At 52.6% G+C, this 57,671-nt stretch carries 53 protein-coding genes and 1 riboswitch; of the genes, 7 read left to right on the top strand and 46 right to left on the bottom strand.

Features of this window, described 5'->3' with window-relative positions:
* The first annotated feature begins 80 nt into the window (after positions 1 to 80).
* Positions 81 to 584 (top strand): C40 family peptidase, encoded by a 504-nt coding sequence (locus tag ACE5KN_RS12480; protein WP_375523713.1) that lies wholly within the window; start codon positions 81 to 83, stop codon positions 582 to 584.
* Between the two features lie 105 nt (positions 585 to 689).
* Here the strand turns inward: ACE5KN_RS12480 and ACE5KN_RS12475 are convergent, their stop codons facing one another.
* From ACE5KN_RS12475 to metH, 17 genes are all read right to left on the bottom strand, one after another.
* Positions 690 to 1,394: a response regulator transcription factor gene (locus ACE5KN_RS12475; RefSeq protein ID WP_375523712.1), complete on the bottom strand. Its 705-nt coding sequence runs from the start codon at positions 1,392 to 1,394 to the stop codon at positions 690 to 692.
* Between the two features lie 119 nt (positions 1,395 to 1,513).
* Complete coding sequence (locus ACE5KN_RS12470) at positions 1,514 to 2,602, bottom strand: ThiF family adenylyltransferase (RefSeq protein ID WP_375523711.1); 1,089 nt, start codon at positions 2,600 to 2,602, stop codon at positions 1,514 to 1,516.
* A complete protein-coding gene (locus ACE5KN_RS12465) occupies positions 2,602 to 3,369 on the bottom strand; it encodes a thiazole synthase (protein WP_375523710.1) in 768 nt (255 codons plus the stop codon). The genes ACE5KN_RS12470 and ACE5KN_RS12465 overlap by 1 nt, the downstream gene beginning before the upstream one ends.
* A 1-nt stretch (position 3,370) precedes the next feature.
* Entirely contained in the window at positions 3,371 to 3,574 is a 204-nt protein-coding gene (gene thiS, locus ACE5KN_RS12460) for a sulfur carrier protein ThiS (RefSeq protein ID WP_375523709.1), read from the bottom strand.
* Positions 3,571 to 4,713: a glycine oxidase ThiO gene (gene thiO, locus ACE5KN_RS12455; RefSeq protein ID WP_375523708.1), complete on the bottom strand. Its 1,143-nt coding sequence runs from the start codon at positions 4,711 to 4,713 to the stop codon at positions 3,571 to 3,573. Before thiO ends, thiS begins: the two co-directional genes overlap by 4 nt.
* Positions 4,714 to 4,773: 60 nt before the next feature.
* On the bottom strand, positions 4,774 to 5,373 hold the full coding sequence (locus ACE5KN_RS12450; protein ID WP_375523707.1) for a thiamine phosphate synthase: 600 nt from the start codon (positions 5,371 to 5,373) through the stop codon (positions 4,774 to 4,776).
* Positions 5,374 to 5,507: 134 nt separating this feature from the next.
* Positions 5,508 to 5,617, bottom strand: a riboswitch (TPP riboswitch).
* A 132-nt stretch (positions 5,618 to 5,749) separates the two neighbouring features.
* The gene (locus tag ACE5KN_RS12445; protein ID WP_375523706.1) at positions 5,750 to 7,300 is read right to left on the bottom strand and encodes an ABC-F family ATP-binding cassette domain-containing protein; all 1,551 of its coding nucleotides are present in this window, start codon (positions 7,298 to 7,300) and stop codon (positions 5,750 to 5,752) included.
* Between the two features lie 157 nt (positions 7,301 to 7,457).
* Complete coding sequence (locus ACE5KN_RS12440; protein ID WP_375523705.1) at positions 7,458 to 8,942, bottom strand: protein kinase domain-containing protein; 1,485 nt, start codon at positions 8,940 to 8,942, stop codon at positions 7,458 to 7,460.
* A gap of 163 nt (positions 8,943 to 9,105) precedes the next feature.
* A complete protein-coding gene (locus ACE5KN_RS12435; RefSeq protein ID WP_375523762.1) occupies positions 9,106 to 10,155 on the bottom strand; it encodes a 23S rRNA (cytidine(2498)-2'-O)-methyltransferase RlmM in 1,050 nt (349 codons plus the stop codon).
* A 28-nt stretch (positions 10,156 to 10,183) separates the two neighbouring features.
* On the bottom strand, positions 10,184 to 10,957 hold the full coding sequence (locus tag ACE5KN_RS12430; protein ID WP_375523704.1) for an ABC transporter ATP-binding protein: 774 nt from the start codon (positions 10,955 to 10,957) through the stop codon (positions 10,184 to 10,186).
* Positions 10,954 to 11,268, bottom strand: coding sequence for a thioredoxin family protein (locus ACE5KN_RS12425; RefSeq protein WP_375523703.1), 315 nt, complete (start codon positions 11,266 to 11,268; stop codon positions 10,954 to 10,956). The genes ACE5KN_RS12430 and ACE5KN_RS12425 overlap by 4 nt, the downstream gene beginning before the upstream one ends.
* Entirely contained in the window at positions 11,265 to 11,603 is a 339-nt protein-coding gene (locus ACE5KN_RS12420; RefSeq protein ID WP_375523702.1) for a cyclic-phosphate processing receiver domain-containing protein, read from the bottom strand. The genes ACE5KN_RS12425 and ACE5KN_RS12420 overlap by 4 nt, the downstream gene beginning before the upstream one ends.
* A gap of 31 nt (positions 11,604 to 11,634) precedes the next feature.
* A complete protein-coding gene (locus tag ACE5KN_RS12415; RefSeq protein WP_375523701.1) occupies positions 11,635 to 12,495 on the bottom strand; it encodes a deoxyribonuclease IV in 861 nt (286 codons plus the stop codon).
* Positions 12,485 to 13,306, bottom strand: coding sequence for an Fpg/Nei family DNA glycosylase (locus ACE5KN_RS12410; protein WP_375523700.1), 822 nt, complete (start codon positions 13,304 to 13,306; stop codon positions 12,485 to 12,487). The genes ACE5KN_RS12415 and ACE5KN_RS12410 overlap by 11 nt, the downstream gene beginning before the upstream one ends.
* Before the next feature lie 48 nt (positions 13,307 to 13,354).
* Entirely contained in the window at positions 13,355 to 14,143 is a 789-nt protein-coding gene (gene nucF, locus ACE5KN_RS12405; RefSeq protein WP_375523699.1) for a 5' nucleotidase NucF, read from the bottom strand.
* A 376-nt stretch (positions 14,144 to 14,519) separates the two neighbouring features.
* A complete protein-coding gene (gene rnz / locus ACE5KN_RS12400) occupies positions 14,520 to 15,443 on the bottom strand; it encodes a ribonuclease Z (RefSeq protein ID WP_375523698.1) in 924 nt (307 codons plus the stop codon).
* Positions 15,444 to 15,579: 136 nt separating this feature from the next.
* Positions 15,580 to 19,011: a methionine synthase gene (gene metH / locus ACE5KN_RS12395; RefSeq protein ID WP_375523697.1), complete on the bottom strand. Its 3,432-nt coding sequence runs from the start codon at positions 19,009 to 19,011 to the stop codon at positions 15,580 to 15,582.
* Between the two features lie 318 nt (positions 19,012 to 19,329).
* Between metH and mtnD the strand changes: the two genes are divergently transcribed.
* The gene (gene mtnD / locus ACE5KN_RS12390) at positions 19,330 to 19,872 is read left to right on the top strand and encodes an acireductone dioxygenase (RefSeq protein WP_375523696.1); all 543 of its coding nucleotides are present in this window, start codon (positions 19,330 to 19,332) and stop codon (positions 19,870 to 19,872) included.
* Between the two features lie 141 nt (positions 19,873 to 20,013).
* Here mtnD and ACE5KN_RS12385 read toward each other — a convergent pair whose 3' ends face one another.
* The 4 genes from ACE5KN_RS12385 to ACE5KN_RS12370 all read right to left on the bottom strand — a co-directional run bounded on the left by ACE5KN_RS12385 (position 20,014) and on the right by ACE5KN_RS12370 (position 22,238).
* Positions 20,014 to 20,808: an HAD family hydrolase gene (locus ACE5KN_RS12385; protein ID WP_375523761.1), complete on the bottom strand. Its 795-nt coding sequence runs from the start codon at positions 20,806 to 20,808 to the stop codon at positions 20,014 to 20,016.
* 64 nt (positions 20,809 to 20,872) lie between these two features.
* On the bottom strand, positions 20,873 to 21,397 hold the full coding sequence (locus ACE5KN_RS12380) for a hypothetical protein (protein ID WP_375523695.1): 525 nt from the start codon (positions 21,395 to 21,397) through the stop codon (positions 20,873 to 20,875).
* 113 nt (positions 21,398 to 21,510) lie between these two features.
* Positions 21,511 to 21,714: a DUF896 domain-containing protein gene (locus ACE5KN_RS12375; RefSeq protein WP_375523694.1), complete on the bottom strand. Its 204-nt coding sequence runs from the start codon at positions 21,712 to 21,714 to the stop codon at positions 21,511 to 21,513.
* A gap of 158 nt (positions 21,715 to 21,872) precedes the next feature.
* On the bottom strand, positions 21,873 to 22,238 hold the full coding sequence (locus ACE5KN_RS12370) for a LysM peptidoglycan-binding domain-containing protein (protein WP_375523693.1): 366 nt from the start codon (positions 22,236 to 22,238) through the stop codon (positions 21,873 to 21,875).
* Between the two features lie 286 nt (positions 22,239 to 22,524).
* On the opposite strand from ACE5KN_RS12370, the gene lexA reads away from it, so the two are divergent.
* Entirely contained in the window at positions 22,525 to 23,151 is a 627-nt protein-coding gene (gene lexA / locus ACE5KN_RS12365) for a transcriptional repressor LexA (protein ID WP_375523692.1), read from the top strand.
* 561 nt (positions 23,152 to 23,712) lie between these two features.
* Here the strand turns inward: lexA and glnA are convergent.
* The 20 genes from glnA to ACE5KN_RS12265 form a co-directional block, all read right to left on the bottom strand.
* A complete protein-coding gene (gene glnA, locus ACE5KN_RS12360; RefSeq protein WP_355321776.1) occupies positions 23,713 to 25,041 on the bottom strand; it encodes a type I glutamate--ammonia ligase in 1,329 nt (442 codons plus the stop codon).
* Positions 25,042 to 25,116: 75 nt separating this feature from the next.
* Positions 25,117 to 25,530: a MerR family transcriptional regulator gene (locus ACE5KN_RS12355; RefSeq protein ID WP_305754158.1), complete on the bottom strand. Its 414-nt coding sequence runs from the start codon at positions 25,528 to 25,530 to the stop codon at positions 25,117 to 25,119.
* A gap of 86 nt (positions 25,531 to 25,616) precedes the next feature.
* A complete protein-coding gene (locus ACE5KN_RS12350; RefSeq protein ID WP_375523691.1) occupies positions 25,617 to 26,870 on the bottom strand; it encodes a methionine gamma-lyase family protein in 1,254 nt (417 codons plus the stop codon).
* A gap of 127 nt (positions 26,871 to 26,997) precedes the next feature.
* Positions 26,998 to 28,284 carry a GTPase HflX gene (hflX, locus tag ACE5KN_RS12345; RefSeq protein ID WP_375523690.1) on the bottom strand — a complete coding sequence of 429 codons (1,287 nt, stop codon included), beginning with the start codon at positions 28,282 to 28,284 and terminating at the stop codon, positions 26,998 to 27,000.
* A gap of 320 nt (positions 28,285 to 28,604) precedes the next feature.
* Complete coding sequence (locus tag ACE5KN_RS12340; RefSeq protein ID WP_375523689.1) at positions 28,605 to 29,570, bottom strand: AAA family ATPase; 966 nt, start codon at positions 29,568 to 29,570, stop codon at positions 28,605 to 28,607.
* 114 nt (positions 29,571 to 29,684) lie between these two features.
* The gene (locus ACE5KN_RS12335) at positions 29,685 to 30,356 is read right to left on the bottom strand and encodes a YdcF family protein (protein WP_375523688.1); all 672 of its coding nucleotides are present in this window, start codon (positions 30,354 to 30,356) and stop codon (positions 29,685 to 29,687) included.
* Positions 30,353 to 30,907, bottom strand: coding sequence for a ribonuclease FAU-1 family protein (locus ACE5KN_RS12330; protein ID WP_375523687.1), 555 nt, complete (start codon positions 30,905 to 30,907; stop codon positions 30,353 to 30,355). The genes ACE5KN_RS12335 and ACE5KN_RS12330 overlap by 4 nt, the downstream gene beginning before the upstream one ends.
* Positions 30,908 to 31,031: 124 nt before the next feature.
* A complete protein-coding gene (locus ACE5KN_RS12325; RefSeq protein ID WP_375523686.1) occupies positions 31,032 to 33,674 on the bottom strand; it encodes a PBP1A family penicillin-binding protein in 2,643 nt (880 codons plus the stop codon).
* A 174-nt stretch (positions 33,675 to 33,848) separates the two neighbouring features.
* A complete protein-coding gene (gene hfq, locus ACE5KN_RS12320) occupies positions 33,849 to 34,094 on the bottom strand; it encodes an RNA chaperone Hfq (protein ID WP_305754165.1) in 246 nt (81 codons plus the stop codon).
* Positions 34,095 to 34,121: 27 nt separating this feature from the next.
* Positions 34,122 to 35,093, bottom strand: a complete 972-nt coding sequence (gene miaA / locus ACE5KN_RS12315) for a tRNA (adenosine(37)-N6)-dimethylallyltransferase MiaA (RefSeq protein WP_375523685.1) — start codon at positions 35,091 to 35,093, stop codon at positions 34,122 to 34,124.
* A complete protein-coding gene (locus tag ACE5KN_RS12310) occupies positions 35,077 to 35,889 on the bottom strand; it encodes a class I SAM-dependent methyltransferase (protein ID WP_375523684.1) in 813 nt (270 codons plus the stop codon). The genes miaA and ACE5KN_RS12310 overlap by 17 nt, the downstream gene beginning before the upstream one ends.
* Positions 35,890 to 35,907: 18 nt before the next feature.
* On the bottom strand, positions 35,908 to 37,920 hold the full coding sequence (gene mutL / locus ACE5KN_RS12305; RefSeq protein ID WP_375523683.1) for a DNA mismatch repair endonuclease MutL: 2,013 nt from the start codon (positions 37,918 to 37,920) through the stop codon (positions 35,908 to 35,910).
* A gap of 36 nt (positions 37,921 to 37,956) precedes the next feature.
* Positions 37,957 to 40,722 (bottom strand): DNA mismatch repair protein MutS, encoded by a 2,766-nt coding sequence (gene mutS / locus ACE5KN_RS12300; protein WP_375523682.1) that lies wholly within the window; start codon positions 40,720 to 40,722, stop codon positions 37,957 to 37,959.
* Positions 40,723 to 41,039: 317 nt separating this feature from the next.
* A complete protein-coding gene (locus ACE5KN_RS12295) occupies positions 41,040 to 42,275 on the bottom strand; it encodes a putative amidoligase domain-containing protein (RefSeq protein WP_375523681.1) in 1,236 nt (411 codons plus the stop codon).
* Between the two features lie 293 nt (positions 42,276 to 42,568).
* The gene (gene cotE, locus ACE5KN_RS12290; RefSeq protein ID WP_375523680.1) at positions 42,569 to 43,126 is read right to left on the bottom strand and encodes an outer spore coat protein CotE; all 558 of its coding nucleotides are present in this window, start codon (positions 43,124 to 43,126) and stop codon (positions 42,569 to 42,571) included.
* 324 nt (positions 43,127 to 43,450) lie between these two features.
* Positions 43,451 to 44,422: an aromatic acid exporter family protein gene (locus tag ACE5KN_RS12285; protein WP_375523679.1), complete on the bottom strand. Its 972-nt coding sequence runs from the start codon at positions 44,420 to 44,422 to the stop codon at positions 43,451 to 43,453.
* A gap of 965 nt (positions 44,423 to 45,387) precedes the next feature.
* Entirely contained in the window at positions 45,388 to 46,182 is a 795-nt protein-coding gene (locus ACE5KN_RS12280; RefSeq protein WP_375523760.1) for an ABC transporter permease, read from the bottom strand.
* A gap of 43 nt (positions 46,183 to 46,225) precedes the next feature.
* Positions 46,226 to 47,002: an ABC transporter ATP-binding protein gene (locus tag ACE5KN_RS12275; protein WP_375523678.1), complete on the bottom strand. Its 777-nt coding sequence runs from the start codon at positions 47,000 to 47,002 to the stop codon at positions 46,226 to 46,228.
* Between the two features lie 42 nt (positions 47,003 to 47,044).
* Complete coding sequence (locus tag ACE5KN_RS12270) at positions 47,045 to 48,049, bottom strand: ABC transporter substrate-binding protein (protein ID WP_375523677.1); 1,005 nt, start codon at positions 48,047 to 48,049, stop codon at positions 47,045 to 47,047.
* 158 nt (positions 48,050 to 48,207) lie between these two features.
* The gene (locus ACE5KN_RS12265; RefSeq protein ID WP_375523759.1) at positions 48,208 to 49,728 is read right to left on the bottom strand and encodes a carboxypeptidase M32; all 1,521 of its coding nucleotides are present in this window, start codon (positions 49,726 to 49,728) and stop codon (positions 48,208 to 48,210) included.
* Positions 49,729 to 49,884: 156 nt separating this feature from the next.
* On the opposite strand from ACE5KN_RS12265, the gene ACE5KN_RS12260 reads away from it, so the two are divergent.
* The 4 genes from ACE5KN_RS12260 (at position 49,885) to ACE5KN_RS12245 (ending at position 52,071) form a co-directional block, all read left to right on the top strand.
* On the top strand, positions 49,885 to 50,448 hold the full coding sequence (locus ACE5KN_RS12260; RefSeq protein WP_375523676.1) for a beta-class carbonic anhydrase: 564 nt from the start codon (positions 49,885 to 49,887) through the stop codon (positions 50,446 to 50,448).
* A gap of 205 nt (positions 50,449 to 50,653) precedes the next feature.
* On the top strand, positions 50,654 to 51,220 hold the full coding sequence (locus ACE5KN_RS12255; protein WP_375523675.1) for a PadR family transcriptional regulator: 567 nt from the start codon (positions 50,654 to 50,656) through the stop codon (positions 51,218 to 51,220).
* 104 nt (positions 51,221 to 51,324) lie between these two features.
* Complete coding sequence (locus tag ACE5KN_RS12250) at positions 51,325 to 51,789, top strand: hypothetical protein (RefSeq protein WP_375523674.1); 465 nt, start codon at positions 51,325 to 51,327, stop codon at positions 51,787 to 51,789.
* A 3-nt stretch (positions 51,790 to 51,792) separates the two neighbouring features.
* The gene (locus ACE5KN_RS12245) at positions 51,793 to 52,071 is read left to right on the top strand and encodes a YxcD family protein (protein ID WP_375523673.1); all 279 of its coding nucleotides are present in this window, start codon (positions 51,793 to 51,795) and stop codon (positions 52,069 to 52,071) included.
* Between the two features lie 134 nt (positions 52,072 to 52,205).
* Here ACE5KN_RS12245 and ACE5KN_RS12240 read toward each other — a convergent pair whose 3' ends face one another.
* The 5 genes from ACE5KN_RS12240 to ACE5KN_RS12220 form a co-directional block, all read right to left on the bottom strand.
* Complete coding sequence (locus ACE5KN_RS12240) at positions 52,206 to 53,672, bottom strand: efflux RND transporter periplasmic adaptor subunit (protein WP_375523672.1); 1,467 nt, start codon at positions 53,670 to 53,672, stop codon at positions 52,206 to 52,208.
* A gap of 64 nt (positions 53,673 to 53,736) precedes the next feature.
* Positions 53,737 to 55,260 carry a DHA2 family efflux MFS transporter permease subunit gene (locus tag ACE5KN_RS12235; protein ID WP_375523671.1) on the bottom strand — a complete coding sequence of 508 codons (1,524 nt, stop codon included), beginning with the start codon at positions 55,258 to 55,260 and terminating at the stop codon, positions 53,737 to 53,739.
* Positions 55,261 to 55,275: 15 nt separating this feature from the next.
* Complete coding sequence (locus ACE5KN_RS12230) at positions 55,276 to 55,929, bottom strand: HlyD family secretion protein (protein WP_375523670.1); 654 nt, start codon at positions 55,927 to 55,929, stop codon at positions 55,276 to 55,278.
* Positions 55,930 to 56,263: 334 nt separating this feature from the next.
* Positions 56,264 to 57,037: a hypothetical protein gene (locus ACE5KN_RS12225; protein ID WP_375523669.1), complete on the bottom strand. Its 774-nt coding sequence runs from the start codon at positions 57,035 to 57,037 to the stop codon at positions 56,264 to 56,266.
* 18 nt (positions 57,038 to 57,055) lie between these two features.
* On the bottom strand, positions 57,056 to 57,508 hold the full coding sequence (locus ACE5KN_RS12220; protein ID WP_375523668.1) for a flavodoxin: 453 nt from the start codon (positions 57,506 to 57,508) through the stop codon (positions 57,056 to 57,058).
* Between the last annotated feature and the right edge of the window lie 163 nt (positions 57,509 to 57,671).

Raw genomic sequence — 57,671 nt, 5'->3', positions numbered from 1 at the left:
ACAAAACTGTTATACTCAGTCCTGCAAGAGGCCAAGCATTCATCACGAATGACTAATACTTTTGGAGGTACAAATATACCATGAATTTCAACAGCTTGTTCAAGAAAGTCATCTCTGTAGGGATCGTTGCTTCCATCGGCTTTGGTGCCGTCGCAGCATTCGAAACTCCAAGCGTTCAGGCGGCTTCCGCCACCGCAGTATCCAAAGGTCAACAAATCGTCAATTATGGCAAACAATACATGGGCACTCCATATGACTTTGGAGCTACTACTACCACGACGAAAAAATTCGACTGCTCTTCTTTCATGAAACACATCTTCGGGCATTATGGGGTGGATCTCCCCCGCACTTCCGCCCAGCAATCGAAGGAAGGCAAATATGTCTCGAAATCCAATCTCCGTGCCGGCGATCTGATCTTCTTCTCCAGCGGCAGCCGTGCGAACGGTAAAAACGTGACTCACGTTGCCGTGTATGCAGGAAACGGTAAAATTCTGCACACTTACGGTTCGCCAGGCGTAACCGTCTCCGATTTGAACAAAGGGAACTGGAAGAGAACCTATCTGTTCGCACGCCGTGTATTGTAATTCATATATACAAAAGGGGTGTCCAAAAGGTTTATACCTTGGACACCTCTTTTGTATGTTGTGAGACGCTGTCCTGTCCATCACTGATGTCATACTGTAATCAGCTTATGGCGTGGAATCGGAATTTCCTGCTGCGGGCTCCTGAAGAAGGTAACCCACACCGCGTACCGTACGTATCAGCTTATGCTTATATCCATAGTCAATCTTGAGGCGAAGATGCCGTATATATACGTCCACTACATTAGTGTCCGCAATAAATTCATGCCTCCATACATGCTTCAAAATCTGCTGTCTGCTGCAAGCCTGATTTACGTGCAGTGCAAGATACCACAGGAGCTCAAACTCCTTCGCCGTCAGCCCGATCCGCTCTTCTCCTCTTTTGACGATCCACAGGCCTCTGTCAATCGTCAAATCCGCCACCCTGATGCGGCTGTTCAATTGATTGGCCCCGCGAAAGATAAGAAGCAAATTTTTGATGCGGGCAAGCAGCACTTTTTCCGGCACTTCCCCGGCCACCACGTCATGAGCCCCCCGGTCAAAGCATTGAACGATCTTATCGGCATCCCAGGAAACCGTAATCATGATGACGGGAATGCGCCTTATTTCATCATTGATCCCAAGCAGCAGCCGATCCGCCTCCAACGAAGGCAGCTCTGTGTCGAGCAGCAGCAGCTGGAACTCGAGGTTGTCAACACGATCCACGGCTTCCTGCGCGCTGTACAAATGGATTACACGATATCCCGCTTTCCGCAATCCTTCCCGCATTTGTTCCCGGCTCTCCCCGCCAACGAGCAAAATACATTCTTCCATGCGTCACCTGATTTCTGTTGCTCTGCAAAACAGCCTAGTGATAACTATGAACACCTGCCCATAGTTTGGGGAATCCGCAAGGAATACATGTATCAGGGCAAAAAGGAAATTACAGGATTTTAGCCAAAATAACGATGATAGAACACACGGGCTTCCGCTATATCATTCGTGCCATGTATAAGCGTGCGGCCGTCTTCAAAAACAACCATCCGGTGTTTGCCGGCAGCAAAGGAAACGAGAAAAGGATTGCTCTCTACCAGGCCGTCTCCCGTGGAGGCCAGACGGGCAGCTGTCGCTTCCAGATCAAGCTTGGCGCGGCGGGCCGGGCGGATCTGCACCGTGTCCCTTCCGCACAGCACATCCGCCTTTTGCCGATTGGCAGCCATCAGATATGGGTAAACCCTGTTTTTCCCGCAGGAAGGACAGTCCTCCTTTTTGGCACCGGCTACAGAAATCGCTACGTTTTCATTACGCCACACATCAAAGGACAGCAGCTTGCCCCGCAGCGCTTCCTTATGCCCGCTTAACAGCTTGAACGCTTCCGCTGTCTGGTGGGCGGTCACCATCTGTACAGCCTGCGGAAGAATACCAGCCGTGTCACAGGTATCCCCCCCGCCCGGGATCGTACCCAGCAGACAGTTCAGGCACGGCGTTTCCCCGGGAATGATGGTAAAGGTAATCCCATAGCTGCCCACACAGCCGCCGTATATCCACGGCACGCCGAGCTTTTGAGCCACATCGTTGATGATCAGTCTTGTATCAAAATTGTCGGTAGCATCCATGATCACATCCACATCTGCCGCCAGCTCTTCCAATGCTTCGCCATCGATGTCGAGCACATGAGCATGGATGAGGCATTCGGAGTTTATTTCCTCCAGACGGCGCTTGGCCGCAATCGCTTTGGGTGTCCGCTGCGCCGCGTCCGACTCCGCAAAAAGCTGCTGCCGCTGCAGATTGCTCCATTCGACATAATCGCGATCAGCGATGGTGACCGTGCCGATGCCTGAACGGACAAGCGTCTCGGCGATGCTGGTGCCAAGCGCTCCTGCTCCAATAATCAGCGCATGGGAAGCACGCAGCTTCCGCTGCCCCTCTCTGCCGAATGGCGCAAAGCGCTCCTGGCGGGAGTAGCGGTCGGCCGCGGCCTTTGCGGCTTCTGCGGCAGAAGACTCGTAATCCGCCTCCACCGCTGTCTTGCGTTCATTCATTATGATGTAACCATCCCTTCTGTAGGACTGCTTGCCGAGGCATAACGTTTAACGGGAATCATGCCCGCCTTGTACGCTTGTCTGCCCGCTTTTACCGCGAGCTTCATTGCCTCCGCCATGGCAACCGGGTCCCCAGCGCCGGATACCGCCGTATTCAGCAGCACGCCGCCCGCGCCGAGTTCCATCGCGCGTGCCGCATCGGCAGGCGAACGGATGCCGGCATCCACAATGACGGGAACCGAAGCCTGTTCTATAATGAGCTCCAAGGTGTACGGATTGAGTATGCCCCGGCCTGAACCGATGGGGGATGCCCCCGGCATGACGGCGTGTACGCCGAGCTGCTCCAGTCTTTTGGCCAATATAACATCGTCGGAGATGTAAGGCAGCACAATGAAGCCTTCGGCAAGCAGCATTTCACAAGCTTTTAGAGTCTCAATCGGATCGGGAAGCAGCGTTCTGTCATCCCCGATCACTTCGACCTTAATCATATCACATAAACCGGACGCCTTGGCCAGTCTGGCAATGCGGACAGCCTCCTCGGCGGTTGCCGCTCCCGCCGTATTGGGGAGCAGCGTGAAGCTGGACAGATCCAGCATATCCAGGAAGTTTCCCTGTCCCTTTTCCTGCAGATTCAAGCGCCGTACTGCAAATGTAAGGATCTCGCTTTCCGATGCCTGAACGGCCTTCAGTTGTGTTTCAGGATCCGTGAACTTCCCTGTTCCGAGCAGCAGTCTTGATTTAAAGGTTTTATCTCCGATGTGCAGCATATTATCCGCCTCCCACAAAATGTACGATTTCAAGCTGATCCCCGTTCTTCAAAGCGGTCTCGCCGTGAATTTCCTTGGTCAATATGCGCCGATTCAGCTCGACGACGACCGTCTTGACACGCAGGTCCAGTGCATTCAGCAGCTGGTCCACATTTTGCACTTCCGCATCAAAAATCATATCCTGGCCGTTAATAACAAGCCTCATCGCAATCCCCCCTCGGAAGCAGCAGGCTGCCTTTTCATTCTGTCCGGTGACAAGGCCGTCAAGTTTAACTGCTCCGCCGTACGGCCTGTCATCATCTCCGCAATGGCTTCCCCTGTCGCCGCGCTCAGCAAAATTCCGTTTCGGTAATGTCCGCAAGCAGCGTACAAGCCGGCAGCATCAGGGACGGGGCCGATCAAGGGAAGGCCATCCTTCGTCTGCGGCCTTAATCCCGCCCACGCTCGCAGAAAAGACGACTCCTCGATGTCCGGCAGCCAGGCCGCGGCGCGAGACAGCAGCTGCATCAGCCCGCCTGCGGATACATCTGTTCCCCATTCGTGCGGCCTGCTCGTGGCACCAATCCACAGCTCCCCGTCCGGCTTTGGCACAAGATAAACATCCTCCGCATAAAGGGTATACTTTAGCGGACGCGCAGGCATGGCAACGGCTACAACCTCTCCCTTGACAGGATACATACCCGGGCTTATGCCGTAATTATCAAGCAGCTTTGATGCATCATGTCCCCCTGCGATCACAACATTCGGACATGCGATGTCCCCCCTGCTCGTTCTTACACCGCGTACCTTTCCGTCCATGATCAAAATGTCTTCCGCTGCTGTGTCCGTCAGCAGTTCGGCACTATACTTTTCCGCACCTGTCACCAAAGCCTGTGCAAGCCGCTGCGGAAGCAGTTGGGTTTCCCGCTCGCGGAACAAGCCCCCGAGTGCCTGCCCTGACAAGCCGGGAATCCTTCTGGAAATCTCTGCGGCATCCCACCATTCCGCAGCAGATCCATCCTTGCTTCCAGCCATAGCCGACAAGCGTGCCGCATCCTCCTGAGTCCGGGCAGGAATCACGAAGCCTGTGGTGGTATAACCTGTTGCCAGTCCTGTCAGCTCTTCAAGCTCCCGCACCAGTTTCTCGAACTGATCGCGGCTGCGCAGTGCCAATGCGGCCAGCTGCGGATGGGCAAAAACCTCGCACTCCGCGGCCAGCATTCCCGCCGCCGCCCGTGTGGCCCCTTGACCCGGAACCGATTTTTCGATCAGCATCGTTTTGAAGCCCCGCTTCGCCAGCTGATAGGCGATGGAGCTGCCGATCACTCCCGCACCGATCACAGTACAGTCTGCCGAATAGCACATACCGATCTCCTCCCATTTTCCTGTATTTATCGGGATTCATCTGATCTGTTACACCCTGCTTCAAGTCATGAGCAAACTTCTATATTCCTTTGCCACCTCTGCCGGATTTTCCGCCTTCCAGATACCTGACATCACGGCAATTCCGGAGGCACCTGCCCGCTTGATATCCGGCACATGCTGAGGCTGAATGCCGCCAAGCGCGATAACCGGTATGGAGACGGCACAACAGAGCTCTTCCAGGCTGCTCAATCCCCGCGGCGGCAGCCCGGGCTTGGAAGGGGAATCGTATATATGGCCGAATAGCACATAATCGGCCCCCGCCTGCTCTGCAGCCAGCGCTTCCGGCAGCGAATGGACGGATGCCCCGCAGCGCAGCTCCGGAAACATCCGCTTTACAAGCGGCAGCGGCAGGCTGTGAGAAGTGAGCTGTACCGCCCCGGCACCAAACAGCAGCGCCGCATCCACACGGTCGTTAACCGCGAGCTTGGACGGCGGGCAGCAGACGCCCTCCGACACCGTGGACATAAATGCATACAGTTCCGCAGCGCTCAGCTGCTTCTCCCGAATATGAAGCAGATCGATTTCCGGTTCAATCAGCCGCATAATGTCTGCCGTTTGTTCAGCGCTTTGGCAGCCGTCCGTAATAAGGTGAAGTTCCATTAGCTTGTTGCCTCCATGACAGTGATTCGGGAACGCCAAAAAGCCGCTTCCCGGTCAGGAAGCGGCTGAACTTGAATGTTCACCGATTACAAGGAACAGCACCCCGCTCATAAGCGGGACGCATATACTCTGTATTCGGCTAATGTCCACTTCCCTACGCTGGTATGATCCAGATCAGGTGCAAAGGGTCCGGAATGCATTTCTTCCGTCTCAGCCGCCGGCCGCGGCTCCCCCAGTGTGATACAGGTCTGATTAATCGCCTGTATGACTTTATATGCTTTTGTAATCCCATTTCATGGTAGCACAATCCCGTTCACTTGCCTAGACGTGCATCATATTTCATTCAGAAAAGTCCAAAGCTGCACTTTTCTGCACATCAGGCTTTCGCCGACCACTCTTCCACATTCCATACTCTCGTTACCCAATCCTTGTAAAAATCGGGCTCGTGGGATACGAGCAGCACGGTGCCTTTATATTCCTTCAGCGCACGTTTCAGCTCATCCTTTGCCACCACATCCAGATGGTTCGTCGGTTCGTCAAACAGCACCCAGTTGCTTTCACGCATCAGCAGCTTGCAGAGACGTACCTTGGCCTGCTCTCCCCCGCTAAGGGCGGACAGCGGACGGGTAATGTGATCATTTTTCAGTCCGCAGCGGGCAAGATGGGCACGGACCTCATGCTGATTCAGATGCGGGTACTCATTCCACACATCGTCAAGCGGTGTAATCCGCTCAGGGCGAACCTCCTGCTCGAAATAGGCTGGATACAGAAAATCTCCAGTATAGGTTTTGCCGCTCAGCGGAGGGATTTTGCCAAGAATCGTTTTGAGCAGCGTCGATTTGCCGACACCGTTATAACCGACGATGGCGATCTTCTCGCCCCGTTCAATGGTTATGGACATTTTCGGCAGCAGCGGGTGGCTGTAGCCAATCTCAAAGTCAATGCCTTCAAAGACCGTTTTGCCGCTGGCCCGCGCTTCCTTGAACTGGAACGTCGGCTTTGCCGCTTCTTCCGGCTTGTCTATCCGATCAATCTTATCAAGCTGCTTCTCACGGCTCTTGGCCCGGCCGGATGTGGAGGCACGCGCCTTGTTGCGCTGGATGAAGTCCTCCTGCTTTTTGATATACTCCTGCTGTTTTTCATAAGCCTCGATATGCTGCGTCTTCTGGATGTCAGCCATTTCAAGGAACTTCTCATAGTTGGCCGTATAGCGGTTCAGCTTGCCAAACTCCAGATGATAAATGACGTTGACGACCTGATTCATAAACTCAGTATCGTGGGAAATCAGCATAAAGGCATAAGGGTAATCCTTCAAATAACGCGTAAGCCATTCGATATGCTCAACGTCCAGGTAGTTCGTCGGCTCGTCCAGCAGCAGCACATTCGGCTTCTCCAGCAGCAGCTTGGCCAGCAGCACCTTCGTGCGCTGTCCCCCGCTTAATGTCGCTACATCGCGGTCCAGTCCGATGGCGCCAAGCCCAAGGCCGTTGGCCATTTCCTCCACTTTCACATCGATCAGATAAAAATCGCCGATCTCCAGCTGCTCCTGAATTTCTCCCATCTGCTCCAGCAGCACTTCAAGCTCCTCCGGCGAGGCTTCGGCCATTTTATCTGTAATGGCATTCAGCTCTTTCTCAAGCTCAAGCAGCGGCAGAAACGCATCCTTGAGCACATCGCGCACCGTCTTACCCGGCGTCAGCTTTGTATGCTGGTCCAGATAACCGTAACGAACCTTCGGCGTCCATTCGACTTTGCCGTTGTCACGCAGCTGCTGTCCTGTCAAAATATTCATCAGCGTCGATTTGCCGACACCGTTGGCTCCCACCAGACCGACACGCTCTCCCGGCAGCAGGCGGAACGATACATTTTTGAATAATGTCCTGTCCCCAAAATTATGGGAAACGTCTTCTACAGTTAATAAACTCATTTCCGTTAGCAGACTCCTTTAGCTCTTACTTATAAACACGATCAATAAACTTCAATATGACTTCAGGTTGGCTTTCAAAGCCTTATTGTAGCATAAGAAGGAGCTCTACCGGAACCTGCAAAACAAAAATGCATCGCCAGATACACACCGCGTGGTCTCACCATCTTCTGAAAGAAGCAAACAACGGCTTTCTCCGCTTCGGCTCAGGAATCACATCCTTGAACAAGGCTTGCAAAGCGATGTCCATTTCCTCCCACGGCTCAAAAGGATCCAGATGAAGAGGGAGCGCATAGACCTTGCCTGTACCAAGCTCCTTTCCGAGGCGGCGGGCCGCCTCGCTTGTCGCCAAAGGGAGACAGAAGCCCCACATCTGCTGCGGGTACCTGGCCAGAGCTTTTGCAAACGTCACCGTATCCGGCAGCCTCCACTCCGCTCCGGACCCGACCACCAGCGGATAATCAGCCCGCAAAAATTCCTCAAGCCCGTCATGATCCACTCCGCTGCCCAGGTCAAACACTATAAAATCAAAGCCTCCGCTCAACATGGGGATGATATCTTCCGGCGAGGTTTGACGGCAGTACTGCACCCCTTCAAAAGAAAATCGTTTTGCTCCCTCCGCCCGCGCACGCTCCTCTCCCTCCAGCAGTGCCTGTATTCTGGAAAAGGACTGTGAGCGGCCGTTCAGCTCGGCTACAGCCACCCTGCCGCCCTGCCGTGCAAGATAGTGGCTGATGGCTATGGCCGTATGCGTTACCCCGCAGCCAGGCGATACACCCAGCAGCGCTATCACCCGTGTTCCGGAATACTTTGCCTCCGCTGCCGATACAGGCTGATCAGCGGGGGGCACGGTTAATGGCCTTAGCTCATGCATAACCTCCTTGGCGGTCTGGTATCTTTCCCCTGGATCGCTCTTTAGCAGCTTGCGGATCACCCTTTCCAAATCACGCGGCTGCCTTGAGCGTATGGCCTCCTCCACGCCAGGCGCCCACTCGCTATGTCGTCCGCCTGTACCTAAATACAGCATCAGCGCACCAAGACCATAAAGATCGGAACGCGCATCGGATTGCCCTCCTCCATACTGTTCAGGGGCTGCAAACCCGACCGTTCCCAGCTTCACGGTGTCCTGGCTGCTGCCGGTCCTGTAATTCCTCGCCGTGCCAAAGTCGATCAGCTTCAGCTCAAGCTCCGGGGTGATCATAATGTTGGACGGCTTCAGATCACGATAGATGATGGACGGCTTATGGCTGTGCAGATAATCGAGCACATCGAGCAGCTGCAGGGCAAATGATATGACTCTTTCACCTTCCACGATGCCGCCGTTATTCCGCATATAAGCCTCAAGCGTCATGCCTCCGATGTAATCCATGACAACATACACATTGCCTTCGCCGCTGTAATCGAAAAAATCAACGATTCGCGGCAGCCGCGGATGATTGAGTGCGCTCAGCATCTCCGCTTCCGCTCTCCACGCCCCCATCAGTTCCCTGTCGGCCGCCGTTTCCTTGACAGCCCATATTTTTCCCGTCAGCTTCAGGTCCTCAGCCATATATACCCGGCTCATGCCCCCTCTGCCGATCAGCCGGCATATGCGGTATCTCCCGCCCAATACATAACCTGGTTCACGCTCTCGATTTTGCTTCATCACTGCCCTTCCCTCCTTGGAAAGCAAAAAAGGAAAGCCATCCCCGTAAATGATCTCAACATAAGAGATCTCTTTACAGGATGCTTTCCCTGCTTATCAACCAATATGATTTACACAATTTGGATTAATTATAGTGTGCTCTAAACATTTCTGCAATAATATTTTAAGCATATTTAATCATATAAAGTGTTATTTCATCCCGGTTATGGAATAACTGCTTCGCCTGCTGCACCTGCATTCCCGCCTGCTCGAAGGAAGAGATGACATCCTGAATGAGCGCGAGCGGCTTTTTGTGCATCAGCTTCACCGTCACGATGGCCGTCCCCCCGCTCGCGAGGCTGTATAACAGGCCCGTAACAAGCTTCGCCATTTGCTTCGGGCTCCAGCTCATATCACATACCAGCACATCAAACTCGCTGTCACGGAACCTGACCTCTCCCGCATTTTTGCGAAGGAAGGTCAAGCGTGGCGATTGCATGACAGACGGATCCATGCGCGCCGGATCCACGGCCGTCACCTCAAGCCCGCGTTCTAGCAGGAATGAGGTCCAGCCTCCCGGAGCCGCACCGATGTCCAGAGCTTTCCTGAAGACTGTAAAATCAATCCCGAAGGCCATTTCCGCCTCCAGCAGCTTGAACTTGGCGCGCGACACCTGCCCCTCTTCCTTCTGGAAGCGCACAGCCCCTCCGTTCCAGTCGGACAGGTTGTCGTCAGGTCTGGAAATGCCTGCATACCAGAAGTCATGATCGGCAAATACGGACAGAACGTAATCCGCTTCGCGCACGGCAAACTCCAACGGCGCGTCCGCCAGCTTGTCCGTAATGGCCTGTTTTAACGCCCCCGCACTTTCCTCCCAAAGGCTGTCGTGCGTTTTACGGACCTGTACGGTCAGAACCTGCCCCTGCAGCTCGCTCCGGTTCATGACGAAAGCCGCCAGCCGGGTCAGCACCGTATCCACGCTGCCGCCCTCCTCCTGAAACTGGACGGGAAACAGATGGCGCAGAAACATCGGCGATTGCGCTTTAATTCTGTCCACCGCCGCTGCGGACTCATCAGGCAGCGTGACGAGCAGCACTTCACCCGGAATGAGCACGGTCGATTTTACCGAGCCGAACAGCCGCCGCAGCTCTTCCTGGGCATACGGGGCAAAGCTATGATTGGCTGTGCATATAAAGCGCGATGTCACGCCGGACTTTTCTTCATTTTCCTGCATATCTTCATCCATTGAATTCAAAATAACGTTAACCTCCAGCGCATACCCTGATCCACGGGCGCTCATCATCCCACTGCAGCTCGACCGGAATCTCATACGTATGCATTATCGTTTCTTTGGTCAATACCTCTTTCTTCGGACCCGCAGCGGCCACTTTCCCATCCCGGATTAGTGCGACGTGTGTAAACAAAGGGACAATTTCCTCGATATGATGCGTTACATAGATAACGGATATGTCACGCCGGCGCAAACGGTCGATTTCCAGCAGCATTTTTTCCCGCTCGTACAGATCTAGTCCTGCGCAAGGCTCATCCATAATGAGCAGCTTGGGCTCAGCCATAAGCGAACGCGCCAGCATCACTTTTTTGCGCTCTCCCTGGGACAGTGTGCCGAGGGGATGGTCAACCAGCCCTCCGAGATTCATTTCCTGCAGCAGTGAGACGGCCTTCTCTTTCACCTCTTCAGGAATTTCCTGATAAAAGCGCAGAAAGGCGTAAGCTCCCGTAGCCACGACTTCCCACACAGGGTCCTTCAAGGCCAGCTTTTCCAGCAGCGATTGGCTGATGTAACCGATCTCCTTGCGCACTTCCCTTACATCACATTCTCCAAATACGTTCCCCAGCACCTCAACACGGCCCGTGGTCGGAAACAGGTAACCTGTCATCATTTCAAGTATCGTCGTTTTGCCTGATCCGTTGCGGCCCAGAATCGCCCAATGCTCCCCTGTGTTGACCTCCAGATTCACATCGTCCAAAATCCGGTCCTGGCCGCGCCGAAGCGTAATATGCTCCATTTTAATCACCGGCAAACTCCCCTTATCTGTTCCAGCAAATTTTGCACGGATTCCATTTTATATATCACTTTCGGCTCGGAGCTTTCACCATTGAAAAGCAGCAGTGCAGGCACGCTGGATATCCGGTATTCCTGAACCAGATCGGGGATGGTGTTAATATTGCTTTGCACGATAATATCCTCCTGCAGCATATGCCCGACAATCTCCAGCATCTTTTTGGCTACGGCACAGGTGCCGCACATCGGAGTATACACCAGCACGGCCAGCCTGCAGCCTTCCCAAATATCCCTGCGCAGCTCCTGCTGATTCCGTTCCCTCATCGCCGCTCCCTCTGTTCAAGCTGGCTGAGCAGCTCCGGGGGAACCGGATGATTGTACAGCTGCACTCCCTCCGGCAGGCTGCCGTACAGCATTTCGTACATCTGCCTTCTGCCTGACGGACTGGATGAGTGCAGATAAATCTGCTCCGGGAACAATTTTTCCCTGACGATCGCGGCTGCCACTTCAAGTCCCGTAGGCTCTCCTGGTCCCAGATCATAGTCCAGCGACAGAATGTCAACCTTGTATTCACGAAGCAGCAGCAGGCACTCCTCCGCATCGCGGGCCAGTGTAAAGCCCTGCGGGCAGCGCCGGTAATCATCCATGTACAAGTTCATACGGCTTCCTCCTTCCCGCTATCGGTATTTTTTATCCGCTTGCCTCGGCCCATTCCAACACTTTGCGAATATCCGCCCGGTGTGTTCCGTCCGCTCCCGGCTCAGTCTCCATGATCAGGGGAATCTGCTGAAACGGGCGCTGTCCCAGCAGCCAGCGAAAGCCCTGCTCGCCTATATATCCGGTTCCGACCCTGGCATGACGGTCTTTTCTTTCACCGCCGGGATAACGTGAATCATTCAAATGAACAGCACACAGCGCGTCCCAGTATCCGAGCCGGGCTCCATTTTCCAGCAGGTTTTCATCCGCACCGCCATTCCAGAGTCCCGCAGCAAATGCATGACAGGTATCCAGGCAAAAACCGATTCGTTCCGGAAATTTGCTCAAACTCCGGACCTGCACCATTTCCTCCAGCGTCGTTCCCATCGGGCCATGATCGCCGGCCTGATTTTCAAGCAAAATTTTGGCTGTCCCTGCCCAGCGGCCCAATACGTCATCCAGACAGCCGATAATATTTTTATACCCCTCCAGAGGATCGCTGCTGCGCAAATGGCCAAAATGAACCACAATCCCCACAGAGCCGCACGCTTCCGCAATCGCCAGATCATTCAGCAGCGAGGCCACCATAAGCGCATACGCTTCCTCTCCCCTGATTGAACCCGTCGCTGGATTAACCGGATAAGGCGAATGAGCGATCGATTGCAAATGATGGGCTTCACAGTAGCTCCTGCAGGCCTCGGCGTCGGAAGCATCCGGTGTCTTTAGAGCCAGACTGCGCGGATTTTTCGGAAAATACTGAAAGGACAGCGCCCCGGCCTCCCGTGCCCGCTGCGCCGCCTTGTAGAAGCCTCCGCGCGTGCTGACATGCGCTCCCGCATACCACTTAGGCTTCATGCTGGCAGTCCGGGCAGTAAAAGACCTTGCGTCCGGCCTGCTCCTCCCGGCGAATTGTTCCCCCACACCGCGGACATGCCTCACCTTCACGGTCATACACCTGGCATCTTTCATCAAAGCCGCCTGTTTTGGCATCCCCTTGAAATAGCGGCATCTCCATGTACCCGCCGTACATATATGCTTCCCTGAGCACTGTGCGGACCGCTTCGTACAGCTTTCCAACCAGTTCGGCGGATGCGGCAATATTTTGCATCTTCGAAGCTGGCGCAAGCCCTGCCGCGAAAGCAATTTCATCCGCATAACAGTTGCCGATGCCGGCAATGACATGCTGATTGATCAGGGTGCTCTTCAGCGAGCCGCGTCTGCCTTTCAGGCAAGCGGCAAAGGTCTCCAGTGTCATGCGCGGGTCCAGCGGCTCCGGCCCAAGGTCTGCCAAAGCTTCATTGGTTTCCTTGGCTGTCAGCAGATGCAGGTACCCCAATCTGAGCCCGATGAACAGCAGCCTTTGTCCGCCGAATTCGATTTCGACCTGGGTTGAACGCTCGATGGTTTCACCGGGGGCAGCCAGGTACAGCATGCCTCCCAGCATCAGGTGCAGCAGCAGCCGCTTGCCTGAGTTCAAATGAAAGATCAGATGCTTTCCGCGCCGCTCAATGTACACAATCGAGCTGCTTAGCAATTGCGAGCGAAAGTCCGCCGCATCCAGATTGATTGATTTTTCCCGATGGACCGTAACTCCGGTAATCGGTCTATCCAATAATCGCCCGGACAATAGTACCCGGTAGTTCTCCATTTCAGGAAGTTCCGGCATATCGTATCTACCCTTTCTAGGCTGTATATTTTGGTCAATTACAAGTGATTATTTGGTCGGCGGCAGACAGCCTCCCCAGAGCTCGCTCAGACTGCTGCATACATAATCGGGTCGCACTCCAGCCGTCTGAATGTGCCGTTCCATATTGGAGGGCGTTGTCACCCCGGTCATGACAAGTGCCGTTCTGCAGCCTGCGGCTGCGCCGGCAGCAATGTCTGTCAGCATATTATCCCCGATAACGACTGCTTGCTCCGCCTTGATCCCCAACCGGTTAAGCGCGTAATCCATCAGAATGCCGGATGGCTTGCCAATGACGACGGGACTGGTCTGCGAAGCAGCCTCTATGGCCGCCCCGATCGTACCCGCACCCGGGATGAGCCCCTCATGTGAAGGAAGCTGAACATCCGGATTGGTCATAATAAAGGCCGCGCCCTGCATAATGCATTGCATGGCGGCGGTCAGCTTGGCATATGTAAAATTGCGGTCAATTCCCTGCACAACATAATCCGGCTTCTCCTCAACGAGATGCAGACCTGCGCTGGTAAGCGCCTTTTGCAGACCTTCTTCTCCAATACAGTACACCCTGGCTTCGGAACATTCCCGGGATACATACTGTGCTGCCGCCTGCGCAGAGGTGCATATCTCCTCTCCCTCTGCCTCGATACCCATTCCACACAGCATATCCGCGATCGCCTCCGGCGTACGTGAAGAGTTGTTCGTCACGAATAGGAAAGGAATGTGCTGTTCACGGCATATACGGATAAATCGATCGGCTCCTTCGATCATACGATTGCCATGAACCATCGTTCCGTCAAGATCAATCAGTAGTGCTGTCAAGTTGCCTTCCTCCCTGCTCAAGCCCTAATTCATTTCATTAAATATTCAGGGCATAAGTCGAGTTGCCTGCACTGCATCGGCCTCACCCATCTATCTTAAAAAAATCAGTGCCGCACGTCCAATCATTTCCCTCTTGAATTTAGAGAAGAGTTAGCTGATTTGTCAAAAAAAATGTTATGTAGGCCATTTTCACGCCTGATCTGCGTCGAAAACCATCGACAGCTGTTTTTTCAAGGAAGCTTTTTCTCCACACATTTGTCAGTTTCTGCGCTTTCCCGGAAAATAATCAGCCGTTTCCCGGCTGCTTATTGATAATAAAAGGTACCGAAATAGCTCCGGCACCTTAACTTCAAACACATGGAAGCCTCGCATCGGTTCAGCAGGGTATCTGGAACAGCACATGCTCCTCCGCTAGCATGCTGTTTGGAAAAACAGACTTGGCTTCGTCCAGCAGTTCCTGCAGCTGCTCCATATCCTTGTACCTTGAGCTGAAGTGGGTCATGATCAGCCCGCCCGCTTGTGCAGCTTTAGCCGTCTCGGCTGCCTGCAGCGCAGTACTGTGATGGTATTCATGGGCCGTTTCCGCCAGCTCATGAAGAAATGTGGCTTCATGGATGACCAGGTTTGCGCCTTCGGACAACAGCACCGCATTGCGGCAGGGGCGGGTATCCCCCAAAACGGTAACGATCCGGCCCTTCTTCGGCTCTCCCAATACCTCCTGCGGCTGCACAATACGGCCATCCTCCAGTTCAACCGGCTCTCCCCGTTTGAGTTTGCCGTACAGGGGGCCAGGCCGGATACCGTATTTCGCCATCGCTTCTGCGTCCAGCTTACCCGGCTTATCCTTCTCCGTCACCCGGTAGCCATAGCTGTCGATCCGGTGCTCCAGCAGCGCTGCCTCCACCTTGAACTGCTCGTCCTCGAAAATCAGTCCACCGCCGTGCTCAACGACATCCAGCTCATAGTTGATGCGCGACTGGCTGAGCTCCAGAGACATGTCAATGTATTGCTTCAGCCCTGCAGGCCCGTATACAGTCAGTGGAGACGTCCCCCCCTGGTACGCCCTGCTGGACAGCAATCCGGGCAGTCCGAACAGATGGTCTCCGTGAAGATGTGTGATGAATATTTTCTCAAGCTTGCTCAGCTTCAGGGGCGACCGCAGAACCTGCTGCTGTGTTCCTTCTCCGCAGTCGAACAGCCACATCGTTCTGCGCTCTTCGAGCAGCCGCAGCGCCACTGAAGTAACATTGCGCTGAAGCGTCGGAACGCCGGCGTTTGTACCCAAAAAATAAATGTCCATACTTATCCAACCTTCTTCCTGCTGGGCAGCAAAAAACCTCCGAAACCCGGAGGATTCTGCTGCCAACCTCTTCTGCTCCTATACGCGGCTCGCAACCCGGGAAGAGGCAGCACTCCTCCCGCTTGCCGCAGACCGCCTAGGCTTTATCCACATTAAAATATTGAGCCTGCGGATGGGCGAAGACCATGGCGGAAACGGAAGCTTCCGGCTCCATCATGAAACCCTCCGTCAAAGCGATTCCGATATCCTCCGGCTTCATCAGACGGAACAGAGGCTCCTGATCCTCAAGATCCGGACAAGCCGGGTAGCCGAACGAGACACGAATTCCCTGGTATCTTGCCCCAAGCCGCTGCTTCATCGTCATATCGGGCGGATCCGGGAAGCCCCAGTTGTCCCGCATCATATGATGAATCCGTTCTGCAAGCCCTTCGGCCACCTCCAGGGCAACCGCCTGAAGTGCATGTGAGCGCAAATAATCCCCCTGATCCTTCCATGCCGTGGACAGCTCGCGGATTCCATGACCGGCTGTAACGACCAGAAAGCCGACATAATCCATTGTACCTGAACTTACCGGTTTAAGGAAATCCGCCAGACAGAGGTAAGGCTCAACCTGCTGGCGCGGGAAGGAGAAGCGGTGAAGCACCTTGCTAACATCAGCCGGATCATAGATCAAAATATCATTGCCCTCCGATTGGGCCGGAAAGAAGCGGTACATCGCGTGCGCCTGCATGATCGCATCCATAACAGCTGACTGCAAAATGTCGTCCACCGTCTCCTTCAGGCTGACCGCTTTGGGGTCGCCTGCCGCCAGCAGTTGCTCCACATTGCCCTTCAGGCCCAGGTGGTGTCCCAGCAGCATCTGCATATTCACATACGGCAAAATATGGCCGATCGGATAGTTGCGGAGCACATGGCGCTCAAGATCAGGCGGAATATAGACAGGGACATCCGTTGAGATATTGGAGCGTTCGACACGGCTCAATTTCGGCAGCGGTTTCGGCTCGGCGGCAGTCTCTGTTTCTTTTTCGTTCTCCGCCTCTTCTATCAGCACCTTGCGCGTGTCGGGATTCATTAATTTATTGGCCAGATCCAGACCGTCCATGGCATCCTTGGCATACAGGACAAGACCGTTGTATTCCGGTCTGATCCGGTTTTTGGTAAATTTGCGGGTTAACGCCGCCCCGCCGACCATGATCGGAGCATCAATCCCAGCGGTCTTCAAATCCTGGGCGGTCACGACCATCTGCTGCGCGGATTTCACCAGCAGGCCGGATAGACCGATGGCATCCGCCTTTTCTTCGCGATATGCCTCAATAATCCGTTCCGGTGGTACTTTTATACCCAGATTAATGATGCGGTAACCGTTATTGGAGAGAATGATTTCAACCAGGTTCTTTCCGATATCGTGAACGTCCCCTTTAACGGTGGCGAGAATGATTTTACCCTTTACCGAGCTCTCGGTCTTCTCCATGAATTGCTCAAGATGCGCCACGGAAGTTTTCATCACTTCAGCGCTTTGCAGAACTTCAGCGACAATCAACTCATTGTTGTTAAACAGCCGCCCAACCTCTTCCATGCCCGCCATGAGCGGTCCATTGATGATTTCCAGCGGGGCATACTTCTTTAAAGCCTCATCCAAATCTGGGATTAGCCCCTCTTTGCTGCCTTCCACCACATAAGCGGCCAGACGTTCTTCAAGCGTCAGATTCGAGGCCTGCTGCTTCTTTTCCACCTTTTTGTCACGGAAAGCCGCCACAAAGAGCGCCAGCGTCTCATCATTCGTGTTGTAAATCAGGTTCTCCGCCAGCTCTCGCTCATGTGCCGGAATGGAAGCATAGCGTTCCAGCTTCTCCGTATTGACGATGGCATAGTCCAGCCCGGCTTTGGTGCATTCATAGAGGAACACGGAATTAAGCACCTCGCGTCCCGCTTCCGGTAAACCAAAGGAGACGTTGCTGACGCCGAGAATGGTGTGCACGCCCGGAAGCGCCTCTTTAATGAGCCGGATGCCCTCAATGGTCTCCTCGGCCGAGCCGATATATTGCTCATCTCCCGTTCCGACCGGGAATACAAGCGTATCGAAAATCAGGTCTTCAGGAGAAAGGCCGTACTTGTTCACCAAGAGATCATATGACCGTTTGGCTACCTCCAGCTTATCCTCCCTTTTAATGGCCTGCCCCTGCTCATCAATCGTGCCGACCACAACAGCCGCTCCATACTTATGAATCAAAGGCACGACCTTCTCAAATTTTTCCTCCCCGTCCTCAAGGTTAATGGAGTTAATTATTCCTTTTCCTTGCGTATATTTCAGTGCTAGATCAATTACGGCAGCGTCTGTCGTATCGATCATGAGCGGCACCTTCACTTTGTTGACGACAAGCTTCAGGAAAGCTTCCATGTCGGACGCTTCATCACGGTCCGGGTCCTGTACACAGATATCCACGATATGAGCTCCGCTCTTGACCTGCGCACGGGCGATTTCCGACGCTTCCTCATATTTGCCTTCCACAATCAGACGCTTGAACTTGCGCGAGCCGAGAACATTCGTCCGTTCCCCGACCATATAAGGGCGGTTGTCCTGCTCAATGTAGACCGTTTCAATGCCCGCAATCGCAGGCGGATGCTGCCCGTGCAGAGAACGGGGCGGGTACTTTGCCATTTCCTCGGCCATCGCCCGGATATGGGCGGGTGTCGTACCACAGCACCCTCCAGCAATGTTCAGCCACCCTTTTTCCGCGAATCCCCCCAACTTTCTCGCCAGCGATTCCGGAGATTCATGATATTGGCCGTTTTCATCCGGAAGCCCTGCGTTAGGGTAACAGCTGATCGCAGAGGACGACATGTCTGCCAGCGAGCGGATATGGTCCCTCATAAATTCGGGACCAGTCGCACAGTTCAATCCGATGGAAATCGGACGCAGATGCTCAAGTGATATATAGAAAGACTCGATATTTTGACCGGCAAGTGTTGTGCCCATAGGCTCAATCGTGCCGGAAATCATCAAAGGCAGTTCAATTCCGCTTTTGTCATACGCCTGCCGGATTCCTATGCTGCCTGCTTTTACATTTAATGTATCCTGTGAGGTTTCAAGCAGCAGCAGGTCCACCCCGCCCTCGATCAGAGCGAGCGCCTGCTCCTCGTAGCTGTCAACAAGCTCGTTAAAGGTTACACCGCCTGTAACAGACAGCGTTTTCGTTGTTGGTCCCATAGCCCCTACCACAAACCGGGGTTTGTCCGGTGTCTGGAAGGCATCCGCCGCCGCACGGGCGAGGCGGGCTGCAGCGAGATTGATCTCTCGCGCTTTATCTGAAATGTCATATTCGGCAAGGACAACCGAAGTAGCGCCGAACGTATTCGTTTCAATCAAATCCGCCCCTGCCTCAAGGTACTGCTCATGAATCCGTTGAATGACGTCCGGTCTCGTGAGCACCAGCATTTCATTGCAGCCTTCGAGCTCCTCACCCCCAAAATCCGCCGGGGTCAGCTCCTCCTGCTGTATCATCGTGCCCATGGCACCATCGAGAATAAGTATCCGCTGCTGTATCGCATGCTGCAAACTTTCTTTCATTGCCCTTGTTCCCCCTCGCAAAACGTTAAATCTTAGTTTAGCAGAAACGCTTCCACTTGAATACATACAACTGTCGATATCTAGGATCTATAGTATTCAACAGAACTCAACTATTCTATAAGTCGGAAGCGAAAACTTTCTCATATCATAGTCCGTCTCCATATACAGGTCCAATGGAGGATACTTATAAGCGTATCCTCTGCCCGTTCCTTACAATCACCATGATATAATGGGGAAAATATATCAAATTCACATCGACATGTGATCTGATATTCGCTATAATGCATAATTAATTCCAAGTGGAAAAGAGGGAGAAGTATGGCTGAGATCGTAATCCGCAATACAAATGAACGCATCAGCGATGAGGCTGGTGTGCAGGAGTTTCTGGCCAAGCAAGAGGTACTGTATGAGAAATGGGACATCAGCAAGCTCCCTGACGAGCTTAAGGAGAATTTTACTTTATCTGATGAACAAAAAGCCCGGATTCTGAGCACCTTCGACAGCGAAATCAAAGACCTGGCTGCCCGCCGCGGTTATAAAATTTGGGATATTATCACGTTGTCCGAAGCAACTCCGAATCTTGAAGAGCTGCTGGCCAAATTTGAAAACATCCATACCCATACGGAAGATGAAATCCGCGCCATTGTGGGCGGCAAAGGCATTTTTATCATCAAAGGCGCGGACGATCTCGGTTATTTTAATGTGGAATTGTCGCCTGGTGATGTCATTTCCGTACCGGAAAATACACCACACTTCTTTACTTTGATGGAAAATCAGAAAATTGTGGCTGTCCGTCTCTTTATTGAGGAAAACGGATGGGTGGCACACAACTATGATGATCCGACCTTCGTTAAGGCCTAATAAAAATATCTATCCGCACAAAAAAAATTGTAAACAACCCTGTTGCGCAGTCCGTTCCGGCCGGCTAGCAGGGTTGTTTTATTGGTGAGCAGAAAATTGAAAAACCGCCTGGCGCGCATTTCGCGCCCGGACGGTTTATGATCAGGATAACGATTGAATTACACTCTCGAGCTCAGCAAGATGCTCGATTTCAAAGTCAGGCTGAATGTTTTCCGTATTCGTCCTGCTGTTCCGGTTCACCCATACCGCATGTACCCCTGCTGCGAGCGCACCTTTGATGTCCGTCGTCAGCTTGTCGCCTACCATGACCGCCATATGAGGTTCGATTCCGAGCAGCCCCAAAGCATGCTCAAAAATGGAGGGATCAGGCTTGCCTTTGCCGAACGTACCCGAAATGACGATATGATCAAAATAAGGGATCAACCGCGGCACTCCATCCAGCTTCTCCTGCTGCAGTGAAGGAGATCCGTTCGTCAGCAGCAGCAGCTTATATCTGCCCTTGAGCTCATCAAGCACCTGGAATGTTTCTTCATATACAATCGGACGCGCTCTCCGTTCAATCCCGAACTGTTCGGCAAGATTGCCTGCCAGCTCTTCATCGGCTACCCCGACTTTTTCGAGTCCTCTTTTCCAGGATTCCTTGCGGTAAACAGGTGCCAGCTGTTCCAGCTGCCGGAATTCAGGCTGATCTCCCCCGGCAAAGGTTGCCCACAAGCCCTCAAAAGGATTAATGCCTATCATTTTGGTAAAAGGGAAGGTTTCATAGGATTCATAAAGTAATCTGGCTTCTGTCCTTACCGCTTCCTCCAGCTTGACCGGATCCACTCCGGTTGCCTTGGAGGCCGTCTGACATACCGCCGCAAATGCTTCCTCAACACTGCGCTCATCCCAAAGCAGCGTATCATCCAGATCAAACATGACCGCTTCAATCGTCATCCCGCTCGTCCACTCCTTCATTCAATTAACCTGATGGCTGCTGTATCCTGTTCCCCGTGCGTGATTACTTATTTGACCCTTCCGCTTGAAACGGAAGCTGGTTGGCGGCTGCAAATTTCTCAAGCCGTTCCGCGATTGTCTCGATATCATAACGGCCCAGCGTTTTGTTGAAAATCCAGTTGCCGCCTTTGCCCTGCTTCTCAACGATAACATATCCGGACTGGACCTGGATGCTCTTAATCTGATCCGCAGGCATGGAACGCTCCCTTCCGCCCTTCAGCGTATACAGCGTGTTTTTGCCAACCCGCAAATACGGACGGCGGAGAAAAAATACGACCGCGAGCAGCATATAGAGCCCAAACACAAGCCAATCCATACCTCTCATGCCCACCTGTGTCCAGAACATGGTCAAGACCAGGTACAGGACGGACAGGCCCACCAGCATAATCGGAACCGTCAGATTGCGCCCATAATATGTATCACCAGCATTTCCCGTGCTGCTGCCGATCGGTTGGCCCCCCTGCTTTTTACGCTGCTTGTTCACCTTCTCCATGTTTTTGCGAACTTTTCTTTCAAATGAACCGGCCATATGCACTTTTCCTTCCTCTAAATAGTAACGGTTATATAGTGACGGTGCCTCTGCCCGGGCCGCCGGCAAGCGGACCGGACCCAAGTACCGGCTGTATATCGTTATAAATGTATTTAATGCTTCGGTCCTTTGCCATTGTCCGGCTCTTCATCCACAAATTCGATGGATTCCAGCTGCTGCCGGAAGTTTCGGCGGATGTTACCCAGGTAAATTTCACGAAGCTCGGCTCTCTCCTTTGTTTCGGCTTCGGTCAGGCCCTCTCCTTTTGCTTTGCGCGCCAGCTCATTAATGCGCGCCACCAAGCTGTCAATATCCAAATTTTGTCCCCTCCAAATACGCAAAGATATTATACACTTTGACACGTTAAAAAGAGCTTGTCAAGGTTCCCCCGCAAGCTCCGTTCCATTCGTTCATATTCGTCATAATCCCATATGTTGAGAACTATATATATGATTCGGCTGCAGCAGGCAAACCCTCAAAATTCCGGCAGCAGCAGCACATCTCCTGCCCTGATTCCGGAGCTTTCGAGCCCGTTGATCCGAATAATTCCTTCTATATAAACTCTCGTATCCATGTAGTCCGGTTTATGTTCTTGTGCAATTCCCCACAGCGTGTCCCCCGTAAGCACAACCACCTTCTCATTGGATGCATGCAAATCGGACGAACCTGCAAATACTGTAAACAGGCCGGCAAAAGAAATCCAGAGCACAATTACGGCAACGAATAAACGAAGCATGCTGATCAGTGGACTACTGTTCTGCCCTGCGGTTCTACCGCCCGTGTGTCCACCCTGCGCCACGGCCGTATTATATATGCTTTGATAGGAGCTGTATTTTAACATGTTAACAACCTCCAAACATTTGTTCTTGTTTATTTCGAGAACACTATAACACGAACACATGTTTTGTTCAAGCGAAAATTAGAACACAGGTTCCCTATTTTTAATATTTCCTGATTTCACGAGAAAAACGTAACTGTAAAAGCCCGGTTTACGGCTATACAGCTTACTGAACAGCTGATACTCTGCCTCTGCAAATTGTTTGCCGACTTTCAGAACTTATGTTTGTACGAACGGCAGTTCTATGTTATAATTTTCCCAAACGTTACTTAAATGGGGTTGATGGGACATGTCTAAGATTTCCAGCAGACAGCAGGCAATTTTGGAATTTATACGTAATGAGGTTCGCTTAAAGGGATATCCTCCCTCTGTAAGAGAGATTGGGGAGGCGGTCGGACTTGCTTCCAGCTCTACTGTCCATGGACATCTTGACCGGCTCGAGAAGAAGGGGCTAATCCGCCGGGATCCCACCAAGCCGCGGGCCATTGAGTTGCTTGGCCAGGAGGATTCGGATCAGACACATATGTTCAACTACACGGTAACCCGGGTTCCGGTGGTCGGCAAGGTAACCGCAGGCCTTCCGATTACGGCTACGGAGAATATTGAGGATTATTTTCCACTGCCTCAGCAATTTGTTGGTGATGACAAGATGTTTATGCTGTCTGTTGTAGGGGACAGTATGATTGAAGCCGGCATCACCAACGGGGACTTTGTTATTGTAAGACAGCAGCAAACGGCCAATAATGGAGACATCGTCGTGGCGATGACCGAGGATGACGAAGCAACTGTGAAGACCTTCTACAAAGAGAAAGATCATGTTCGGCTTCAACCCGAGAATCCGAAATACGAACCGCTCCGCTTGACCAAAGTCAGCATACTGGGCAAGGTAGTCGGTTTGTTCAGGGATTTCCACTAGACCATCTTAGACCGAACACACCCCTGCATTTGTGCGATCCAGCATAAATGCAGGGGTGTTTCTGTCTATCTAAAGTTAAACTAATAACTGATTGATTCTGCTTCTGTGCGAATGCTGATGAATGCCTGCCGTCAGGCAATTGTCCAGTCAAGCGCGGCTAAATGGCATATGTTATATCAACATATCCGAAAGGAGTTGTCAGTATGTCTTTTTATCCAACAGCAGGACCCATCGTCTACCCTCCAATTCGATTCGTCAATGATCGCTATTATCCAACGGTCGTTCCGGTAGTTCACCCCATTGAAGTGATCAACCGTTGCCATCCGGTTGCAGTTCCGCATCATGTATTTCCTGTATCCGTGAGAAACGACCCAAGCTGCTACATCTGTTCTGTCGGCAAAAAAAGAAGAGGCCGCTAAGCAGCCTCATGCAACTGTGACTATTCACACCCGAAAGCCTTGGCACTCCAAGGCTTTTTTCCGTCCAAACTTCATTTTTGTACGTTTTTTCCCACCTAAAAAGGTAAAGCCCCCAGCGCTGGCACGCCAGGGACTCTCTCCCTTAGTATAGAGTCAAATACTGATCTCTCTCCCATTGGTGTACCTGAGTGCGGTACATATCCCATTCGATCTCTTTGAGCTCGTAGAAATATGCAAGAGCGTGGTCGCCAAGCGCGTCGGCAATGACTTCGCTGCGCAGCAGCTCGCCAAGCGCCTCTTTCAGATCAGCCGGCAGGCTGGCGATCCCTTCTTCCACCAGTTCCTCTTCCGTCATAACATAAATGTTGCGGTCGATTGGCGCTGGCAGTGAAAGCTCGCGCTTGATACCATCCAGACCTGCTTTAAGCATTACAGCCAGCGCAAGATAAGGATTGGCGGCAGGGTCCGGATTGCGAACTTCAACACGAGTGCTCAGACCGCGCGAAGCCGGTATACGGATCATCGGGCTGCGGTTGCTTGCAGACCAGGCCACGTAAGAAGGTGCTTCATAACCAGGCACAAGACGTTTGTACGAGTTCACAGTCGGGTTCGTAATTGCCGCCATGGCGCGGGCATGTTTCAGAATACCGGCCATATAATGGCGGGCTGTCCGGCTCAGGCCGAGCTTGTCATTTTCATCATAAAAAGCATTCTCGCCGCCCTGGAACAGCGATTGATGGCAGTGCATACCGGAACCATTTACACCAAATAACGGCTTTGGCATGAACGTTGCATGCAGGCCATGCTGTCTAGCGATCGTTTTCACCACAAGCTTGAACGTTTGAATCTGGTCGGCTGCTTTAATAGCGTTGGCATATTTGAAGTCAATCTCATGCTGCCCAGGAGCCACTTCGTGGTGGGAAGCTTCGATTTCAAAGCCCATCTCTTCCAAAGTCAGCACGATTTCGCGGCGGCAGTTCTCCCCCAAGTCTGTAGGAGCGAGATCAAAGTAACCGCCTCTGTCATTCAGCTCTTCGGTCGGATTTCCTTTTTCATCGGTTTTGAACAGGAAGAATTCGGGTTCAGGCCCCACGTTCATGGACGTAAAGCCCATTTCCTCCGCTTCCTTCAACACCCTCTTCAGAATGCCGCGCGGGTCTCCGGCAAAAGGGGATCCGTCGGGCATGTAAACGTCACAGATAAGACGCGCAACACGATCCGTGGCTACCCAAGGGAAAATGACCCAGGTATCCAAATCAGGATATAAATACATATCGGATTCTTCGATACGCACATAACCCTCGATCGAAGAGCCGTCAAACATCATTTTGTTATCCAGTGCCTTCTCAAGCTGGCTTACCGGAATTTCCACGTTTTTGATCGTTCCGAGCAAATCCGTAAACTGCAGACGGATAAAACGCACATTCTCTTCCTGCGCAATGCGGAGAATATCTTCTTTAGTGTAACTCAAGTGTAACCTCTCCTTTTATCTGTTATGTGTGGACGATATTCAAAAGGACTTTACATCAGAAGCAAGATCATTGCCTCACTTATTATTAAAAAAGCGTGAAAGCTCCCCTTGAATGAGCGATACCTGTCCCGGCCGCTTGCCTGCTACCAGCTGCTGCTTCAGCAAACGATGCAGCTGCGTATCGGACAGCTCGCGGCGCTTGACCTCCGTATCGGCCGTGATGACCGTCGCTTCCTCGGATTCCTTGCTGACAGGGTTCATCACCTGCTTGATTCCTGCTATATTTACACCTTTTTCGATCAAAGCTTTAATTTCTAGCAATCGTTCCACATCATTAAAGGAAAACAACCGCTGGTTGCCTGAGGTCCGCGCCGGAACGATCAGGCTGTGCTGCTCATAATAGCGAATCTGTCTTGCGGACAAATCGGTAAGCTTCATCACAATCCCTATCGGGAACAAGGCCATATTTCTGCGAATTTCGTCACCCATCGTTTCATCAACCTTCCAGTGATCTTTTCTACTGACCCCATTGTACATTTACCTGATGTAAAATGTCAACGGCGTGTTAGGTAAACTCACAGTAAATTACGATCCTTCATCGTTTGCAGGGCCTTCAATACGCCAAATTTGACGTGCGAGTACGTTAGCCCGCCCTGCATATAGCCGATATACGGCTCCCGAATGGGCGCATCCGCGGACAATTCCAGGCTGCCTCCCTGTATGAAGGTGCCTGCCGCCATAATAACAGGATGCTCGTATCCCGGCATATCCCATGGCTCCGGCACCACATGGCTGTCTACGGCGGCAGCCTTTTGAATCCCCTGCACAAAAGCAATCAGATGCTCCGGTCCGTCGAAGGAGACAGCTTGAATCAGATCGGTCCGGTGCTCGTCCCAGGCCGGCTTGCTTGTAAAACCGATGGCTTCAAATACGGCGGCTGCAAAAATGCTGCCTTTCACCGCCTGTCCCACGAGCGTCGGGGCCAGAAACAGGCCTTGATAAATGCTGCGTGTCGTCCCCAGCATTGCGCCAACCTCGGCGCCAATCCCCGGTGCCGTCAGACGGTATGCGGCCAAATCGACGTACTTTTTTCGCCCGCAGATATAACCGCCGGTTTCGGCAATGCCTCCGCCCGGATTTTTGATAAGCGACCCTGCGATCAGGTCCGCCCCTACCTCGGTAGGCTCCAGCTCTTCCGTAAATTCCCCGTAGCAGTTGTCGACGAACACGATCAGGTCCCTGCGGATCGCTTTGATCCGCCGAACCATCTCTCCGATATCCGCAACAGAGAATGAAGAGCGCCAGTCATAACCGCGGGAACGCTGAATGCCGATGACCTTCGTTGCAGGCGTAATGGACGACTCCACCAGTCCCCAATCAACCTGTCCATCCGCCGTCAGCGCCGTCTCACGGTAGGTCACGCCAAAATCCTGAAGCGAGCCCGTTCCGTCCCCCGGCGTCCCAATCACCTTATGCAGCGTGTCATACGGGCGGCCTGTAATATACAGCAGTTCATCACCGGGACGCAGCACGCCAAACAGCGCCGTTGCGATCGTATGGGTACCAGACGCGAAATGAGGGCGGACCAGCGCCGCTTCCGCGCCAAATACGAGGGCATACACTTCATCCAGCACTTCCCTGCCGCGATCATTATAGGCATATCCGGTAGAGCCGGCAAAATGAAAATCGCTCACCTGGCGGCTCTGAAAAGCCGCAATGACCTTCCATTGATTGTGGTCCACAATCCGGTCAACCAACTGCAGCCTGTCTTTGATCTTTGCTTCCGCTTCTTCCCTGATGCGTTCAATTTCCTCTGAAAATAAGGCCATTCCCTCTCAAGTCTCCTCTTCATGCAATCCCGATAACTGATTAGATCCGCCGGATCATATAACCTGCAGCTTATCTAACCTGTATCATAAAGCTCCTATTAAAATAACCTGGACACGCCACGAAATGTTAACCTTCTGTAAAGTTTTCGAGGACGTGGCCGTATTTTTCATACTCCCCTGTTTGAATGCGCACCTCGTACAGAACGTCATTGCCATCATATTCGGTGGTGATCACATCACCAATACGGTACAGCACAGGAGTCAGATCGCCGCGATCCGCCGGAATCCGGAAGCGTCTCGTTTCGCCGGTTACGGCGTTCTGCACCGTCTCCCTGATGCGGAGCAAATCCCCTTCATCGAAGGCGCTGATTTTCAGGTAGCCTTCACCGGAAGGCAGCATCTCCAGCTGCTCCGGAGTGCAGGCATCCTTCTTGTTAAAAAGAACCAGCTGCGGTTTATCGGCAGCACCCAATTCCTCCAGAATGCTATGCACCACTTTCATATGATCCTCGCGCATATCTGAGGAAGCGTCCACCACATGCAGCACCAGGTCGGCCTCGTTCACTTCTTCAAGTGTAGCCCGAAAAGCGGCGACCAGATCATGAGGGAGATTCTGGATGAAACCGACCGTATCGGTCAGCACAATCTCTTTGCCGCTCGGCAGCTCCATCGTCCGCGATGTCGGATCAAGCGTCGCAAATAGCTGATTTTCAATATACACATCCACCGCCGTCAGCGATTTCAGCAGCGTTGATTTGCCGGCGTTCGTATAACCGACGAGAGCCACCTGGACAATTCCGCTCTTCTGACGGCGTTCCCGGTGCAGCCGCCGATGGCGGGTTACCTCCTCCAGCTGGCGCTTCAGCTCACCGATGCGGCCGCGGATATGGCGGCGGTCCGTTTCAAGCTTGCTTTCCCCCGGACCGCGCGTACCGATGCCGCCGCCGAGACGGGACAAATTTTTGCCCTGCCCGGAGAGGCGTGGCAGCAGGTAGGAGAGCTGTGCCAGCTCAACCTGTATAATCCCTTCTCTGGTCTTGGCCCGCTGTGCAAAGATATCCAGAATAAGCTGGGTGCGGTCAATAATTTTCATATCCAGGGTCATCTCAAGATTACGTACCTGGGCGCCGGACAGCTCCTGGTCAAAAATGGCCGTGTTGGCCCCTAGCGTCTCGCCAATGGCGCGCAGCTCCTCCACTTTGCCCTTGCCGATGAACCATTTGGAATCCGGGGTTTCCCGGTTCTGGCTGAGCACGCTCAGCACCTCCACACCGGCGGTCTCCGCCAGCTTGACCAATTCATCAAGCGAGTATTGGGGATCAACCCCGCTGCGCTTTACTTGATCCGTTACAAGACTGACCAGAACGGCACGATCCTGAACCTCGGTTTGTGTATCGTATGTAGAATTCGCCATGAACATCAGCTCCTTTATTGAGGTAGTTCAAAAAGTCATCTTTTGATCACGAAGGAAGTCAGGAAGCGGACTCGACATCGAATCTTGAATTCAGCCAGGACTTCCGGGGCTCACGTACCCCATGTACGCTCCGCTCCTCAGTCCCTAGCTTCATCCAACTCCAGCGTTTTGAAAAAACGCACTTCGGAAGCATAAGCTTCGGTGCTGAAAACCTGACTTTTTGAACACACACCTTTTGGCAATAGGTCTCATCTCGTGCAGAGACCGACCTGAATACAGGCCGGCCTTGGTAAAACTTCCATGGAGAATCCTATTATCGTCTATTTCTTCCCGATTTTCAAATCCTCCGGGCGCAGCGTCATCAGCTCCAGTCTGCCCGGCTGTCCGCTGGCATATTGATTCAAGAGCCGCACGGCCTGATGGCGGATCGATCTTTCGATCACATTGCGCACATAACGGGCGTTGCTGAAATTATGCAGGCTTTCCTCCTTGGCGGTGATCAAATGCTGCTTCAATTTAAAAATGGTCTGCGGCATTAAAATATAATCCCGTTCCTTGGCCATCAATTCACTGATTTGAATGAGCTGGTCAATCGTATAATCGGGAAATTCAAGCTGCAGCGGGAAACGCGAAGGCAAGCCGGGATTGGTGCTCAGAAAAAAGTCCATCTCTTCGCTGTATCCGGCCAGGATCAGAATGAACTGGTTTTTCTGATCCTCCATCGCCTTCACAAGCGTATCAATCGCCTCTTTGCCAAAATCCTTTTCCCCGCCTCTCGCCAGACTGTAAGCTTCATCCACGAACAAAATGCCGCCCAGCGCCTTTTTCACCAAATCCCGTGTTTTCTGCGCCGTATGTCCGATATACTCACCCACCAGATCCGCGCGCTCCGCTTCAATCAAATGCCCTTTGCTGAGCACACCCATTCTTTGCATCATTTTGGCCACAATCCGGGCCACTGTCGTTTTTCCCGTGCCGGGATTTCCTTTGAATATCATATGATATACGTGCGAACTGCTCTGCAGCCCGGCTTCCGAACGCATTTTTGCAATCTGCAGGAAAGCGTAAATCTCGAATACCAGCTCTTTAATGCTGTCCAGTCCGACCAGCTGATCCAGTTCTTTTTGAATTTCCTGGTACATGCTGTAGTAAGGAAGCTCTTTGACAGCCCCAGCTGTATCGGCTTCAGGCGTGCTTGGAGGCTCCTGGCTGCGGATTACGACATTGATCTGTCTGGAAGGTCTCTCCTCCGGCCGCTTACCGGCGGCTGCTCCCCGTCCGTTCATGCATCCATCACCTCGATATTTGTTCGGACTTCGGTCCCTTACACAAATGTATTCAAGGCGGCATGTCCTTATTAGCATTTTGCTGCAAGCCTGCTGAGTCAATATTGCTTGTTTTTACAGCACGGTGAGCTGCAGCCGGTCGAGCTGCCATTTTACATACGCCAGCACCTCGCGGGAATGGTGCTTCCAGGGGGACAGCACCCTGGATTTGATGAGCGCCAGCTGCGGTTTCTCATAGCCGAGATAATCCGCAATCTCCGCGGCACGCGGCCCGTGAAATGTGTGCGTGATAATGATCGCCGAGGCCCAGTCCTTTTCCTCCATAATTCTTTGGCTGTACAACAGGTTTTCATACGTGCTGGTCGCCTTGCTCTCCAGGACCATGTCCGATTCGGGAATGCCCCGGTCAAGCAAATACCGCTGCATGCCTTCCGCTTCCGTATACTTGAAGGACGGATCATCCAGCCCACCGGTCAGTATAAGCTTGTTAACTTTTCCCCTCCTGTACTGCCGGACCGCTTCATCAAGCCGCTCACGGAGTCCAGGGCTGGGAGAATCCCCCCACATGGAAGCTCCCAGCACGATGCCGACATCCGCAGCCTGCAAATCCGGTGTGCCTGCTGCAGTACCGATCGTCCATAAAAAGAATGCTGCCCATATCAGAAAAGCAATAATCAAGGCCGCCCCTGTTACCGTAACGATTTTTCCCCTGCCAGCCGGGAGGAGCAGCCTTTTCCAGAGAGGACGGTGCGGTGCAGGCTGCAGCTCATGCATCACATCTTTCATTTGCGCTTGAACTCTCCATTGTGAAACCACTCCGCCCGATGGCGGAGCGACATCTGAAAATAAGGAAACTTGTGGGCATCAATCTGCTGCAGCAGCTCCGCAGCCGTCTTATTGGCCAATTGCGCTTCACCGGCCGTGATATGCCCCTTCTGGAGCGCCTCCTGCAGCTCATCCTCATCTACCAGAAACACTTCGCCATTGCTGAGCACGACAATGTCCAGATACAAGTCGTCAAACCACGGTACACCCTGATCGGTTACGCCCTGACTGCGGCAAGTATCGATATACCACTCCACAATCTGCTGCTTGTCATTAAACATGGCGGTCACTACAAAATGTGCATCCTTCGGATAATACTGCAGCCAGGAATACCCTTTGTCCGCAATACAGAAGGTGTGGCCGCCGTAGGTTTTCCACAACGGTTCTTTCAGCCCCAGCATCGTGTACAGTGTTACATACCCGGTAAAAGAATCGCTTTGCACATATTTGCAGGCAAATTTTCGGCTGGTTATTCGCCTCCAGTTTGCCCTGTCTCCGAATTTCCGTTTCATGATAGACTGTCCTCTCCAACATTGGTAAATTCAGCTTACCATATTTGCAGATTACACTCAAAAACGAATCAAGCAAAAAAAACTGCGGCTGTCAGACCGCAGGTTAACATAATTTATTATACGTTTATCTATTGTGCCCATTTCCATTACCGTTTCCGTTACCGTTCATTAAACCATTGCCGTGGCCAGGGTTCTGACCTTGTGTAGTCATATCCCCGGAGTTCCCTTCAATTCCCGGAACAGATGTATCTACCTGGCCGCTGCCGGGAACCTCTTCTCCGGCAGGCTGATCCTGGCTGCCCGGATCGGTCTGGCCATCCGGACCACCTGTGCCTGTGTCTGCACCTGTGCCGTCACCGGCATCCTGCCCGGGCTGCCCTGCATCTCCAGGGACGCCGCTGTTCTCTCCAGACCCGGTCCCGTCACCCGGAACCGAATTGCCCGGATCAACCGGCGTGCCATCGCCCGGAGGTGGCGTCTCGCCATCACCCGGCTGTTCGCCCGTTGTATCTTCTGGAGGAGCCTGGGCTTCGATAGAAATTTGTACCGTACCGGACGGATCGGATTCCCCTTCTGCATTATAGGCTGTCACATAGTAGTCGTATGTGTGGCCTTCAGACGCATCGATATCTTCCGTATTGGTTACAGAAAGCCCTTCGATCACGGGCGTAAAGCTGCCCTCGGAGGCTTCCTTTCTATATACCCGATACTGGACATTCTCTCCATCCACCGTATTCCACGTCAGGGATACAATCTGCGTATCCGGGTTGTAGGATGCGGACAATCCCGCAGGAGCAGTCAGCTTCTGCGGCGCCTCAGGCGGAGCTTCAGTATCCGGCAGTCCTTCAGGCTTTTCAAAGTCCTGCACCGGCTCGCCTTCAAGCGCCTGGCTCATCACCTTGGCAAAGAACGCAGCCGCGAGGCTTGAGCTGTTCTTCAGCATATGTTTGCTGTCAGGCTGATCATATCCCATCCAGATGGCCCCTGTATATTGTGGGGTATAACCCACAAACCATACATCACGGTTGCCGCTGTTGCCTGCGATACCACTTTGTGTCGTACCGGTTTTGCCTGCCAGCGGTCTGCCGATATCCGCGCGTCTGCCTGTACCGCTGTTCACGACCTCCCGCATCATATCCGTCATCTGATAAGCTGTCTGCTCGCTCATGACTTGTCTTAAATCGGATTTATGCTCATAAACGGGGGTGCCTTCGCTGTTCTCGATCTTTTTGATCGAATAGGCAGACTGGAATTGGCCCTTGTTGGCAAATGCGCTGTAGGCCTGTGCCATTTCCAGCGTGTTTGTTCCTTTGCTCATACCGCCGAGCGCAATGGCCAGCGACTTGTCTTCCTCGGTCATCGTAATGCCGAGCTTTTGGGCAAATTCGTAGCCTGTTTTCACACCGATTTGGTTGAGCAGCCATACCGCAGGAATGTTTTCCGACTTCGTAATTGCATCCTGCATGCTGATCGTTGAAGAGTACCCGTGCAGGTTCGTCGGGCAGTAGTTGCCAAAGCACTGCTTTTCATTGCTGAGCCGCGAGTCGGATGTAAAGTTGCCCGTTTCCAGCGCAGGCGCATAAGAAACGATGGGTTTCAATGACGAACCCGGCTGTCTGCGGCTGGCATTTACCCGGTTAAAGCCCTGGCGCTGATAATCCCGCCCGCCCATAAGGGCCGCGATGCTGCCGTTCTGGTTGTTCATAATGACCATGGAGCCCTGCACCGGCTTGTCGTCAGGACTTTTCTCGAACAGATCGTCGTCGTCAAATGCCTGCTCAAGCGCATCCTGCGTTTTTGCATCCATCGTGGTATAAATCTTGTAGCCACCGACGTTCAGGTCATCACTCGTTAAGTGGGTCTCTTTCTCTGCTTCGTCCATAACGTAATCAATAAATGCCGTGTACTTGGTTTCCGAAGCAGGTGGCTCATAATTGTAATTCACAGCCTTCGCTTCATCCATCTGTGCCTTCGTGATGTAGCCCTGCTCGTACATAAGCTGCAGCACAACCCCCCGGCGCTCCTTGGAGTTTTCCGGGTTGGAGAGCGGGTTGTATTTGGACGGCCCTTTCGGCAGTGCCGCCAAGGTGGCCATCTGCCACAGCTCCAGCTTGTTCAGATCGCTTTCACCGAAATAATATTCGGATGCGGCTTTAATCCCGTAACGCTGATGGCCGAAGAAAATCCGGTTCAGGTACAGCGTCAAAATTTCGTCCTTCGTCATATTGCGTTCCAGAGCCGTTGCGATGGACACTTCCGTCGCTTTGCGGAAAAATGTTTTGTCTCTGGTGAGAAACAGGTTTTTCGCCAGCTGCTGGGTGATCGTGCTTCCGCCCTCCACGGCCGCCCGGGCGATCACGTCACGGACAGCCGCACGTCCGATCGACCATATGTCAACACCCTGATGCTCGTAAAATCGCTTGTCCTCGGTCGCTACGAAAGCATCCTTTAACAGCTTGGGGATCTCGTCACTTTCTACCGGCTCGCTCTTCTGGATGGAAAGCTCCCCCATAAGCTTGCCGTTGCGGTCGAAAATCTTGGAAGGCTCGTTAAGTGTGATTTTATCCAAATTCGCCTGATACAGCTTCTCTCCATTAACCATGACATACAAATATCCAGCCAATGCTACGATTACTGCAAGCGCCGCCGTAAAGAAGAGCGTCCAGCCGACACGCTTTGCCGTAATTTTTTTCTTCTTGCCCTTCGGCTTGCCCGCGGCATTTTGCCGATTGCGATTACCGGACCTGGACAATGAATCATTTGGCATTACTCTGACTCCCTTTCGGTATTGCGTAGTTTTTCTCTCTCTTTTTTCGAAACGATTAAACTTCTGAAACCGATGAGACCTCTTAATGAAAAGAACAACCTCTGTCAGGTTGCTCCGTATCAATTTCTATTCAACTAGACGAACTTTTACACCCAAAGGTTTCATCCTGAGGGGTCAGCTTTCGCTGCCGCCTTCCTGCTGCTGCATCAGGGAAACATTCCGCTGCGGTGTAAATGTTGAAATGGCATGCTTATAAATCATCTGCTGCCGTCCATCAGAATCGATCACAATTGTAAAATTGTCAAAAGCTTTAATGGTCCCCCGCACCTGAAACCCGTTCACCAAATAAACAGTGACAGGAATGCTTTCCTTGCGAAGCTGGTTTAAGAACGTATCTTGGATGTTGATGGACTTGTTCATTAGCCGTACCCCCAATAATCATTTGAGTTATTCTGAAATATATTCAAGATCTGTACCGAACTTTCCTGCCACAATTTTCTTCAGCTCATCAGCAGTTTTCGAAAAATGTGCAGCATTCGTCACATCCATCCACCGGATATCCTTCATGTGCCGGAACCAGGAAAGCTGCCGTTTTGCAAAATGGCGGGTATCTCTCTTCAATAAAGCGACCGCGTCTTCAAGCGTTGCTTCCCCACGCAGGTAGGATGAAATCTCCTTGTAGCCCAGGCCCTGCATCGAGATGGCATCACTTCTGACTCCGCGTTCCATTAAAGACGCCACTTCCTCAACAAGCCCTTGCCGCAGCATGCCATCTATACGGTCTTCAATACGGTTATATAGCATTTGCCTATCCATTGTCAAACCCACAATGCACAAGTCATAGGGAGATTCCTTTTTTTGAGCGGCTAACAGGGAACTGAAGGTCCTGCCGCTGACATGATATACCTCAAGCGCGCGGATGACCCGGCGGCGGTCGTTCGGATGCAGCTTCGCTGCGCTTTCAGAATCCACGGCTGCCAATTTGGCATGCAGAGCCTCGTTGCCTTCGCGTTCGGCATAGGCGAATTGTTCCTGCCGGAAGGCCTCATCCGCCCCAACCTCGGAAAATCGGTATTCATAACAGACGGACTCCACATACAAGCCCGTGCCCCCTACAATAAACGGCAGCCTGTTCCTGGCATGAATCTCCGGAATCAGCCGGCGGCAGTCTTCCTGAAATTCCGCTACCGAATAAGGGTATTCCGGCTCATGTATATCGATCAAATGGTGGGGAATGCCTCCCATTTCCTCATTTTTTATTTTCGCTGTGCCGATGTCCATATGTCTGTAGACCTGCATGGAATCACCGGAAATGATTTCGCAATGAAACGAGCGGGCTATTTCAATGCTGAGCTGTGTTTTGCCGACCGCGGTAGGTCCGACCAACACAAGCAGCTTCGGCTTAGGCTGTGCTGTCAATCTGAATCACTCCGTACACTGTTTTCGTTTGTCCGCGCTGTTCAACCTGGAATCCGAGCCGGCTGAATTCACTGCTCTTCCGTTTTTCTTTCATGAGCACGGTCTTTCTTGCCACTCTGCATGCCTCCTGCACACTCTCCACCTCCAGGGGAGCCGGGTTGGCATAGGTCCGCAGCGGCCCGATGGCGCTTGAATCTGTAACAGGGTCACGGAACATCGGATCAAAATAAACGATATCCACGCTCCGGTCGGGAAGACTGCGCAGCACATCCAGATGGTTGGCGCTCGTAACATGAACGCGCTTGAGCGCCTCGTCCAGGGCTGGAACGCCGGAACGGTAATATTTCATGCCTTCCATGAGCAGCGCGCATACGGGACTAGAGCTTTCCACGGCTGTCACATGTCCGTCCGGGCCCGAAGCGACGGAAAACACGAGAGAATCGGCTCCCATGCCTGCCGTGCAGTCCAGAACGGTATCCCCTGCCTCAAGCCTTGCGGCAGTCAGCATTGGATCAGCTTCTCCCTTTAATACCCGTCTGGCGCGAATATATCCCATGCTGGGGTGATATTCCAGCGGCGGATGTCCCGGACGGATCAGCCGCACGCCGTCCTGTACAAGCACGAGCACGTCGGAGGCGCCGTGCCGCTTCGCCAGCTTGGCCACGGAAAGGTTGCCGCGCGGGATATAAGGCGCTCCGGTGGCGGCTGACAGCCGCGCAGCCCGCTCCAGCGTCACTGCGCCGGGCGAATCGCCTGTTGTGATGATAAAACTGTGATGATTTGATTGTATCAACAATGTTTAGGTCTCCTTATACTACATCACTCGTTTGAACAGCTTCTCCAGATCATAGGTGGAGAAGGAGACGACAATCGGGCGGCCGTGCGGGCACGTATAAGGCTGCTTGCACCGGCCGAGCCGCTGCAGCAGCACACTTGCCTCCTGTTCAGTGAGCTTCTGGTTCGCTTTAATGGATGCGCGGCAGGAGCACATGATGGACGAAGCCTCGCGCAGCTTGGCCAGATCAATTGTTTTCTCCTGCAGCACCCACTCCGCCATTTCTTCAATGACGTCGGCCTCTTCACCCTTGGGCAGCCAGTAAGGGTAGGAAGTAACGCGGAACGTCTGTCCTCCGAAATGCTCCAGATGCACACCTGCCTGCTCGAACCAGTGCAGCCTGTCCTTCAGCTTTTCCGTTTCGGATGGCGTAAATTCGAGCGTAATGGGAAGGAGCAGCTCCTGGGAGGCTGCCTCCGGATTGCCGAATTTCTCATAATAAAATTCATAGTTGATGCGCTCATGGGCGGCGTGCTGGTCAATCAGATACAGACCGCTTTCATTCTGCGCGATCAGATACGTTCCGTGATGCTGCCCGATCAGGGTCAGCTCCGGAAAGCGTGGTATTTCAGGGGCGGGGCCATGAAGCGCCCGCTCTGCTGCAAGCTGCTGTTCCTTCTGTGCCGCCGCCTCCTGTCTGTACGGGGCACCCCGTTCCTCTGCCGCTGGCTTGTAGGTTGATGCCGCCGTCTCGCGGATACCGGGCTGCTGCCCGGAGAAGCCGCCGCCGTCCCGTCTTGCAGTCTGTCCATCCCGATCATTTGTTCGGGAAGGAGCAGCCTGTGTTTCATAAGGCACTGCAAGCATTGGCCCGGAAGAGCCCCCAAGCTCCCGTGACTGTGAAGAAAGGTCCGCCGGCGCCTCAAGGTCCTCCTCCGCAGTGCTGGCAGCCGGTTGACGCGGTTCAGCAATTTCCTGTTCCTTCGAGAAATGAAACTGCTCCTGGATGATCGATTTGCTCTCCCTGCTGCCAGGCTCGCGTTTGACCGCTTTCGGGATAAGCACCTGCTGCTGCAGGGCGGCTCTGACCGTCTCCTCCACGAATTGATAGAGCTCCGCCTCCTTGCTGAACCTCACCTCAAGCTTGGCCGGATGCACGTTCACATCCACCAGCGAAGGGTGCATCTCCAGCCTGAGCACGGTCAGCGGATAACGGTTAATGGGCAGCAGCGTGTGATAGGCCTTCAGGAGCGCCTGATTCAGACCGAAGCTGCGGACAAAACGGCCGTTGACCACCGTGGAAATGGCGCTGCGGCTGGAACGGGTCCATTCCGGCTTGCTGACATATCCGCTGACCTTGTAGTCCAGGCTGTCGCCTTCCACGGCGAGCATCGCCTTGGCGGCGGAAGTGCCGTATACGGCAGCGATAACCTGCAGCAGATCGCCGTTGCCCAGCGTCTGCAGCAGCACGTTGCCGTTGTGGCGCAGCGTAAAAGCGATCTCCGGGTGAGACAGGGCCATCCGGTAAAGCACGTCCGAAATGTGGCCGAGCTCCGTCTGGATCGTTTTCATATATTTCAGTCTTGCAGGTGTATTGTAAAACAATTCACGGACCGTAAAATCGGTGCCCTGCTGTGCGGCGGCATCCTCATGTGACACCAGATTTCCGCCTTCGATAACGATGCGGCGGGCGTGCCCGTCATCATTTGCGGAGGTCAGCACCTCAACCTTGGCAACCGCCGCGATGCTGGGGAGGGCTTCTCCCCGGAAGCCAAGGCTTGTAATCTGATACAGATCGCGACCGTGCGCAATTTTACTGGTGGCATGCCTGTAAAACGCAGTCTCGACATCTTCTGGCTCAATGCCGCTGCCATTGTCCAATACGCGAATGCTTGCCAGCCCGCCTTCTTCGACCATGACATCGATGCGCGAGCTGCCCGCGTCAACCGAGTTTTCAAGCAGCTCCTTTACGACGGAAGCAGGCCGTTCAACGACCTCGCCCGCCGCGATCTGGTTGGCGATATGCTCGTCCAGCACCTTGATTTTCGCCATGACGTTCTCCCTCCCCGTCCGAATATAATAAGCCGGTTACAAATCAACCGCGCTGTGCTTCAGCTCGTTCAGCAGCTGCATCGCCTGCAGTGGCGTCATATTCATGATGTCCGCCTGTTTGACCTTGCGGATGATGTCCAGAACCCCCGGATCCACTTCCGCCTCTGGCTGTACAGGTGCCAGTTTCCGTTCAACCGACCCCTCTTCTTCACCAAACATGGACAGCTGGACAACCGTCTCCTTCACCTGGCTGTTCCGGTTTTCCTGGTGATTCTTGCTGTCGGTATCAAATTGCAATCCGGCTGCTGGTATTTCCCGCGCTTCCGGCATCTGCCCGGCATCAGAACCGGCTGCAGCTTCCACCCCGGCAGTTACCTGTGCGGCAGCCTCCACGCCGGCAGTCACCTGGGCAGCAGCCTGCTCGAAGCCGGCCAGCAGCCCGTTCGCCCGGTTTATGATCACGTCAGGCAGACCGGCAAGCCGAGCGCAATAAATGCCATAGCTGCTGTCGGCTGCTCCTGGGATCAGCTTGCGCAGGAAATTCACCTTGTCTCCGCTTTCCTGCACCGCCATCGAATAGTTGCGCAGCGAGTGCAGGCTTTCCTCCAGATGGGCGAGCTCGTGAAAATGCGTAGATACGAGCGCTTTACAGCCGATTTTGTCATGTACATATTCGATAACCGCCTGGGCAATCGCCATGCCTTCGCTCGTGGACGTGCCTCTGCCGAGCTCGTCGATAATGATCAGACTGCGGGCTGTTGCTTTCTCCGTCATGACCTGGATATCCGCCATCTCCACCATAAAGGTGCTTTGCCCTCCGATCAGATCGTCCGCCGCCCCAATGCGCGTAAAGATGCGGTCCAGGATCGGCACCTCCGCCTTCGCGGCAGGGACAAAACAGCCGATCTGCGCCATGATGGCGATCAGGGCAACCTGGCGCATGTAGGTGCTCTTGCCGGCCATGTTAGGGCCGGTAATCAGTAAAATCCGTGCGGCCGCTTTTTCCAGGCCGGTGGCGTTGGCGATAAAACCTCCGTCCTTCATGACTGCTTCCACGACCGGATGCCGCCCCTGCTGCACCTTGAAATCATACCCGTCCGTCATCTCAGGCTTCACGAATCCGCGCTCAGCGCTGACGGAAGCGAGCGACTGATAGACATCAATCTCGGCCACCTGCTCGGCCAGCTTCTGCAGCCGCTGAATTTCTCCGTTTAGCTTTGCCCTTAATTCGCTGAAGAGGCTGTATTCCAGATCGACCATCTGGTCCTCCGCCTCCAGAATCAGCGTCTCCTTTTCCTTCAACTCAGGAGTTATGTACCGCTCTGCGTTGGCCAATGTCTGCTTGCGCTCATATCTGCCTGCAGGCAAGGCGGAAAGGTTCGATTTAGTAACCTCGATATAGTAGCCGAAAACCTTGTTGTAGCCAATTTTCAGGGAGCGGATGCCTGTTGCTTCGCGCTCCTTCGCTTCCAGCTCGGCAATCCAGCGCTTACCGTTCACGCTCGCTTCGCGCAGCTCATCCAACCGCTGGTGATAGCCTGCCTTGATAATCCCACCTTCGCGTACCGACACAGGCGGTTCCTCCGCGATGGCCTTGTCGATTTCGCCGCACAAATCGGCGCACTCATCCATCGTGTCCGCGATGCTGCGCAGAGTCGCTGAAGGCGACTCGCTGCAAAGCTGCTTCAGCTCCGGGATGCGCGCCAAGGACAGCTTGAGCGCAATCAGATCACGCGCGTTCGCATTGCCGAAGGCGATGCGGCCAACAAGCCGCTCCAGATCATAAATGTCCTTCAGCTGCCCGCGCACATCCTCCCGCAGAATGAACTGGTGATACAGCTTGTCCACGGCTTCCAGGCGCTCTTCTATAGCGCTGCGGGACAGCAGCGGCTTATCGATCCATCTCCGCAGCAGCCTTGAGCCCATGGAGGTCTCTGTACGGTCCAGCAGCCACAGCAGGGAGCCTTTTTTCGAGCGCTCCCGCACAGTCTCCACCAGCTCCAGATTGCGCCGGGTGAACGGATCGAGAATCATGAAATGATTGGGCTCATAAGCGGAAATGGTCGTAAGCTGGCCGAGCGAACGCTTCTGCGTTTCATGCAGATAAGCCAGCAACCTGGAGACACAGACGCGCCGTTCCATGGTTGTGCGCGCCCATTCGGCTTCGCCGAACTGCTGCCGTACAAGATCGTCCTTCGCCCTGTCCCATGCCGTAAAGACGATCTTGCGGCCTGTAACCGGGCTTCTGGATGCGATGAGTTCAAGCAGCTTTCCGTCCCCGATCATCTCGGAGGGCTCGTAAATGTTGACTTCGTCCATCAGCCACTCCTCGGAATAAGGCGCGGAAGTCAGATAAAGCTCGCCTGTGGACAAATCGCAGGCAGCAAGGGCCAGCATGCCGCCGCTCTCTGTCACACAAACCATGTAATTGTTCGAGCGCTCGCCCAGCGCTTTGCCCTCCATCACGGTGCCGGGTGTCACCACCCGCACAATTTCACGTCTTACCATGCCTTTGGTGACGGCCGGGTCTTCCATCTGCTCGCAAATCGCAACCTTGTAGCCTTTTTCAATCAGCCTTTGGATATAGTTCTCGGCCGAATGATAGGGGACGCCGCACATCGGGATTTTTTCACCGATTCCCCCGTCCCGTCCCGTCAGCGTAATTTCCAGCTCCTTCGCCGCCAGCACCGCATCGTCAAAAAACATCTCGTAAAAATCGCCAAGCCTGAAAAACAGGAATGCATCCTGCGCCTGTTCTTTTACCTTTAAATACTGCTCCATCATCGGCGTGTATTTTGCCATAACTACCCCCACCAAACTTACTCTTTTAGATGTTGTTCAAAAAGTCATCTTTTGATCACGAAGGAAGTCAGGAAGCGGACTCGACATCGAATCTTGAATTCAGCCGGGCCTTCCGGGGCTCACGTACCCTAAGTACGCTCCGCTCCTCAGTCCCTAGCTTCATCCAACTCAAGCGTTTTGAAAAAACGCACTTCGGAAGCATAAGCTTCGGTGCTGAAAACCCGACTTTTTGAACTCGCACTATTATAGAATCAGCCAGTCCTGTTGATTGTATTGTATTTCCCGAATCTCCATTATACCAAAAAAGGCCTCCCGGATCATGGGGGTGACGGGAGGCCCCACAGAGGACGGATATCCCGCGTCTCATCCCACGCCTCTCCGCCGCGAAGGCAACGGATAAACGGGGCTGTAAAATCCCTGTATTCCTCATAAGAGGACAGGCGCTCGATATCGTTCAAGAGCGGCTCCAATGCCTTATACAGCCTGGGCTTATCTCCTTTATAAAAAGCCTCATGAACAACATCCCCCTGCAATGGACGCTGCGGCAGCTCCCTGTAATGGCGGGCAATGAGGTAGGCAAAACCGATGACACCTTTGGCAAGCAGCGGGGAGACGAGAAAACTGGGGAGCGTGCGGTATTCGAAGCCCCCATGGGGCTTGCGGCGGAAGTCCCCCAGTGTGCCATAACGCGGACGCCGCGCATGGGTACGCTGATCCTCAAGCAGCGCTACCGGCAGGGCAAGGTAGTTATCCAGCACCCGCAGCAGCTCCCCGCTGAGCTCAATTCCGCTGAAATGCAGATGGCCGCCCAAGGGCAGCCCGCGCTGAGGCATGCCCCCGGCCTGCCAGATCAGCGTCCTGTCCGTAATGCGCCGCGAGGCAAACGCCATCGCGTTCCGCAAGTGACGCAGCAGCCTTGATGGCTCAGGGCTCGGCGCAGGCCGCAGCTCCGCCACCGGGAAGAGTGTCCTGCCGCGGCGTGATACAGCGTCGCAGCCCGCTTCCCCCTGCCGGTCAAGATACCTGGAGGCGGGAACCACCCTTTCCTCAGGCAGCCTGACGAGTAAAAATTCAGGATCCATGCCGATGAGCGGCCGCTCTCCGGCCTGAGGCAGCTCCTCCTCGGCTGCAGATACAGCAGCAGATAACGCAGATTGATACAGCTCCCTCAAGCGGCTGTCGTGCCGCCAGGGCTCCGGCCTGACACGCGTTACCCCGTACCCCGCATTGCGGTCTGGCATCAGCATAATTTCCCCGGAATCAAGTCCAAGGGTATACAGACTGCGCACCGCAAGTCTCCCCAGGCGGGTATGCAGAAGGGAGCCTGCTGCCGGCGGACTGCTTATATTCGACGGTGCGGCAATACCCGATCCTATGCTGCGGATTTCCAGCACTTGAAGTCGCTGCACCTGTACCGCGTAACCGAGCGAAAACGCATTTGGAGCTGACTGTACGGTCAGCATTTCAGCTATACCTGTCCGCTGTAATCTGCGGCATTTCTCACGAACAGACATTTTTCTGAACACATCCGGCAAACGATCCAGTTCCTGCATGCCGACCGAGCCTCCCTATAAGAAGTTGTTCAAAAAGTCATCTTTTGATCACGAAGGAAGTCAGGAAGCGGATTCGACATCGAATCTTGAATTCAGCTGGGCCTTCCGGTGCTCACGTACCCCAAGTACGCTCCGCTCCTCAGTCCCTAGCTTCATTCAACCTTCTCGGTGCTGAAAACCTGACTTTTTGAACTCGTACTATAAGGCATCAAAACTTAAAAAAAGAGGGCATTCGCCCTCTACTTTGCTGCAGCCCGCGCATATGATGCTGCATAAACCCAAAACAAACCCGATTACAATTCGTCGTCAATAAGGTCCAGATCGAGCTCTTCAAAATCTTCTTCACCCGAGACGTACTCATAATCTTTTTCCTCAGCATCCCCGCAGCTGTCGCACACGAGTACACACACCTTGGTTTCAGCAACCATTTCTACTGCAAACTCGCGCTCCACGCGGATAATGACACTGCCCCCACCGGGAGATACACTGGCTTCGACACAGCTTGGTTCCTGCGTTGCCTCCGCAGAAACCTCAACTGTTGACTTCCTGTGCTTCGAATCCAGATAGGAGAGGCCCACCTGCTCGACGTAGGATACCGTTTCTTTAGCCACGTCGGTTTGGGAGTTGTTATCATAGGAGTACCAGATGTTGATATGGTAAGTTCCAACAACCTCAATCCCTTCACCGGCAGAAACCGCTTCATACTGGTGGTTGATAACCCAGGCCCCCAGGATGCTTGTCGGATTATTTGGCGGAGTCACGGTATGAGTTACGGTAGAGAATTTGCGGCCTTTACCACAAACCGCTTTGGTTATGATTTCTCTACATTTGTGTTTATGACTCAATGACATTTTGAACCTCCTCCATACAATCATTCACTACATGTGTATGCAGGACATGGGCGAATGTTGAGTGAATAGACATAGAGAAATTGATATTATTTAGAAAAGCCGGAGGCCTGCGGTTACCTTGAGCTATTTTCAGTATATGGGCAGCCGCCCGCAAACATGATTGCAGGCCAAGGGGAAAGCGCATGTTTTGATAAAACATATTCGATCGGACATCCAGTTAACACCGTTCACAGGCAGCGGTGTTCTTTTTTTGTTACCTCTTAATCTTTTTTCACAACAAAAAAACCGAATCTCACTGTTCTGAGAAACGGTATTTAGGATTCCTTATGCTTCTGCCTGCTTCAATTCCACCGGTGCCGGAGCCTTGTCCTTCTTGGCAATTTTCAAGTATTGCGACAGCTCGCGGCTGAGCTGCAGGATGGCCGATCTTACCTCGAATTCCTCGCGCGTGGCCGGCAAATCCATTTCCTTGAATTGGTCATCCACCTGCTGCAGCAGCTTCTCCGTACGGCCTGTATAGTGCTCTGCAACGACATCGACGCTCAGCTGCTCAAAAAGCTCTGCAACAAGCGCAGCTTGCGGCATATGAAGGTACATCTGCGAGATCAGCTGCATCATGTTCTGGATGGAATCCAGCTGCTGTCTGCGCATGTAGAAATACACCTTCCAGTCCTCGCGCGGGTTCAGAACCTGATTCTCGATCGAGCGGCCCGCTTCGCTGGTTCCTTTCGCAATGGCCTGATCTGCCGCGATAATTTCACTGCCGTCCCAGTCATCATCCGGATTCCGCAGCGTTTGCGCAATTCGGGTAAAGATAACGGAAAAAGTCTGATCGATGTGCTGGCGAATTTCCAGCATCGTATTATCTGTCCTCGGCATGTAAGCCAGGTTGACCACCATCGCGGAACCCAGCCCGATCAGCAGCAGCCACAGCTGGGTCAGCAGCACCTCTACATCGATCACTCCTTCGCTGAATACCCGGAAGACGACAACAGATCCCGTTACAATTCCTTCCTTGAAGCCAACCCTGACAATGACCGGGAAAGCCGTTAAGATGTACAGGGCCAGCACCCAATAATGAAAGCCGAACACATCGAATAAAACGCTGGCAAAAAGCAGGCCCACCACGGAGGCAAAAAAGCGCGCCGAAATGGTGCGAATGCTTCTTTTACGCGTGACATCCACGCCAAGTATCGCAAGCAGCCCTGCCGATGTGGGTCCGGGAACACCAAGCCCGTCCGCGACAAGCACAGCCATCAGCGCGGCAATCGCCGTTTTAATCACACGAAAGCCCATGAAAAATTTTCGCCCTTCCTTGAAAACAGATTGATTATTTTCATAATACCTTACTTTGTACACTGACGTAAACTTGGAAAGCGGCAAGAAGGCGATTCGACCCCCACAGAGGTCTATAACCGGAGTGAGATGGGTGTCTATAGGCTGTGTAGAGTGTGGTGTGTGGTGTCCGTTGCTCGGTGGCCGGTGCCTGATGCCTTTCCATACAGCTTTGCACGATTATCCCTTTTGGTCAGAATGCGAGGGTTAAGGGCTGAATGTTGAGGCCTGGGGAAGGAAAGAGGAAAGAGAAACGGGATACGAAAAAAAGGTGGCTCAAGTGGGAGGTTAGACTTGAAACAGGAACGTATGTTTGGTGTAACGAGAAAAAAGAACTTTTGTTCGCATTTTGTTGATTCGGAGGCGAGCAGACATGGAAGTCCAAGCGGTAACAGAAATTCAATCCTTTAGCAGTCATGATCACAACGAGCAGGACTGCATGGAGGCGCTGGTCGCAATAAAGTGAACGAACGGTTTTATCTGACCGCGTTGCGCTCACACCCTCTAAAGTCATCTGACTTCCCGGCGCATCCCTTTGTTCGAATGTGCGGTGCCTTGCTCCCCTCCTCCCTTCTCTCTCGGTCGGTTTCACATCATCTAAACGCTCTGCTTTTTCCTAAGATCGTCTCATGATCTCGAACCGATCTGTTTCTCCATAAGGCATGATCCAAAAAAATAATAGATCCATCCGGTTGTCCTGAATAGCGTAACAGCAGGCATTTTCGCGCCTCATGTGATCCGTTATTTTCTTTAACGTGTGCCTAAAGTATATTTTCGGTTCCTGGTTTTCTGGTTTTCTGTACCTGATCCAACGGGATAATCATGCAAGGCTCTCGGATAGCGAGCACATGCCTACAACATAAGCAGCGGCCGGGTTCAGGAGCGTTACCCCTGCTCCGGCCGCTGCTTCATGTCTTTTAGTGCTTTTAGTGCCGTCTGCCCGCCACAAGCCTTCGCTCCAAATAAGCAACCCCCTGGTACATCAAGGCCGCGATGATGGAAATCAGCAGCAGGCTCGACATGACGAGCGTAAAATTAAACACCTGGAAACCATAAATGATCAAATAACCCAGACCGGCGCGGGCTGCCAGAAACTCGCCGACAATGACTCCGATCCAGGCCATGCCGACATTGACCTTCAGTGTGGAGATAATGGCCGCAAAAGAGGCAGGCAGCACCACCTTCCGGAATTCGTCCCGCTTGCTTCCGCCGAAGGAACGGACCACTTTAATATAATTGGCGTCCACCTCGCGGAAGCTGTTATACACGACCAATGTCGTAATAATGATAATGATGGACAAGGTAGTCATCAGGATCGCCGTAAAGCCTGCCCCGAACATCACGATGAAAATGGGGCCTAGCGCTACCTTGGGCATGCTGTTGAATACGACCATATAGGGGTCCAGCACCCTGGAGAGAAACGGAAACCACCAGATCAGTATGGCCAGTGCCGTTCCAAGCAGCGTCCCCAGTACAAATCCCGCTATCGTTTCCCCGACGGTAATCGCCAGATGGCCCCATAATTCCCCGCTGACGGCATCTCCGTAAATTTGCCCAAAAACCTTGCTTGGATAGCTGAAGAGCAGCACATCAATCCAGCCCAGCCTTCCCGCCAGCTCCCAAAACAGAAAAGAAGCGATCAGAATCGCCAGCTGAACGGCGCGCACCCGCCACTTGGCGCCCCGGTTGCGCCGCTTGTACTCCACATGAATGTCCTGCATCCACACTTGCGTTTCCGCTTCCGTATGAGTATTCATAGCGGTGTCACTCCTTTGCGCCGGAGGCTTCGAGTTCGGCCCAAATATCGCGAAAAAGCTCGTTGAATCCCTCCTGCTCCCTTGCATAAAAGGGCTGCGCCTTCCGGATCGGTTCGGGAACCGTGAATGAGCTGCGGATTCGTCCGGGATTGCGGTCCAGCACGAGAATCCGGTCGCTGACTGCAATGGCCTCAGCCAGATCATGTGTAACGAGAACAGCCGTTTTTCCGTGGGTACGCAGCGTCTCTGCGATCAAATCCTCCAGCTGCAGCTTCGTCTGATAGTCCAGGGCGGAAAACGGCTCATCCAGCAGCAGCAGATCCGGGTCCGTCGCCAGCGTCCGAACGAGGGCCACGCGCTGCCGCATTCCGCCCGACAGCTGGGAGGGGTACAGATTTTCGGTGCCCTTAAGCCCCATGTCTTCCAGCAGACGCAGCACCCGCGCTTTTGGGTCTTCCTTAACGGTCCGGGTCAGCTCAAAGCCCAGCATCGTGTTTTCCAGTATTGTGCGCCAGGGAAACAAGTAGTCCTGCTGCAGCATATAACCCACTCTGTGGTCCGGTCCTGCCACCGGCTTGCCCTGAAGCAGCACACGGCCGGCTGCCGGCTGAAGCAGACCTGCGATCATGGACAGAATGGTAGTTTTGCCGCAGCCGCTCGGACCGACAAGACTGATGAATTCACCGGGCGCAACCGTAAAGTTTACGTTATCAACAGCAAGCGCAGCTTCTTTTTCCGTAACGTAGACATGTTTAATATTTTGCAGTTCCACCAGAGGGATCAATCCGATTCCTCCTTCCCTCGTAAGCCTATCCTATTTTACCTGTTACTTGGAGCCTGAAGCCTTTTCCGCATACTGATTGTTGACGATCTCTTCCAGCGGAACCTTGCGCTGCAGCTCGCCTGCACTATCCATTATGTTCTGAAGATTGGTCCATTCCTTCTCATCGATCACCGGATTTTCCGCATAAGTGCCCTGTTCCTTGTATCGCTTGACACTGCTGATCACAATATCCTTATCCGTGTCCTTGAAATAAGGGAGGATCGCTTCGGCGATTTCTTCCGGAGAATGCTCTTTCACCCACCGTTGGGCCTTCTGCAGCGCATTTGTGAATTTTTGAGCGGTCTCGCCGTTCTGCTGCAGATAGCTTTGTTTGGCCATATAGACCGTATATGGAAGCAGCCCGCTTTCCGTACCGAAGGAAGCGACGACACGCCCGCGCCCCTCTTTCTCAAAAATGGAAGCCTGCGGCTCGAACAGCTGTACATAATCCCCGGTGCCTGATGCGAAGGCGGATGTGATGTTGGCAAAATCTATATTCTGGATCAGCTGCAAATCCTGATGAGGATCAATGTTATGCTTGCGCAGCGCAAATTCTCCGGCCATCTGCGGCATTCCGCCTTTGCGCTGTCCGAGAAACTCACTGCCCTTAAGAGCTTCCCAGTTGAACTGCCCTTCGCTGCTTCTTGCAAACAGGAAGGTTCCGTCGGTCTGGGTCAGCTGGGCAAAATTAATCACCGGATCCTGAGTCCCCTGCTGAACGACATAGATGGATGTTTCCGACCCAATCAGCGCTATATCCGCCTGGTTGGACAGGAGCGCCGTCATGGACTTATCCCCACCGGGAATGGTCGTCAGTTCCACATCCAGTCCTTCCTCCGCAAAAAAGCCCTGACTTAACGCTACATACTGAGGCGCATAAAAAATGGTGCGTGCCACCTCGGCGAGTCTGACCTTCGTCCCGCCCTGCTCCGGCGAGCATCCCCCCAGCAGCAGCAATCCGCACAGCGCTGCCGCTGCCGCGGCTTTCATCCAACCTGCTGCTTTCATCACCTTTTCCTCCATTTCACTGTGCAAGTCTGTAGTATGTATATGCACAGCCCGGATGGTTGGTCAAAGTGAATCATATAGATTCATACTTTTGGGGTTTAACAAAAAAAGCCGGGAACCAGAGCGTGATAGCTCGGTCCTCGACCCTTTGCGTCAAATTACAGCTTATAGATTTCGGTATATTTCGCTTCCAGATACTCCGCCAGATAGTCCGGATTCAGCTCCTCGCCCGTAATGGACAGGATCAGCTCGGACGGTGTGCGGCTCTTGCCGTAAACATAAATTTTGTCTGTGAGCCACTCCTTGATCGGCAGCAGATTGCCCTGTCCGATGTACTGGTCGAATTCCGGCATCTGCTTGCGCATCGTGGCCACAATCTGTGCGGCATACATATTGCCAAGCGAATAGGAAGCAAAATAGCCGAAATCTCCTCCCGACCAATGTACATCCTGCAGAACGCCCAGCGAATCGTTCGGCGGTGTAATGCCCAAATATTCTTTATATTTGGCATTCCATACCTCCGGAAGTTTTTTCACCTCAAGTCCTTCATTAAACAGCATCTTTTCAATTTCATATCTTACAATAATATGCAGGTTATATGTAAGCTCATCGGCTTCAATCCGGATCAGCGAGTTCTCCACCCGATTCACGGCCAGATGGAACTGCTCCAGTGAAACCCCGGCAAGCTTGTCCGGAAAATGCTTCTGCAGCTCCTTGTAGTACCGCTGCCAGAACGGCTTGCTGCGGCCGATCATATTTTCCCACAGACGGGATTGCGACTCATGAATGCCCATTGAGGTGCCTTCCGCCAGCAGCGTTCCGGCAAGCTCGGGGCTGATGTTCTGTTCATACAGCGCATGACCGCCTTCGTGCAGGGAGCTGAAGATCGCGCTCAGCACATCGTCCTGTACGTAATGCGTCGTGATGCGCACATCCCCGGGATTTAACCCGGTTGCAAAGGGGTGCACGCTTTCGTCCAGACGACCCGCCTCAAAGTCATAGCCCATCTGCTCCAGCAAATACAGACCGAACTTCTCCTGCTGGCCAACATCATATATATCCTTCAAAAAGTTAACATCAGGCTTGTGCGGCGAAGCCTGTATTTTCTCCAGCAGCGGAACGAGCCTTTTTTTGAGCCGGTCAAACACCGCATCCAGCTTCTCCACCGTCATGTCCGGTTCATACATATCCAGCAGCGTATCGTAACGGGTATTTTTAACTCCCCAGTAATCTATAAATTCCTGCTTCATCGCCACGATTTTGGTCAGATAAGGCTCAAAGCCTGCGAAATCATTTTCGCCCTTCGCCTTTTCCCAATAGCTTTCCGATTGAGAGACCAACACGGCGTATTCCTTGATTTTTTCAGCAGGCACAGACTTGTTCAGCTCATACTCCCTGCGGCATTCCTCAACCAGTCGGCGGTCGTTGTCTTCGAGCTGCGCGGCGGCCTCCGGCGCCGACAGAATTTCCAACAGCTCCTTCATTTCGTCCGATACCTGAAGCTTGAATACCTCCGTTGATAACATGCCTACCGTCTCCGAACGGATTTCAATTCCTTTGCGCGGCGCTCCTGTCCGCATGTCCCAATGGAGAAGCCCGATCGCTTCGCCATAACTTTTGATCTTGCGCACCAGTTCCTTGAACTGCTGCAAACGGTCCGTTAACTGCTGCTGCTCCATTCCACTCACCTCAATTTAGGTTTAAATACCGGTTTTTCAGCACTCCCGGTTTGTTCCACACATCTTGATGATAATAATTAATCGCCGTATAATCAAATGTTAAGGGATCAGATCGTCACAGTTCAACTACATTATATAAAGCGAGGAGATCGAGAAATGAACCAGATTCAGACCATTTTGGAGCATAATAAGGAGTTTGTGGCGAACAAGGAATATGAAGCCTACCGGACAGGCAAGTTCCCGAACAAAAGAATGGTGATCATCACCTGCATGGATACCCGCCTGGTAGAGCTGCTTCCACGCGCCATGAATCTGCGCAACGGCGATGTGAAAGTTATCAAAAATGCCGGTGCCATCATTTCGCAGCCCTTCGGCAGCGTTATGCGCAGTGTGCTCGTCGCCCTGTATGAGCTGGGAGCGGATGAGGTTGTCGTTGTTGGCCATCACGAGTGCGGCATGGCTGCTCTCAATTCCGACGATATGATCCAGCATATGCTTGAGCGGGGAATCGATCAGAAGGTGCTGGATACTTTGGAGCATTCGGGAATCAAGCTGAAAAAATGGCTGCGCGGGTTTGACAACGTGGAAGATGGGGTAAAAAGTACTGTGGAGATCATTAAGAATCATCCATTACTTCCCCCCCGAGTACCTGTACACGGCATGATTATTCACCCCGAAACCGGGGCGCTTGATCTCGTGGTTGACGGGTACGAAAATTAGGCATCTCTTTGCTTTTGGCACGGATTTTATAATCCGTGCCCTTTTTTTTGCGTTTTGAAGCGTGAAAAGACGGGCGGTTCGCAGGTAAAGTTGAATACCATACAGTTCTAGTGTACACTTTCATTATGACAGCAGCACAATGCTGCAGTATCCAGCCGCTGATAAATTTCTTTTCTTGTATTAATGGATGAAGGAGATAACGCTTATGAATTTATTGTCCTATGGTTTGTTGGGACTTTTGGCCCGGCATGAATCCTCGGGGTATGATCTGATGCTGCGTATTCAGCCTTTCTGGCAGGCCAAGCACAGTCAGATCTATCCGCTGCTTGCCCGGATGGAGAAGAACGGCCTTCTCTCCTCCCGCTGGATTCAGCAATCAGATAAACCGGACAAGAAAATCTATATGATTACGGACAAGGGAATCCATGCGCTCCAGCAGTGGACCCATGAATCAGTGTCTCCTCCGGTTACCCGGGACGAAATGAGCCTGCGGCTTTTCTGCCTGTGGCTGGCGGATAAGGGAAGCGCCATCCGTATGTTTGAGGAGAGAAAACGTCATTTCAATCAGCGTATTGCTCACCTGGAGGACTATCTGAGCAACGTTCCCGCGGAGAATCTGAGCTTTGGCAGCCAGGCCTTCGGCGATTACATCCTCGTGCAAAAAGGGCTGCTGAACGCCAAAGCCGGGCTGGACTGGTGCAATATGGTATTGAAAATGCTCGCAGTCGGAGATGTACGGGAGGAGCAAAATCCGTTTATCCTTAAAAATTAATTTATCCCGTTTTGAAACCAAATTCCGTATTCATCGTATATAGGGGTAGCGGCTGGAGAACAATTATTTTACAATAAATTATTTTACAGGGGGTACAACTTAACATGAAAGCATTTTCTTTCAAGAAATTCACCATGATCATGATGGCTTTGACATTGCTGTTCGCTGTAGTTGCGCCATCAGACGCGGATGCGCGCCGCGGCGGAGGATTCAGCTCCGGCAAGAGATCTTACCAGACAACGCCAAGCAAACCGAATGACAGCTCCACCAACAACAACGTGAACCGCAGTGAAACTAACAGATCGAATAACGGCACGGTTGCCGGCTCCACGAATAACAGAACCGGCGGATTTTTCGGTGGCGGATTTATGCGCGGTATGATGATCGGCGGTCTGGCAGGCCTGCTGTTCGGCGGCCTGTTTGCAAATATGGGCATGCTCGGAAGTCTGCTTGGACTTGCGATTAACCTGCTCGGCATTTACCTGCTTGTGGTTATCGGTTTTGCCATCTACCGCAGCATCAGAAATCGCCGCAAGCAGCAAGAAGAATCCCGTGAAGGACGTTACTAATCCATGGTTCTAAGTATGGATGAAATCATCAATGCCGTCTGTCTTCATATGGCGGCCCGCAAGGACGTAAAACCAACCGAAGTAACGGTTGAGCTTTTGTGGGATGAGGAAACGGGTTATTCTGCAGAAGTGTGGGTTCAGGAAAGAAGCCAGTATCTTGTGGAATCCAATATTATTGAAGCGATTCTGCGGTATGTTCATTCAGAGCACGGCATTCGTGCCTACCGGGAAGACGTTACATTGGAGCTGGATGAGGAAATAACCGCTCACGTGCGGGCATAACATTAATATTACAAGAGCTGTTTCAAAGTTCGCTGTTTGATGTTCCACATGGTATTACAGTGTAAAAAAGGACCTCAAAATTCACTTTAAAGTGGATTTTGAGGTCCTTTCGCATGTTTTGAATCGTTCCTTACTTATGGCTTGATTTTAATTGCCGTATTATCGTCAAGCAGTGCCAAATTATTAACAGCTACCGTTTCCCCTTTTTCAATACCGCTTGTGATCAAGGCCTGGGAACCGGACTCGCTTGCAACAGTTACTTCCTTACGGACAACATGGCCGTCATTCACGACGAAAACATAAGCTTTGCTGTCTTGCTCCAATACGGCGCCGGAAGGTACAATCACGCCCTGCTCCGCATCGTTATTCACAAAGCTGATGTCAGCCAGCATGCCTGATTTCAGCTTCATGTCCGGATTGGCGGCCGAAACTTTCACCGGATATCCCTTGCCGCTTGAATCCAGCGGGCTTACATTTTTAACCGTTCCCGTCGTAGTCAGGTCGGAAGCTGTCACACGCACCTGAACTTTGTCACCGACTTTGACCTGATTAATCTGTTCCGCTGGGACATAGATAAGTGTATTTACCGTACTCAGGTTTGCGATGACCAAAGCAGGTGATGAGGCGGATACCATTTCTCCCACCTCTGTATTTTTGACGCCCACAATCCCGTTAATCGGGGAAGTAATCACGGTATCCTCCAGTGCATCCTGTGCGATGGAAACATTGAGCTGAGCCTGCTTGAGGGACTCACGGCTCGATTCAATTGTTGCGGTGCTTTGCGAAACCTCCAGCTGACGCTGCGCGTTGCTGTATCCGCTATTCGCATTCTCATAGCTGCTGGTTGCATTTTTATAAGCTTCCTGTGCTACGGCCAGTGCTTTTTGGGCTGCATCCAGCTGATTTTCAGCATTGGATTTGGCATTCACTGCGTTTTCGTATGCCGTCTGCGCGCTTACCACTGCGGTTTGAGCCTGTTCCAGCTGAGCCTGGGGAACAGAGCCTTCATTGAACAAAGCTTGTGTCCGGGTGAGCGTCTTTTTGGCGTCAGCCAAAGCCTGCTCTGTCTGCTTGACGGTATTGCCTGCGCTGGATAGGCCGTTCTTCGCCTGCTCCACGGCCGTTTTCGCCTGATTTACGCTTCCCTGCGCCTGGTTAATGGCGCTTTTGGAAGAGATGACGCCGTTCTTCGAGCTGACAATACCGGAGGTTGCCGATACGACGCCGGACTCGTGAGAAGCTTCCGCCGTGCCGACAGCGGCTTGGGCAGCGGAGACCGCAGCCTTGGCTTTGGCCAGATTATTGCGGAGATCGTTGTCCTCCAGCTTGAACAGCACCTGGCCTTTTTTCACCTCTGTGCCGACATCTACCGGAAGCTCCATAACCTTGCCCGCGATCTTCGGAACGATGTTGACCGTCTCGGCCGGAGTAACCACCCCGGTATAAATTTTGCCTTCACCTAAAATGCCCTCCTGGGCCTGACTTACCTTCACCGGCACAACCATTTCCTGAGCCGCTCCTCCGCTGCCCGAGCAGCCGGCTAACACAGCTGTTCCGAGCAGAACCGCGGCTAACGTAGTTTCCAATTTTGTTATCTTCATTTTGTTCCCTTTCTTTCTATCATTTTAATGAGGGCGCATCACGATTGTCTGCCTTGCCTTGCCATTACTCGCTTGCTGCAGCTTCCTTCTCCGCTTTCTTCCGTCTGATAAACAGGAAAATAAGCGGAATGGAACAGAACAGCGGTACCGAGGATACCAGAAAGGTGTCTCCGATGCCTCGCGAATAAGCATCCAGCGATATTAGACCGGAAACCGTAGACTGCCAGGAGCTGCCGAGCAGTGCCTGGAATGATCTGGCAGAATCAGGCGTAATCGATTCAGCAATATGCTGGGAATGCATGGCCGTCCGGCTTTGCATAATGGAAGTGAATACCGCAATTGCCATCGAAGCCGCTACCGTCCGCACCAGATTCGATGCCGTGGAGGCATTGCCCACCTTGTTTGGCGGCACTGCGTTCATGCCGACCGTGGATAATGGCATCATACAGATTCCGATTCCGAGGCCGCGCAAAGCCATTACGATTTCCAGCCACTGGTGAGGCGTGTCCGGAGTGAGCTGGTGCAGATGATATGTCATAAAGCTGGTCAGCGTAAGACCGACCAGTCCCAAGGGCACAATTCCGAATTTATCGAACAGCTTGCCCGCGATCGGCATCATGACGGCCATTGCGAGCGCCTGCGGAATGAGCAGAATACCGGTGTCTATGGGAGACACGGACTGGATATTTTGCAAAAACAGCGGCGTAAGGAACATCCCGCCATACATCCCCATCATCACAAGACTGGAAGCAATAACGCTGATCGTATATCTGTAGTTTTTAAACAAGGAAATTTCGATCACCGCATTGTCTTTGCCGGCTTCAACGTAAATAAGGAACACCAGCGCCCAGAATGCAATGAAAAACAATCCTACAATTTTAAATGAAGTCCAGCCGTCGGATGAACCGTTCGACAACGCGTACAGCAGAGTGCCTGCACATGTCGCCGCCAGTAAAAAACCGGGCAAATCAAATTTTCGCGGTTCCCCTTTAGGCGGTTCCTTGATCAAAACAATGACCATCAGTATCGCAAACAAAGCAAACGGAAGACTGATGATAAACAGAAAACGCCAATTGAACCATTCGATCAAATAACCACTGAGTGTCGGGCCAATGGCCGGCGCCGCCATCGCGGAAATCCCCCAGATCCCGAGCGCCATACCGATTTGCTCCCGCGGCATGATTTTGTACACAATCGTCATACTAAGCGGCATAATGACACCGCCACCCAAGCCGGCAATGATCCGTGCGGCAATCAGCGAAGAATCGTTCCAGGCGAAAATACAAATCGCAGTACCAAGCGAAAAAACGCTAAGCGCTAATATGAGAAACTTTTTATAACCGATGCGCTGCTCCATAAAACCTGTAATCGGGACGATCACTCCGGATGCGAGCGTATATCCCGTGATAACCCATTGAATCTTCGTCGTGGTCGAGCCGAGGTCTGTGGTCAGACTCGGGATGGCCACGTTGATCAGACTGTTGTTGAGAATGGCGACAAACGCCCCCAGGATAATCGCTAAAAAGGCAAGCCAGCGTTCTCTGACCGAGCCTGTGGAAGGAGCAGCGGCAGTATCTGTGGAAGACACATCGACTCCCCCCTTTTATTTGGTATGAATTTTAACTTCCACGTTGGTTCCCGGAATCAGTTGCAGGTCCTCCGGCGAGTTAAGCACGATTTCCACGGGGATACGTTGGGTCACTTTATTGAAGTTTCCGCTTGTATTCGTGGCGGCAATGGCAGCGAATACCGAGTTGGAGGCCTGCCCCACCTTGCGCACCTTGCCCTGGATAGTCCGGTCACTCGCGGCATCAAGCGTAATATCCACCAGCTGTCCCGGCTTCACCCGGCTGATGTCGGTTTCTTCAATGTTGGTCGTTACATAAGCGCTGTTCAGATCTGCCATAACCGCAACAGCGGCGCTCGGTGATCCGATCTCATGCACTTTGGAATACACCTTGATCACAGTGCCGTCGATTGGCGCCCGCATGACCGACTTGCTGACGGAAGAGGCATCAAGATTCGCAACGTCCTGTTCGGCCACCGGCTCATTTTGCTTGAGCACATCGCCTTCTTCCACATCGATATGGGTAATCTCTCCTGTAATCTGAGGCATTACCTTATACTGGTCCACCGTAATGCGGGCATCGTCACTGGTAACAAAATGGCTTCCTTGATACCAGTAATAATAGCCAAGCGAGCCACCGCTTAAGATTAAAATTACAATGAGAATCGGCAGTACAGTCTTCTTACTCACTTCTTCCACCCCTGTTACTTAAAAAATTATTATTTAACGCTAATATTTTAAATTTAAAATATACGCGGTCAAATCAATGGATACAAATATGCTGAATAAAGAAAAGCATGACTTTTAAGCCATGCGCTTAGCAATACAAAAGCGATCAACAACTAATGTAATGAATTATATTTAAAAAGTTTCATATGTAAGCTCACAAAAATTAATTATAGTTAAAATTATCAAATTGGCAAGTAGTTCTTTGGGCCTATTTCGGAAAATTCACCGCTTTCAGCACGCAAAAAGACGCCCGAAAGCATAGAACTTTTGGGGCGTCATTAATACATTTTTAGCACTAAGAAGTGTAGAGTCTGCCGTTCTTTTTCTCTGTTCGTGGAAGCAGATTGCTCTGATGCCGATCCGCACAGCCAGGGCAGAGACACCCCTCTGACGCATGGCCTGATTCCTGCATAGAGTCACGCAGCAGCGTGACATAATCCATTGATCTGCCCAATGAGGACGGGCCGATCACATAAGACACCTTCTTGCCTTCCAGCAGGCAGTAGAATTCAATCATTTCGGGTACATAACCAAAGGCGTAATGGCTGAACACGGTAATGAGATGCATATATGTGTTTATTAAATAAGGGTCATAAGAAACCATGTATTTCTGAATAAGCAGTGAATCGGACTGCTGTCCCATCATCCAGGCTGCCTGTATGATCACCGATAGCTCCACGTTCAGCTCTGCTGCCGGAATCTGAAACTGCTCGAACAATATGGCGGGCTCACGGAACTGCCGGTTAGACGCCCCGATTTTGGAGATCCCGCCGGTCACCTTGTCTTTAACCTCCCAATAATGGGAACAGGATTCAAAGCCTGCATGCTGCTTCGGCCACCACTTTTCAAGTATGTACTGCACAGGGATTTCAGTTCTGACCTCATACGGGGTGCTGTAGTATTCATGCAAAGCATGGCTGACCGCATACAGCACATGTTCCCGCCAGCGCATGCCCGGCTTCCGCTTATCGCTTCTGTGGGATTGCTCAAGCTTTCGGGGGCCCCACATATTTTCAATTTGATAATCGTAAAGCACAGGCATGGAACTGCTGCGCTGCTCTTCTCCCATCACGCATCGGTCCTTTCCTCAGGATACCGTAATACCAACCTGCAAAAACCTGCGGCCGAACTCACGGCATGTTTCCTTTTCCGCATCCTGCGGATTAAATTCTATCTTAAGGCTGTCCTGCACCAATAACGCCCCCCGCTCCTTCAACTTCTGCTCCAGCACGTCGACTGCACCGCAAAATTGCGCATAGGACGTATCCCCGCTGCCAAAAACCGCCGTTTTAGTCCCCTCCAGCTCAAGCTCGTCCAGTTCCTCATAGAAATCAAGAAACTCATCGGGCAGTTCGCCGTCGCCCCAGGTATAGACTCCAAGCAGGTATCCGTCATATTCAAGCAGCTCCGCCGCATTGCATTCATAAGCTTCCTTAAGCACCGCCGTATGCCCTGTTTGCCTGATGCCTTCAGCGATCAATTCGGCAATTTCTTCGGTATTTCCCGTCATCGACGCGTAAGCAATCAAAATCTTGGCCAAAATGAATCCCTCGCTTTACTATCATCTTGTTAACTTGAATATAAATGATAATGATTCTCATTGTCAAATAAATTCGCAAAAATAAAAATCTGCCGTATATAAACGATACAGCCACCTTTCATTTTACCTGCTGCTCCAGGAGTTCGCATCCCCTCCCTGCTGG

The sequence above is a fragment of the Paenibacillus terreus genome (genome assembly GCF_042138595.1).
GTDB lineage: Bacteria > Bacillota > Bacilli > Paenibacillales > Paenibacillaceae > Paenibacillus > Paenibacillus terreus.
This window is presented reverse-complemented; position numbering and strand designations above follow the sequence as displayed.

Bases quoted from the DNA above. Each gene is read 5' to 3' on its own strand.
- ACE5KN_RS12295 (WP_375523681.1), bottom strand. From the start codon at position 42,275: ATGCAGGAACTGGATCGTTTGCCGGATGTGTTCAGAAAAATGTCTGTT.
- ACE5KN_RS12415 (WP_375523701.1), bottom strand. From the start codon at position 12,495: ATGAAGCCTAAGTGGTATGCGGGAGCGCATGTCAGCACGCGCGGAGGC.
- ACE5KN_RS12325 (WP_375523686.1), bottom strand. From the start codon at position 33,674: ATGCCAAATGATTCATTGTCCAGGTCCGGTAATCGCAATCGGCAAAAT.
- mutS (WP_375523682.1), bottom strand. From the start codon at position 40,722: ATGGCAAAATACACGCCGATGATGGAGCAGTATTTAAAGGTAAAAGAA.
- ACE5KN_RS12285 (WP_375523679.1), bottom strand. From the start codon at position 44,422: ATGGGCTTTCGTGTGATTAAAACGGCGATTGCCGCGCTGATGGCTGTG.
- ACE5KN_RS12470 (WP_375523711.1), bottom strand. From the start codon at position 2,602: ATGAATGAACGCAAGACAGCGGTGGAGGCGGATTACGAGTCTTCTGCC.
- ACE5KN_RS12435 (WP_375523762.1), bottom strand. From the start codon at position 10,155: ATGCAGGAAAATGAAGAAAAGTCCGGCGTGACATCGCGCTTTATATGC.
- ACE5KN_RS12450 (WP_375523707.1), bottom strand. From the start codon at position 5,373: ATGGAACTTCACCTTATTACGGACGGCTGCCAAAGCGCTGAACAAACG.
- mutL (WP_375523683.1), bottom strand. From the start codon at position 37,920: ATGGCGAAAATCAAGGTGCTGGACGAGCATATCGCCAACCAGATCGCG.
- ACE5KN_RS12350 (WP_375523691.1), bottom strand. From the start codon at position 26,870: ATGGCCTTATTTTCAGAGGAAATTGAACGCATCAGGGAAGAAGCGGAA.
- ACE5KN_RS12250 (WP_375523674.1), top strand. From the start codon at position 51,325: ATGAAAGCATTTTCTTTCAAGAAATTCACCATGATCATGATGGCTTTG.
- ACE5KN_RS12335 (WP_375523688.1), bottom strand. From the start codon at position 30,356: ATGAAAGATGTGATGCATGAGCTGCAGCCTGCACCGCACCGTCCTCTC.
- ACE5KN_RS12465 (WP_375523710.1), bottom strand. From the start codon at position 3,369: ATGCTGCACATCGGAGATAAAACCTTTAAATCAAGACTGCTGCTCGGA.
- ACE5KN_RS12280 (WP_375523760.1), bottom strand. From the start codon at position 46,182: ATGCAGGACATTCATGTGGAGTACAAGCGGCGCAACCGGGGCGCCAAG.
- lexA (WP_375523692.1), top strand. From the start codon at position 22,525: ATGTCTAAGATTTCCAGCAGACAGCAGGCAATTTTGGAATTTATACGT.
- mtnD (WP_375523696.1), top strand. From the start codon at position 19,330: ATGGCTGAGATCGTAATCCGCAATACAAATGAACGCATCAGCGATGAG.
- ACE5KN_RS12410 (WP_375523700.1), bottom strand. From the start codon at position 13,306: ATGCCGGAACTTCCTGAAATGGAGAACTACCGGGTACTATTGTCCGGG.
- ACE5KN_RS12265 (WP_375523759.1), bottom strand. From the start codon at position 49,728: ATGGAGCAGCAGCAGTTAACGGACCGTTTGCAGCAGTTCAAGGAACTG.
- thiS (WP_375523709.1), bottom strand. From the start codon at position 3,574: ATGAGGCTTGTTATTAACGGCCAGGATATGATTTTTGATGCGGAAGTG.
- ACE5KN_RS12255 (WP_375523675.1), top strand. From the start codon at position 50,654: ATGAATTTATTGTCCTATGGTTTGTTGGGACTTTTGGCCCGGCATGAA.
- ACE5KN_RS12260 (WP_375523676.1), top strand. From the start codon at position 49,885: ATGAACCAGATTCAGACCATTTTGGAGCATAATAAGGAGTTTGTGGCG.
- ACE5KN_RS12445 (WP_375523706.1), bottom strand. From the start codon at position 7,300: ATGAGTTTATTAACTGTAGAAGACGTTTCCCATAATTTTGGGGACAGG.
- thiO (WP_375523708.1), bottom strand. From the start codon at position 4,713: ATGTGCTATTCGGCAGACTGTACTGTGATCGGTGCGGGAGTGATCGGC.
- ACE5KN_RS12425 (WP_375523703.1), bottom strand. From the start codon at position 11,268: ATGAGGGAACGGAATCAGCAGGAGCTGCGCAGGGATATTTGGGAAGGC.
- ACE5KN_RS12480 (WP_375523713.1), top strand. From the start codon at position 81: ATGAATTTCAACAGCTTGTTCAAGAAAGTCATCTCTGTAGGGATCGTT.
- ACE5KN_RS12385 (WP_375523761.1), bottom strand. From the start codon at position 20,808: ATGACGATTGAAGCGGTCATGTTTGATCTGGATGATACGCTGCTTTGG.
- ACE5KN_RS12355 (WP_305754158.1), bottom strand. From the start codon at position 25,530: ATGGGTGACGAAATTCGCAGAAATATGGCCTTGTTCCCGATAGGGATT.
- ACE5KN_RS12420 (WP_375523702.1), bottom strand. From the start codon at position 11,603: ATGAACTTGTACATGGATGATTACCGGCGCTGCCCGCAGGGCTTTACA.
- ACE5KN_RS12245 (WP_375523673.1), top strand. From the start codon at position 51,793: ATGGTTCTAAGTATGGATGAAATCATCAATGCCGTCTGTCTTCATATG.
- ACE5KN_RS12330 (WP_375523687.1), bottom strand. From the start codon at position 30,907: ATGAAACGGAAATTCGGAGACAGGGCAAACTGGAGGCGAATAACCAGC.
- ACE5KN_RS12270 (WP_375523677.1), bottom strand. From the start codon at position 48,049: ATGAAAGCAGCAGGTTGGATGAAAGCCGCGGCAGCGGCAGCGCTGTGC.
- ACE5KN_RS12370 (WP_375523693.1), bottom strand. From the start codon at position 22,238: ATGTTAAAATACAGCTCCTATCAAAGCATATATAATACGGCCGTGGCG.
- ACE5KN_RS12475 (WP_375523712.1), bottom strand. From the start codon at position 1,394: ATGGAAGAATGTATTTTGCTCGTTGGCGGGGAGAGCCGGGAACAAATG.
- ACE5KN_RS12340 (WP_375523689.1), bottom strand. From the start codon at position 29,570: ATGAACGGACGGGGAGCAGCCGCCGGTAAGCGGCCGGAGGAGAGACCT.
- cotE (WP_375523680.1), bottom strand. From the start codon at position 43,126: ATGTCATTGAGTCATAAACACAAATGTAGAGAAATCATAACCAAAGCG.
- hflX (WP_375523690.1), bottom strand. From the start codon at position 28,284: ATGGCGAATTCTACATACGATACACAAACCGAGGTTCAGGATCGTGCC.
- ACE5KN_RS12380 (WP_375523695.1), bottom strand. From the start codon at position 21,397: ATGGCCGGTTCATTTGAAAGAAAAGTTCGCAAAAACATGGAGAAGGTG.
- rnz (WP_375523698.1), bottom strand. From the start codon at position 15,443: ATGGACATTTATTTTTTGGGTACAAACGCCGGCGTTCCGACGCTTCAG.
- metH (WP_375523697.1), bottom strand. From the start codon at position 19,011: ATGAAAGAAAGTTTGCAGCATGCGATACAGCAGCGGATACTTATTCTC.
- hfq (WP_305754165.1), bottom strand. From the start codon at position 34,094: ATGAACAAGTCCATCAACATCCAAGATACGTTCTTAAACCAGCTTCGC.
- ACE5KN_RS12225 (WP_375523669.1), bottom strand. From the start codon at position 57,037: ATGGGAGAAGAGCAGCGCAGCAGTTCCATGCCTGTGCTTTACGATTAT.
- ACE5KN_RS12240 (WP_375523672.1), bottom strand. From the start codon at position 53,672: ATGAAGATAACAAAATTGGAAACTACGTTAGCCGCGGTTCTGCTCGGA.
- ACE5KN_RS12440 (WP_375523705.1), bottom strand. From the start codon at position 8,942: ATGAAGCAAAATCGAGAGCGTGAACCAGGTTATGTATTGGGCGGGAGA.